At 68.7% G+C, this 57671-nt stretch carries 53 protein-coding genes (2 of these 53 only partly in view); 28 read left to right on the top strand and 25 right to left on the bottom strand.

Features of this window, described 5'->3' with window-relative positions:
• Both MHN84_RS06745 and fmdA read left to right on the top strand, forming a co-directional pair.
• Positions 1–98, top strand: the 3' portion of a protein-coding gene (locus MHN84_RS06745) for a zinc ribbon domain-containing protein (RefSeq protein ID WP_241203835.1). The gene continues 184 nt to the left of window position 1, outside the view; only the last 98 of its 282 coding nucleotides appear in the window; its start codon lies beyond the left edge, outside the window; its stop codon occupies positions 96–98.
• An 8-nt stretch (positions 99–106) separates the two neighbouring features.
• Positions 107–1363: a formamidase gene (gene fmdA, locus MHN84_RS06740; protein WP_241203834.1), complete on the top strand. Its 1257-nt coding sequence runs from the start codon at positions 107–109 to the stop codon at positions 1361–1363.
• Here the strand turns inward: fmdA and MHN84_RS06735 are convergent.
• Positions 1301–2200 carry an alpha/beta fold hydrolase gene (locus tag MHN84_RS06735; protein WP_241203886.1) on the bottom strand — a complete coding sequence of 300 codons (900 nt, stop codon included), beginning with the start codon at positions 2198–2200 and terminating at the stop codon, positions 1301–1303. The genes fmdA and MHN84_RS06735 overlap by 63 nt on opposite strands.
• Positions 2201–2262: 62 nt before the next feature.
• On the opposite strand from MHN84_RS06735, the gene MHN84_RS06730 reads away from it, so the two are divergent.
• The 6 genes from MHN84_RS06730 to MHN84_RS06705 all read left to right on the top strand — a co-directional run bounded on the left by MHN84_RS06730 (position 2263) and on the right by MHN84_RS06705 (position 6296).
• Complete coding sequence (locus MHN84_RS06730) at positions 2263–2895, top strand: TetR/AcrR family transcriptional regulator (protein WP_241203833.1); 633 nt, start codon at positions 2263–2265, stop codon at positions 2893–2895.
• A gap of 9 nt (positions 2896–2904) precedes the next feature.
• Positions 2905–3495 (top strand): crossover junction endodeoxyribonuclease RuvC, encoded by a 591-nt coding sequence (gene ruvC / locus MHN84_RS06725; RefSeq protein WP_241203832.1) that lies wholly within the window; start codon positions 2905–2907, stop codon positions 3493–3495.
• Positions 3492–4079, top strand: a complete 588-nt coding sequence (gene ruvA, locus MHN84_RS06720; RefSeq protein WP_241203831.1) for a Holliday junction branch migration protein RuvA — start codon at positions 3492–3494, stop codon at positions 4077–4079. Before ruvC ends, ruvA begins: the two co-directional genes overlap by 4 nt.
• Complete coding sequence (gene ruvB, locus MHN84_RS06715) at positions 4079–5149, top strand: Holliday junction branch migration DNA helicase RuvB (protein WP_241203830.1); 1071 nt, start codon at positions 4079–4081, stop codon at positions 5147–5149. Before ruvA ends, ruvB begins: the two co-directional genes overlap by 1 nt.
• On the top strand, positions 5146–5532 hold the full coding sequence (locus tag MHN84_RS06710) for a DUF1304 domain-containing protein (protein WP_241203829.1): 387 nt from the start codon (positions 5146–5148) through the stop codon (positions 5530–5532). The genes ruvB and MHN84_RS06710 overlap by 4 nt, the downstream gene beginning before the upstream one ends.
• Positions 5533–5612: 80 nt before the next feature.
• A complete protein-coding gene (locus tag MHN84_RS06705) occupies positions 5613–6296 on the top strand; it encodes a hypothetical protein (protein ID WP_241203828.1) in 684 nt (227 codons plus the stop codon).
• Between the two features lies 1 nt (position 6297).
• Here MHN84_RS06705 and car read toward each other — a convergent pair whose 3' ends face one another.
• Together car and gabT are read right to left on the bottom strand one after the other, a co-directional pair.
• Positions 6298–9792 carry a carboxylic acid reductase gene (gene car, locus MHN84_RS06700; RefSeq protein WP_241203827.1) on the bottom strand — a complete coding sequence of 1165 codons (3495 nt, stop codon included), beginning with the start codon at positions 9790–9792 and terminating at the stop codon, positions 6298–6300.
• Between the two features lie 215 nt (positions 9793–10007).
• Positions 10008–11351 (bottom strand): 4-aminobutyrate--2-oxoglutarate transaminase, encoded by a 1344-nt coding sequence (gabT, locus tag MHN84_RS06695; protein WP_241203826.1) that lies wholly within the window; start codon positions 11349–11351, stop codon positions 10008–10010.
• Between the two features lie 285 nt (positions 11352–11636).
• Between gabT and yajC the strand changes: the two genes are divergently transcribed.
• The 6 genes from yajC (at position 11637) to MHN84_RS06665 (ending at position 19801) form a co-directional block, all read left to right on the top strand.
• Positions 11637–11981 carry a preprotein translocase subunit YajC gene (gene yajC / locus MHN84_RS06690; RefSeq protein ID WP_241203825.1) on the top strand — a complete coding sequence of 115 codons (345 nt, stop codon included), beginning with the start codon at positions 11637–11639 and terminating at the stop codon, positions 11979–11981.
• 93 nt (positions 11982–12074) lie between these two features.
• Complete coding sequence (gene secD, locus MHN84_RS06685) at positions 12075–13883, top strand: protein translocase subunit SecD (RefSeq protein ID WP_241203824.1); 1809 nt, start codon at positions 12075–12077, stop codon at positions 13881–13883.
• A 3-nt stretch (positions 13884–13886) separates the two neighbouring features.
• A complete protein-coding gene (secF, locus tag MHN84_RS06680; protein ID WP_241203823.1) occupies positions 13887–15167 on the top strand; it encodes a protein translocase subunit SecF in 1281 nt (426 codons plus the stop codon).
• Between the two features lie 14 nt (positions 15168–15181).
• Positions 15182–16855, top strand: a complete 1674-nt coding sequence (locus MHN84_RS06675) for an ABC transporter substrate-binding protein (protein ID WP_241203822.1) — start codon at positions 15182–15184, stop codon at positions 16853–16855.
• Positions 16837–17385: an adenine phosphoribosyltransferase gene (locus tag MHN84_RS06670; protein ID WP_241203821.1), complete on the top strand. Its 549-nt coding sequence runs from the start codon at positions 16837–16839 to the stop codon at positions 17383–17385. Before MHN84_RS06675 ends, MHN84_RS06670 begins: the two co-directional genes overlap by 19 nt.
• A 40-nt stretch (positions 17386–17425) precedes the next feature.
• Positions 17426–19801: a bifunctional (p)ppGpp synthetase/guanosine-3',5'-bis(diphosphate) 3'-pyrophosphohydrolase gene (locus tag MHN84_RS06665; RefSeq protein ID WP_374238324.1), complete on the top strand. Its 2376-nt coding sequence runs from the start codon at positions 17426–17428 to the stop codon at positions 19799–19801.
• A 78-nt stretch (positions 19802–19879) separates the two neighbouring features.
• On the opposite strand, the gene MHN84_RS06660 is transcribed toward MHN84_RS06665, so the two are convergent.
• A complete protein-coding gene (locus MHN84_RS06660; protein WP_241203820.1) occupies positions 19880–20773 on the bottom strand; it encodes a peptidylprolyl isomerase in 894 nt (297 codons plus the stop codon).
• 118 nt (positions 20774–20891) lie between these two features.
• On the opposite strand from MHN84_RS06660, the gene MHN84_RS06655 reads away from it, so the two are divergent.
• From MHN84_RS06655 to MHN84_RS06640, 4 genes are all read left to right on the top strand, one after another.
• Positions 20892–21557, top strand: coding sequence for an MBL fold metallo-hydrolase (locus tag MHN84_RS06655; RefSeq protein ID WP_241203819.1), 666 nt, complete (start codon positions 20892–20894; stop codon positions 21555–21557).
• The gene (gene hisS / locus MHN84_RS06650) at positions 21554–22813 is read left to right on the top strand and encodes a histidine--tRNA ligase (protein WP_241203818.1); all 1260 of its coding nucleotides are present in this window, start codon (positions 21554–21556) and stop codon (positions 22811–22813) included. The genes MHN84_RS06655 and hisS overlap by 4 nt, the downstream gene beginning before the upstream one ends.
• A gap of 74 nt (positions 22814–22887) precedes the next feature.
• Positions 22888–23334, top strand: a complete 447-nt coding sequence (locus MHN84_RS06645) for a lipoprotein LpqH (protein WP_241203817.1) — start codon at positions 22888–22890, stop codon at positions 23332–23334.
• 55 nt (positions 23335–23389) lie between these two features.
• Positions 23390–23917, top strand: a complete 528-nt coding sequence (locus MHN84_RS06640) for a DUF421 domain-containing protein (protein WP_241203816.1) — start codon at positions 23390–23392, stop codon at positions 23915–23917.
• On the opposite strand, the gene MHN84_RS06635 is transcribed toward MHN84_RS06640, so the two are convergent.
• The 6 genes from MHN84_RS06635 to urtA form a co-directional block, all read right to left on the bottom strand.
• Positions 23907–25256 carry a DUF2254 domain-containing protein gene (locus MHN84_RS06635; RefSeq protein ID WP_241203815.1) on the bottom strand — a complete coding sequence of 450 codons (1350 nt, stop codon included), beginning with the start codon at positions 25254–25256 and terminating at the stop codon, positions 23907–23909. The genes MHN84_RS06640 and MHN84_RS06635 overlap by 11 nt on opposite strands.
• Positions 25257–25361: 105 nt before the next feature.
• Complete coding sequence (urtE, locus tag MHN84_RS06630; RefSeq protein WP_241203814.1) at positions 25362–26057, bottom strand: urea ABC transporter ATP-binding subunit UrtE; 696 nt, start codon at positions 26055–26057, stop codon at positions 25362–25364.
• Positions 26054–26869 carry an urea ABC transporter ATP-binding protein UrtD gene (gene urtD / locus MHN84_RS06625; RefSeq protein WP_241203813.1) on the bottom strand — a complete coding sequence of 272 codons (816 nt, stop codon included), beginning with the start codon at positions 26867–26869 and terminating at the stop codon, positions 26054–26056. The genes urtE and urtD overlap by 4 nt, the downstream gene beginning before the upstream one ends.
• Positions 26866–27966 carry an urea ABC transporter permease subunit UrtC gene (gene urtC, locus MHN84_RS06620; RefSeq protein ID WP_241203812.1) on the bottom strand — a complete coding sequence of 367 codons (1101 nt, stop codon included), beginning with the start codon at positions 27964–27966 and terminating at the stop codon, positions 26866–26868. The genes urtD and urtC overlap by 4 nt, the downstream gene beginning before the upstream one ends.
• Complete coding sequence (gene urtB / locus MHN84_RS06615) at positions 27963–28847, bottom strand: urea ABC transporter permease subunit UrtB (protein ID WP_241203811.1); 885 nt, start codon at positions 28845–28847, stop codon at positions 27963–27965. Before urtB ends, urtC begins: the two co-directional genes overlap by 4 nt.
• A 4-nt stretch (positions 28848–28851) precedes the next feature.
• Positions 28852–30117 (bottom strand): urea ABC transporter substrate-binding protein, encoded by a 1266-nt coding sequence (gene urtA / locus MHN84_RS06610; protein WP_241203810.1) that lies wholly within the window; start codon positions 30115–30117, stop codon positions 28852–28854.
• A 266-nt stretch (positions 30118–30383) separates the two neighbouring features.
• Between urtA and MHN84_RS06605 the strand changes: the two genes are divergently transcribed.
• Complete coding sequence (locus MHN84_RS06605; RefSeq protein ID WP_241203809.1) at positions 30384–30803, top strand: hypothetical protein; 420 nt, start codon at positions 30384–30386, stop codon at positions 30801–30803.
• On the opposite strand, the gene helR is transcribed toward MHN84_RS06605, so the two are convergent.
• Positions 30751–32997, bottom strand: a complete 2247-nt coding sequence (helR, locus tag MHN84_RS06600; RefSeq protein WP_241203808.1) for an RNA polymerase recycling motor ATPase HelR — start codon at positions 32995–32997, stop codon at positions 30751–30753. The genes MHN84_RS06605 and helR overlap by 53 nt on opposite strands.
• 56 nt (positions 32998–33053) lie before the next feature.
• On the opposite strand from helR, the gene MHN84_RS06595 reads away from it, so the two are divergent.
• The gene (locus tag MHN84_RS06595) at positions 33054–34073 is read left to right on the top strand and encodes an Rv2578c family radical SAM protein (protein WP_241203807.1); all 1020 of its coding nucleotides are present in this window, start codon (positions 33054–33056) and stop codon (positions 34071–34073) included.
• A 5-nt stretch (positions 34074–34078) separates the two neighbouring features.
• Here MHN84_RS06595 and MHN84_RS06590 read toward each other — a convergent pair whose 3' ends face one another.
• Both MHN84_RS06590 and MHN84_RS06585 read right to left on the bottom strand, forming a co-directional pair.
• Entirely contained in the window at positions 34079–35710 is a 1632-nt protein-coding gene (locus MHN84_RS06590) for a DUF885 domain-containing protein (RefSeq protein WP_241203806.1), read from the bottom strand.
• Positions 35703–36590, bottom strand: a complete 888-nt coding sequence (locus MHN84_RS06585; protein WP_241203805.1) for a neutral zinc metallopeptidase — start codon at positions 36588–36590, stop codon at positions 35703–35705. Before MHN84_RS06585 ends, MHN84_RS06590 begins: the two co-directional genes overlap by 8 nt.
• Here MHN84_RS06585 and MHN84_RS06580 point away from each other — a divergent pair.
• A complete protein-coding gene (locus MHN84_RS06580) occupies positions 36571–38148 on the top strand; it encodes a carboxylesterase/lipase family protein (protein WP_374238323.1) in 1578 nt (525 codons plus the stop codon). The genes MHN84_RS06585 and MHN84_RS06580 overlap by 20 nt on opposite strands.
• Here MHN84_RS06580 and MHN84_RS06575 read toward each other — a convergent pair.
• The gene (locus tag MHN84_RS06575) at positions 38142–38639 is read right to left on the bottom strand and encodes an SRPBCC family protein (RefSeq protein ID WP_374238322.1); all 498 of its coding nucleotides are present in this window, start codon (positions 38637–38639) and stop codon (positions 38142–38144) included. The two genes, MHN84_RS06580 and MHN84_RS06575, sit on opposite strands and share 7 nt — an antisense overlap.
• A gap of 58 nt (positions 38640–38697) precedes the next feature.
• On the opposite strand from MHN84_RS06575, the gene aspS reads away from it, so the two are divergent.
• From aspS to MHN84_RS06560, 3 genes are all read left to right on the top strand, one after another.
• Positions 38698–40494, top strand: a complete 1797-nt coding sequence (aspS, locus tag MHN84_RS06570) for an aspartate--tRNA ligase (RefSeq protein WP_241203883.1) — start codon at positions 38698–38700, stop codon at positions 40492–40494.
• A complete protein-coding gene (locus MHN84_RS06565) occupies positions 40491–40940 on the top strand; it encodes a nitroreductase family deazaflavin-dependent oxidoreductase (RefSeq protein WP_241203803.1) in 450 nt (149 codons plus the stop codon). The genes aspS and MHN84_RS06565 overlap by 4 nt, the downstream gene beginning before the upstream one ends.
• A gap of 89 nt (positions 40941–41029) precedes the next feature.
• Complete coding sequence (locus MHN84_RS06560; RefSeq protein WP_241203882.1) at positions 41030–41422, top strand: nitroreductase family deazaflavin-dependent oxidoreductase; 393 nt, start codon at positions 41030–41032, stop codon at positions 41420–41422.
• Here MHN84_RS06560 and MHN84_RS06555 read toward each other — a convergent pair.
• Both MHN84_RS06555 and MHN84_RS06550 read right to left on the bottom strand, forming a co-directional pair.
• A complete protein-coding gene (locus tag MHN84_RS06555) occupies positions 41412–41900 on the bottom strand; it encodes a DUF302 domain-containing protein (protein ID WP_241203802.1) in 489 nt (162 codons plus the stop codon). The genes MHN84_RS06560 and MHN84_RS06555 overlap by 11 nt on opposite strands.
• A 1-nt stretch (position 41901) precedes the next feature.
• Complete coding sequence (locus MHN84_RS06550) at positions 41902–43086, bottom strand: thiolase family protein (protein ID WP_241203801.1); 1185 nt, start codon at positions 43084–43086, stop codon at positions 41902–41904.
• 94 nt (positions 43087–43180) lie between these two features.
• Here MHN84_RS06550 and MHN84_RS06545 point away from each other — a divergent pair, with 94 nt between their 5' ends.
• Entirely contained in the window at positions 43181–43642 is a 462-nt protein-coding gene (locus MHN84_RS06545; RefSeq protein WP_241203800.1) for a helix-turn-helix domain-containing protein, read from the top strand.
• Here the strand turns inward: MHN84_RS06545 and MHN84_RS06540 are convergent.
• Genes MHN84_RS06540 through MHN84_RS06500 form a run of 9 tightly spaced genes read right to left on the bottom strand, consistent with a single transcriptional unit; the run spans position 43635 to position 52047 of the window.
• A complete protein-coding gene (locus MHN84_RS06540; RefSeq protein WP_374238321.1) occupies positions 43635–43979 on the bottom strand; it encodes a cupin domain-containing protein in 345 nt (114 codons plus the stop codon). The two genes, MHN84_RS06545 and MHN84_RS06540, sit on opposite strands and share 8 nt — an antisense overlap.
• Positions 43976–44797, bottom strand: a complete 822-nt coding sequence (locus MHN84_RS06535; RefSeq protein WP_308192918.1) for a BtpA/SgcQ family protein — start codon at positions 44795–44797, stop codon at positions 43976–43978. The genes MHN84_RS06540 and MHN84_RS06535 overlap by 4 nt, the downstream gene beginning before the upstream one ends.
• Before the next feature lie 44 nt (positions 44798–44841).
• Positions 44842–45612, bottom strand: a complete 771-nt coding sequence (locus tag MHN84_RS06530) for an SDR family NAD(P)-dependent oxidoreductase (protein WP_241203799.1) — start codon at positions 45610–45612, stop codon at positions 44842–44844.
• A 24-nt stretch (positions 45613–45636) separates the two neighbouring features.
• On the bottom strand, positions 45637–46698 hold the full coding sequence (locus MHN84_RS06525; protein ID WP_241203798.1) for an ABC transporter ATP-binding protein: 1062 nt from the start codon (positions 46696–46698) through the stop codon (positions 45637–45639).
• A 10-nt stretch (positions 46699–46708) separates the two neighbouring features.
• A complete protein-coding gene (locus MHN84_RS06520; protein ID WP_241203797.1) occupies positions 46709–47524 on the bottom strand; it encodes a carbohydrate ABC transporter permease in 816 nt (271 codons plus the stop codon).
• On the bottom strand, positions 47521–48384 hold the full coding sequence (locus MHN84_RS06515; RefSeq protein ID WP_241203796.1) for a carbohydrate ABC transporter permease: 864 nt from the start codon (positions 48382–48384) through the stop codon (positions 47521–47523). The genes MHN84_RS06520 and MHN84_RS06515 overlap by 4 nt, the downstream gene beginning before the upstream one ends.
• A gap of 53 nt (positions 48385–48437) precedes the next feature.
• A complete protein-coding gene (locus MHN84_RS06510) occupies positions 48438–49760 on the bottom strand; it encodes an ABC transporter substrate-binding protein (protein WP_241203795.1) in 1323 nt (440 codons plus the stop codon).
• Positions 49761–49774: 14 nt separating this feature from the next.
• Positions 49775–51256 (bottom strand): FGGY-family carbohydrate kinase, encoded by a 1482-nt coding sequence (locus MHN84_RS06505; protein ID WP_241203794.1) that lies wholly within the window; start codon positions 51254–51256, stop codon positions 49775–49777.
• Positions 51253–52047, bottom strand: a complete 795-nt coding sequence (locus MHN84_RS06500; RefSeq protein ID WP_241203879.1) for a DeoR/GlpR family DNA-binding transcription regulator — start codon at positions 52045–52047, stop codon at positions 51253–51255. Before MHN84_RS06500 ends, MHN84_RS06505 begins: the two co-directional genes overlap by 4 nt.
• Positions 52048–52239: 192 nt before the next feature.
• Here MHN84_RS06500 and MHN84_RS06495 point away from each other — a divergent pair, with 192 nt between their 5' ends.
• The 3 genes in view from MHN84_RS06495 to MHN84_RS06485 are tightly spaced (at most 43 nt apart) and all read left to right on the top strand, a layout consistent with a single transcriptional unit that may run on beyond the window.
• Positions 52240–53172, top strand: a complete 933-nt coding sequence (locus MHN84_RS06495) for a DUF389 domain-containing protein (RefSeq protein WP_241203793.1) — start codon at positions 52240–52242, stop codon at positions 53170–53172.
• Positions 53173–53215: 43 nt separating this feature from the next.
• Positions 53216–56560 (top strand): DUF2126 domain-containing protein, encoded by a 3345-nt coding sequence (locus tag MHN84_RS06490; protein ID WP_241203792.1) that lies wholly within the window; start codon positions 53216–53218, stop codon positions 56558–56560.
• Positions 56560–57671: the start of a circularly permuted type 2 ATP-grasp protein gene (locus tag MHN84_RS06485; RefSeq protein ID WP_374238320.1), read on the top strand. The gene runs 1522 nt beyond the window's last position; only the first 1112 of its 2634 coding nucleotides appear in the window; it begins with the start codon at positions 56560–56562; its stop codon lies off the right edge, out of view. Before MHN84_RS06490 ends, MHN84_RS06485 begins: the two co-directional genes overlap by 1 nt.

Raw genomic sequence — 57671 nt, 5'->3', positions numbered from 1 at the left:
CCGCGGATCGTCCCGCCGTCGTGTCGTCTCCGACGGCACGGACGTCGGGGCGCCGGGTCTCGACGAATCCCCGTCACCAGAACCTCCCGCGACCCTAGGAGATACCGTGCCCGACGTCGTCTTCCCGCTCGACTCCACGAAGAAGTTCACCGATCAGGAAAAGGTCGGCCACAACCGTTGGCATCCCGACATTCCCGCAGCGGTGACGGTGAAGCGGGGTGACTCGTTCCGGGTGCACTGCCGCGAATGGTTCGACGGCGCGATCCACAACGACGATTCGGCCGAGGACATCCTCAACGCGCCACTGACCACCGTGCACACCCTGTCTGGTCCGATCGCGGTCGAGGGCGCCAAACCGGGTGACCTGTTGATCGTCGACATCCTCGACGTCGGACCCATCCCGCAGGAAGACTCCGGTCCGCTGGCCGGGCAGGGCTGGGGCTACACGGGCATCTTCGCCAGGCGAAACGGCGGCGGTTTCCTGACCGAGCAGTTCCCCGACGCCTACAAGGCGGTCTGGGACTTCTCGGGCCAGAAGGCGACGTCGCGCCACGTGCCAGGAGTGGAGTTCACCGGCATCGTCCACCCGGGGTTGATGGGCACCGCCCCGTCGGCGCAGTTGCTCTCCACGTGGAACACCCGCGAGGCCGCACTCATCGCGACCGACCCGGACCGGGTTCCGCCGCTGGCGCTGCCGCCCGAGCCGAACGACGCGATCCTCGGAAGCCTCTCCGGTGACGCGTTCACCAAGGCCGCGGCCGAAGCGGCCCGCACGGCGCCGCCCCGCGAGAACGGCGGCAACCAGGACATCAAGAACCTGACCAAGGGCAGTCGGGTGTTCTATCCCGTGTTCGTCGACGGGGCCAACCTGTCGGTCGGCGATCTGCACTTCTCGCAGGGCGACGGGGAGATCACCTTCTGCGGCGCGATCGAGATGGGTGGCTTCATCGATCTGCGTGTCGACGTGATCCCCGGCGGTATGGAGACCTACGGCGTCAGTGAAAACGCGATCTTCATGCCGGGCAACACCGATCCGCAGTACTCCGAGTGGCTGGCTTTCTCGGGGACCTCGGTCACCCTGGACGGTGAACAGCGGTATCTCGACTCGCACCTGGCCTACCAGCGGGCGTGTCTGCACGCGATCGACTACCTGACGAAGTTCGGGTACAGCCCGGAGCAGGCCTACCTCCTCCTCGGTGCGGCCCCGATCGAGGGTCGGCTCTCCGGGGTCGTCGACATTCCGAATGCCTGTGCCACGGTGTACATCCCGACCGCGATCTTCGACTTTCCCGTCGCGCCGTCAGCGGACGGGCCGGTCACGATCGACCCGGGGATCGGCGCGCCGCGGGCGTCTTTCGGGTGAGGCGGTAGCAGTCAGAAAAGCGGCGAGCGCCGCCGCGGTGCGCTGCGGCTGGTCGAGCATCACCAGGACGTGGGCGTCGTCGATCATCTGCAGACGCCCGTCGGGCAGCAGCTCGGTGAGACGGCGGGCATGGGCGACGGGCATCACTGGGTTGTCCGACCACAGCACCAGGGCCGGCCGGTCGAACGTCGCGAGCTGATTCGTCGCCTCGATCAGCTCCCGCTTGTCGAACCGTGTTCGGCAGTACTTGACGAGGTCGCGGCGAATTGCCCTGTCCGACAGGCCGTGTGCCGTCCACGCGTCGACGATCGCGTCCGGTAGCGGGTGCTTGGCCATCATTCCGAACATCAGGTACTGCCGACGGAGCCACCCGATACGCAGCTGCCGCATCGCCAGCGCCACGGTGCCGGTCGTGCGGCTTGCCAGCCACGCCACCTTGCCGGGCCACCCCGGCGGGAAGTTGTCGAACGCTTCCGAGGGGCAGATGACCAGCCGGCCCATCCGCTGATCGCGCCCGGCGGCGGTGAGCAGTAGCGGGCCACCCCAGTCGCTGACGACGAGCGTGACGTCGGCCAGGTCGAGCGCGTCGAGCACGTCGGCGACGATGCGAACCATGCCCGGCAGGGTGAGGTCGGCGTCGGCGTGCATCGCGGTCCGGTGGCCGCCCATCGGCAGGATCGGCAGCAGGTAGCGGCAGTCGGTCGGCAGGTGGGGGAGCGTCAGGTCCCACTGGGTGTCGTTCATGAGCAGCCCGTGCAGCAGGACGACGGGTGCGCCGGTCGGATCGCCCTCCTCCCTTACCTCGACGGAGCCCGCGTGGGTGTCGACGGTCAGCATCATGCCTCCATTAGAATGGTCGTTCTAGAACGATTGCTCTAGCATGGCAGCGGGAGGTGAGCATGGCAAGGTCCACGAGGGAATCGATCCTGACCGCGGCGGCCGAACTGATGCGCCACCGCGGCTACGCCGGGGTGGCGATGAAAGGCATCGCCGAGGCTTCGGGAGCGCCGATCGGGTCGCTGTACCACCACTTCCGCGACGGCAAGGTGCAGATCGCGCGCGAAGCGCTGCTCAATGCCGGGGCGGCCTACGGACTGCTGATCCCGACGGTCGTCGATGCCTACACCGACCTCGGCGACGCCGTCGACGGGGTGTTCCGGCAGGCCGCAGAGGACATGGCAGCCACCGGCTTCGCCAACATGTGTCCGGTGGCCAGTGTGGCGGCCGAGGTCGCCGACACCGTAGAGCCGCTGCGCCAGGCGACGCGCGACATCTTCGACGGTTGGATCTGCGGTGGTGCGGCGTACTTCGAGGGTCGCGGACTCGGGCAGGCGCAGGCCCGCGATGTCACCGTCGCGCTGATCGGCGCTCTCGAGGGGGCGTTCATGCTCGGCCGAACGCTGCGCTCGACGGAGCCGCTGCTGGCGGCGGGCCGCGTCATGGCGCCCCAGTATCGCGGCATGGTCCTCGCGCGTGTCCCTGCCGCGGACGGTCGGTCGGCACCGCTAAGCTCTCGAACAAATGTTCTGTAGGAGGCGTGCGTGCGGGTGATGGGTGTCGACCCCGGGCTGACCCGGTGCGGGTTGTCGGTGATCCAGAGCGGGCGCGGTCGGCAGGTCATCGCACTCGACGTGGACGTCGTACGGACCCCGGCCGATCATCCGCTGGCGCACCGGCTTCTGGCGATCAGTGACGCGGTCGAGCACTGGCTGGACACCCACGCCCCTGACGTCATCGCGATCGAGCGGGTGTTCTCCAACCAGAACGCCAACACCGCGATGGGTACCGCGCAGGCGGGCGGCGTGGTTGCGTTGGCGGCTGCGCGGCGGGACATCGACGTCCACTTCCACACACCCAGTGAGGTGAAGGCCGCGGTCACCGGCAACGGGCGGGCCGACAAAGCTCAGGTCACCGAGATGGTCACGAGAATCCTTGCCCTGCAACAGAAGCCGACTCCAGCCGACGCGGCCGACGCATTGGCCCTCGCGATCTGTCACTGCTGGCGCGCGCCGATGATCGCCCGGATGGCCGAGGCGGAGGCCATGGCGGCCGAGCAGCGGCGCAAGTATCAGGCGACCCTCAAAGCCGCGAAGACGTTCAAGACGTCGAAGATGTCGAAGAGCACCCGATGATCGCCTCGGTGCGCGGCGAGGTCCTCGACATCGCGCTCGACCACGTGGTGATCGAGGCCGGCGGCGTCGGCTACAAGGTCATGGCCACCCCGTCGACGCTGGCGACGTTGCGGCGCGGCAGCGAGGCTCGGCTGATCACCGCGATGATCGTGCGCGAGGACTCCCAGACGCTGTATGGCTTCGCCGACTCCGATGCACGGGACCTTTTCCTCACGCTGCTCGGTGTGTCCGGTATCGGACCGAGCATCGCGCTGGGTGCGTTGGCCATGTATGACGGTCCGACGTTGCGCGCCGCCATCGGTGATGGCGATGTGACCGCGCTCGTCCGAATCCCCAAGGTGGGCAAGAAGACTGCCGAACTGCTGGTGCTCACGCTGCGGGACAAGGTGGGCGCGTATTCCTCGTCCGGGCTCGCCGCCGCCGGCGGGCACGGTATCCGCGGGCCTGTCGTCGAGGCGCTCGTCGGGCTCGGCTTCGCGCAGAAGCAAGCCGAGGAGGCCACGGACAAGGTGCTCGCCGATGACCCGGAGGCCACCACCTCAGGGGCCCTGCGGGCGGCACTGTCGATGTTGGGGAAGAAGTGATGGGCAGGTTCTCCGGCGATGCAGACGACCGGGACGCCGACGAGCGGGAGGTCTCCCCGGCGCTGACCGTCGGCGAGGGCGACATCGACGCGAGTCTGCGGCCGCGCTCGCTCGGTGAGTTCATCGGCCAGCCGCGCGTGCGCGAGCAGCTGCAGCTGGTCCTCGAAGGGGCCAAGAACCGCGGCGGGACGCCCGACCACATCCTGCTGTCCGGGCCGCCGGGGCTGGGCAAGACATCGCTGGCGATGATCATCGCGGCCGAGCTGGGCTCGTCGCTGCGCCTCACGTCGGGGCCTGCACTCGAGCGCGCCGGCGACCTGGCGGCGATGCTGTCCAATCTGGTCGAGCACGACGTGCTGTTCATCGACGAGATCCACCGCATCGCGCGCCCCGCCGAAGAGATGCTCTACCTCGCGATGGAAGACTTCCGCGTCGACGTCGTCGTCGGCAAAGGCCCTGGGGCGACGTCGATTCCGCTGGAGGTGGCGCCGTTCACGCTCGTCGGTGCCACCACCCGCTCCGGCGCGCTCACAGGACCGCTGCGCGACCGGTTCGGCTTCACCGCCCACATGGACTTCTACGAACCCGCGGAACTGGAGCGGGTGCTGGCTCGCTCGGCCGGCATCCTCGGAATCGAGCTGGGAGCCGACGCCGGCGCTGAGATCGCGCGCCGCTCCCGCGGAACACCGCGTATCGCCAACCGGCTGCTGCGCCGGGTCCGCGACTATGCCGAAGTGCGTGCCGACGGTGTGATCACCCGCGACATCGCCAAATACGCGCTGGAGGTCTACGACGTGGACGAGCTCGGGCTCGATCGCCTCGACCGCGCCGTGCTGTCCGCGCTGACCCGCAGCTTCGGTGGTGGGCCCGTCGGCGTGTCGACTCTGGCGGTGGCGGTGGGGGAGGAAGCTACGACCGTGGAGGAAGTCTGTGAGCCGTTCCTGGTGCGGGCAGGCATGATCGCGCGCACCCCGCGCGGCCGGGTCGCCACCCGCTTGGCCTGGACCCATCTGGGCATGACACCGCCCAGTGGGGCGGGCGCGCTCGGCCAGGCGGGGTTGTTCGAGTGATCACCGCGGCGCTGGTCATCGCGGCGCTCGCCGCGATCCTGCACATCTACATCTTCGTGATGGAGTCGGTGACCTGGACGTCGCCGCGCACCCGGGCGGTGTTCGGGATGAGCGAGGAGGAGGCGCAGACCACGCGCCTGCTCGCGCTCAACCAGGGGTTCTACAACCTGTTCCTCGCGATCGTGACGGGAGTCGGCATCGCGGCGACCGCGACGGGCGCCGACGCGGTGGGCGCTGCCCTCCTCTATGCCGGTCTGGGATCGATGCTCGCCGCGGCAGTCGTTCTGGTCGCGTCCGCACGGGACAAGGCCCGCGCAGCGGCGATGCAGGGGACATTGCCGCTGATCGCGATCGTGCTGCTCGCGCTGGGTTCGACCCTGTAACGATCGATGTCGGCCCCGGTTATCGCCGATCAGGCGGGGGTACTCCTGTGCGCACGTCGGGCACGTCACTAGGAGGCATCATGATCGGAACCCAACACCCAGACCGTCCTCGAGGCGGTCGCATGACCATTCCCCGCAGCCGAGGCGCCGCCAGCGGTTTCCTGCTCATCCTGCTCGGCCTGTGGGGCGCCCTGATCCCGTTCATCGGGCCGAATTTCGATTTCGCCTTCACCCCTGATCAGGCCTGGGCATGGACCACGGGCCGGGGCTGGCTCGAAGTCCTTCCCGGCGTCGTGACGGTGCTCGGCGGACTGGTGCTGCTGACCTCACGCAACCGCGCCACCGCCGTCCTCGGCAGCTGGCTCAGCGTGGCGGGCGGTGCCTGGTTCGTGATCGGCCGGGCTCTGGCAGGCCCGCTGGGCCTCGGTGACGCCGGCGCGCCGGTTGCCGACACCGAGACCAAGCGCGTGTGGCTGGATCTGAGCTACTTCTACGGTCTCGGCGCCGTGATCATCTTCCTCGGTGCGCTGGCCCTGGGCCGCGTCTCGGTACGCAGCGTGCGTGACGTCGAGTACGCCAGTCGTCCCGTCGCCGCCGACGCACCCACGCACACCGGACCCGTACCGGTGACCGACAAGACGGCGACCACCCCGGTGGGCGCGGAGCCCGCCGAGGTGGTCGACACCGAGGACCGGGCACCCCGGCGCGGTCTACGCAGCCGCTTGTTCGGTGGCCGGCGCGACCGCAACCTGGTGCATCACTGACTCAGAGAAGTCCCAGCAGTTCCAGATCAGTGATGTACTTGACGATCACCTCTCGCGTGACATGCGGGATGTCCTTGTCGGGCCCGATCTTGGCCTCCTGCACCGCCGTCCGGAACCGGTCGGTGGGCGCGATGGAGCCCGGGATCGGGATCTCGGGCCGCTGGTAGTTGTGCAGCAGCGGCAGAAGCGACGCCTGGCGCCTGCGCTCGGGCAGTGCGTTGATCGCCGCGGTGAACCGGGCCAGCCAGGTGGCGTAGTCGCCGACGCGGTGCACGGGATAGCCCGCCTCGATCAGCCAGTCGACGAACTGGTCGAGCCCGATGCCGTCGTCGTAGGGGTTCATCACGTGGTAGGTCTCGAATCCGGTGTCCGACTCCTGGGCCACCGCCGCGCCCAGTGTGGAGATCGCCTCGGCGATGAACTCGACGGGTAGCCCGTCGTAGTGGGCGCGCGGCCGCGCTCCGTTCGCATCCAGCTGGTAGAACGACTCCGGGGCCACTCCGGTCGCGACCAGGCTGAACATCAACCGGGTGAACATGTCCGGAAGGTTGAGCTGGCCGGCATAGGTCGTGTCGGCCAGGATCATGTCGCACCGGAACACCGACACCGGCAACCCGCACAGGTCGTGGGCCTCGCGCAGCAGGACCTCGCCGGCCCACTTGCTGTTGGAGTAGCCGTTGGCGTAGCTGTCGTCGACCTTGCGCACCGCGCTGATCTGCCGGATGTCGCCGTCCTCGATGAACATGCCGGGCTCGATACCGGCGCCCACCCCGATGGTCGAGACGTAGGCGAACGGCTTCTGGTGCGTGGTGAGGGCGAGACGGATCAGCTCGGCGGTACCGACGGCGTTGGGGCCGAACAGTTCGCTGTAGGGCAGGACGTGGTTGACCAGCGCCGCCGGGTCGACGATGAGATCGACGGTGTCGGCGAGACGCTGCCACACCTGCGGGTCCAGGCCCAGATCGGCTTCACCCTTGTCGCCGGCCAGCACCTCGAGGTGATCGGCGGCCAGGGTGCGGTAGTGCTCGAGCAGCCGCTGATCACCGCTGTCGAACGTCGCGTCGAGGCGGGCCCGGGCGGCGTCGTCGTCACGGGCGCGGACCAGGCAGATCACCTTGCCATCGACCAGATCCATCCGCTCCAACCACTCCAGGGCCAGGTAGCGGCCCAGGAACCCGGTGGCGCCGGTCAGCAGAACCGTGCGAACTTCGGCGTTCGGCCCCGGCAATGACGGTGCAGCAGAGAGGGTTTCGGCGTCGATGAACTTGTCCAGGGTGAGATCACTGGCGTGTGCTTCGGTCGCGCCCGCGCCGTGCACCGCCGTGAACGTGGGCCGCTTGGCGCCGGGCTGCTGCTGGGCCTCGATGTAGGCGGCCAGCGAAGCGAGATCGGTGGCGGGGCTGACGATCACGCCGACGGGCACCTCGACGTCGAAGATGTCGCGCAGCAGGTTGCCGAATGTCAACGCCGACAACGAGTCTCCACCCAGATCGGTGAAGTGGGCGTCTGGCTGCACATCGGTGGCCGCGGTGCCGAGCAGAGCGGCTGCGGCGCGCCCCACGGTCTCGAGCACAGGCCGGTTCGCGCCCTCGGCCCGCAGCGTGCGCATCTCTTCGGCTTGGCCGTCGGCCAGTTCGGCATACAGCGCCTCGAGCCGCTCGCCGTAGTGTTCCTTCAACTTCGGCCGGGCCAGCTTGCGGATCCCCGTCAGCAGGCCGTTCTCGAGCGTGAACGGTGTCGACTCGATGAGGAAGTCGCGGGGGATCTCGTAGGACTGCAGCCCTGCCGCGCGGGCGACGTCCTGCAGTGACTCGGCGATCAACGCCTTCGCGTCGTCGCGGGCCAGGACCTCCTCGGTGGGGACGACGACCGCGAGCAGGTAGGACCGGGCGCTGTTGCCGTACACGTAGATCTGCCGGATCCGCGGGCTGTCGCCGAACACGGCTTCGAGCTTGGACACGGCGACGAACTCGCCCTGGGAGAGCTTCTGCACATTGTTGCGTCGATCCAGGTAGACCAGCTGGTCAGGACCCGTTTCGGCGACGACGTCGCCGGTGCGGTAGTAGCCGTCGGGATCGAACATCTCGGCGGTGATCTCGGGCCGCTTGTAGTAGCCCGGGAACAGGGTCTCCGACTTGACCAGCAGTTCGCCGCGCGGGTGCGGGCGATCGGTGGTGAAGTACCCGAGGTCGGGGACGTCGACGAGCTTGTAGTCGATCACCGGGGGCCGCTGGACCACTCCGTCGACGAACACCGCGCCGGCTTCGGTGGACCCGTAACCGTCGGTGAGGTGCAGATCGAGGAAGTTCTCCACGAAGGACCGCATCTCGGGTGACAGCGGCGCCGAGCCCGTCATCGCCATCACGTAGCGGCCGCCGAGCAGGCTCTGCCGCAGATCGGCGTACACATCGGCGAGATCGTCGGGCCGACGATCCACTTCCTTGGCCACCTCGGCGGCGATCGTGTCCCAGATCCGCGGCACGAAAGTCAGCTGCGTGGGGCGCACCAGCGCGAGATCGTCGAGGAAGGTCGACAGGTCGCTTCGGGCAGCGAAATACGCGGTTCCGCCGGCGCCCAGCGTGCCGTAGAGCAGCCCGCGGCCCATCATGTGGCTCATCGGCATGAAATTCAGCGTGATCGACGGCGTGGTGTACTCGCCGCCCCACATCGAGCGGCCCGCCCGGCGCCACGCTCCGGCGACCAGACGCTCCGGGTACATCGCACCCTTGGGCGCGCCCGTGCTGCCGGAGGTGTAGATCAGCAGCATCAGCGGATCGTCCTCGGGAGAAGTGAAGAATTCCGCGGCGGGCAGTGTCGCGCCGTGGGCCAGCACCTCGGCAAGGGTGACGACCTCGACCTGACGGCCGGCGTCGGCCAGGCGGGCCTGCGCATCGGCAACGGCGTCACGATGGTCGTCGACCTCGGAGCGGTGGTCGAACACGACGAGGCGGCCGACCGACGCGGCGTCGCGGACGAGTTCTACGGCGTCGGTCAGGTAGTCGACGGCGGCGAAGAACACCACCGGCTCGGTCTCGGCGACGATGGGACGCAGCGTATCGACCGGCGCACTGGTCTGCAGCGGTACCGACACCGCGCCGGACAGCGCGAGCGTCGTGTCGATCACGGTGTAGTCCACGCTCGTGAAGCCCATGACCGCGACGCGGTCACCGGGCTGCACGTCGGTCAACGCGCTGAGCAGATGATGAATGCGATCGGAGAGTTCGGCGTAGGTGATGGTCTCGAACTGGGGAAGCAGCTCGGCCTCGGTGCGCCCGGTCTGCGGATCGCTCACCAGACGCACGGCGCGCTGCCCGAGGGCGGGCCGGTCCGCGTAGCCGTCGAACGCGGTGGCGATGATCTCGGGCAGGCGCTTCTCGGGTTGGTCGATGGCCTCGGCGATCGCTTCGTCCGGCAGGGCGGCGGCGAACTGCGTATCGGTGGCCGTCAGATCGGCGATGCGGCGGGCGAGACGCTCTTCTTGGGTATCAGTCGGCATCAGTAATCCTTCAGAACAAGTTGTCGGTCGGGGCGCAATCGCGCGTCCACCAGGAAACTACGTTAGTAAAACTAAGCGTATTCCGGGCAACCGGGTTCTGAGGCTGTCAGGTTGCTGTGAATTGCCGAGAACGGGTGCCGCGACGGCTTCGCAGCTGATCGTTGCGTGGTCCGCGTCACAGCTGCGGGTGTCCGACGGTTAGCCAGTGAGGGCGATCACATGTCGCGCAGCAACGACTCCAGCACGTCGAGCGCCTCGCCGAGCAGTTCGTCACTGATCGTCAGCGGCGGTAGGAAACGCAGCACATTGCCGAACGTGCCGCACGTCAGCACGACGACGCCCGCCTGGTGCGCGGCCGTGCTCAGCTTCTTGGTCAGCTCCGCGTCGGGCTCCAGCGTTCCTGCCTTGACGAGCTCCACTGCGATCATCGCGCCGCGCCCTCGCACGTCGCCGATGCGGTCGTCCTCGGCCTGCAGCCGGCCGAGCCGGTCTTTCATCAGCACCTCGATCTCTCGGGCGCGGGCCACCAGGCCGTCGTCCTCGATCGTCGCGATCGTCGCCAGCGCCGCTGCGCACGCCACCGGGTTTCCGCCGTAGGTGCCGCCCAGTCCGCCGACGTGCGGGGCGTCCATGATCTCGGTGCGACCCGTCACCGCCGACAGTGGCATGCCACCGGCGATGCCCTTGGCGGTCACGATCAGGTCGGGCACGATGCCCTCGTGCTCGCAGGCGAACATCGCGCCGGTGCGCGCGAAACCGGTCTGCACCTCATCGGCGATGAACACCACACCGTTGTCCCGGCACCACTGCAGCAGCGTGGGCAGGAAGCCCTCGGCGGGCACGATGAACCCACCTTCGCCCTGTATCGGCTCGATGATTACTGCGGCCAGGTTGGCGGCGCCCACCTGCTTGTCCATCATCGTGATGGCCCGGCGGGCGGCGAGCTCACCGTCGGTGGCGAGCTCCTTGCCGCCGAACTCCGCGTCGCGGAAGGGATAGGACAGCGGGGCGCGATAGATCTCCGGGGCGAACGGGCCGAAGCCGTGCTTGTACGGCATCGACTTGGCCGTCAGGGCCATCGTGAGATTGGTCCGGCCGTGGTAGGCGTGGTCGAACGACACCACGGCCTGCTTGCCGGTGTAGGTGCGGGCGATCTTGATCGCGTTCTCGACGGCCTCTGAGCCCGAGTTGAACAACGCCGAGCGCTTGTCGCCATCGCCGGGCGTGAGCCGATTCAGCGCCTCGGCCACCGCGACGTACCCCTCGTAGGGCGTCACCATGAAGCAGGTGTGGGTGAACTGGGCGGCCTGCTCGCGCACCGCCTCGACCACGCGCGGTGAGGCATTGCCGACCGTGGTGACCGCGATGCCCGACCCCATGTCGATGAGCCGATTGCCGTCGACATCCTCGATGATCCCGCCGAAGGCACGCGCCGCATAGACGGGCATGGTGTTGCCGACGCCGCCGGCCACTGCCGCCGTCTTGCGCGCGATCAGCTCCTGTGAGCGCGGGCCGGGGATGGCGGTGGCGAGGTGGCGGCTCTGTTCGAGAGCGCTCAACTCAGGTACCTCCTGTGACGATGGGCGGCTGACCACCCGAGCCTAGTCGGTCCCCCCACCGATCCGTGGAGAACCGGGGGGCGATACGCCGGGTTCGGTGGTCGACGTCGCATTCGGCGACGAAATCCGTCGGCGCAGGGGGCCGTTCGGCGGGGGACGGCGGGTGGGGCGGCCGCAATGGCACACTGGTCAACGAATTTCCTTCATGTGCGCGGCCCCCCGACGGGATCGACAGGGGCCGCCGAGAAAACAAGACCGCAACGAAACAGAAGAGACACTGCTGCCATGGACCTGTTCGTCTTCCTGCCTCTGCTCATCATCATGGGCGCCTTCATGTACTTCGCCTCCCGGCGCCAGAAGAAGGCGATGCAGGCCACCATCGACCTGCACAACTCCCTGACGATCGGCGATGAGGTGCACACCACCTCGGGTCTGCGGGGACGCATCACCGGCATCACCGACGACGAGGTGGATCTCGAGATCGCGCCGGGTGTCGTCACCACCTGGATGAAGCTCGCGGTGCGCGACCGCATCACCGACGACGCCGACGAGCTGGAGAGTGCAGACGACGACACTGCCGCCGAGCCCGCTTCCGGCGCCAACGAGCTGACGGACCGACCCCGAGACTGACAGCTGACCCATCAGCCGCGGCACGTACCCTTTGCGGGTCACCGCGCGCCGTCGCGGTTCTTAACGACCTGACCCCGAGGAGACTGTAGACACGTGGCATCGTCTTCGACGCCGGTCCATGCTGCCCGCTACCTGGCCCTGTTCCTGGTACTGCTGATCGGTGCCTATCTGCTGGTGTTCCTCACCGGTGACAAGAAGGCCGACCCCAAGCTCGGCATCGACCTGCAGGGAGGCACCCGGGTCACGCTGACCGCCCGCACCCCCGACGGCTCCCCGCCGTCGCGCGACGCCCTCAACCAGGCGCAGCAGATCATCAGTGCCCGCGTCGACGGCCTCGGCGTCTCCGGCTCCGAGGTGATCATCGACGGTCAGAACCTGGTGATCACGGTGCCCGGTAACGACACCAGCGAGGCGCGCAACCTGGGCCAGACGGCGCGGCTCTACATCCGTCCCGTCATCCATGCCATTCCGGCAGCCGGCCAGGGACCGCCCGAGCAGGCGGGCCCGGCCGGCGCCCCGCCCGGCGCTCCCGGTGCGCCCCCGGGCGCGGTCCCCGGCATGCCCCCGGGCGCCGGAGGGCCCGGCGCCAATCCCGACGCCGACATCCCCGGCCTGCCGCCGCTGGAACCGCAGCCACCCGCTCCGGCGCCTGCCCCGGCTCCCCAGCCGCGTCCGTTCCCGGAGCAACCGGCGCCCAGCCCGAGCCCGGCTCCGGCACCGAATCCGGCACAGCCGGGGGCGACGACGTCGCCGGCACCGGGTGCCCCGCCCGCCCCGGGCGGCAAGAACGTACCGCTCGCGCAGCGCATCCAGGACGAGAAGCGGCTGCGGCAGAGTTCCGAGCAGGCCATCCAGATCCTCGCGCTGCAGTTCCAGGCCACCCGCTGCGGCGACGACGACGTGCTGGCGGGCAATGACGATCCGAACCTGCCGCTGGTGACCTGCTCGCAGGACGGCAAAGAGGTCTACCTGCTGGACAAGTCGATCATCAGTGGTGAGGGCATCGCGAACGCCACCTCCGGCCTCGATCAACAGCGCGGCGAGTACGTCGTCGACGTCGAGTTCAAGAGCGACGCCGCGAAGACGTGGGCAGACTTCACCGCGGCCAACGTGGGGACGCAGACGGCGTTCGTGCTCGACTCCAAGGTGGTCAGCGCGCCCGTCATCAACGAGGCGATCCCCGGCGGACGCACCCAGATCACCGGCCAGTTCACCGCCGATTCGGCACGCGAACTCGCCAATGTGCTCAAGTACGGATCGCTGCCGCTGTCGTTCGAGTCCTCGGAGGCCGAGACAGTGTCGGCCACGCTGGGGTTGTCGTCGCTGCGGGCCGGACTGATCGCCGGCGCGGTCGGGCTGGTGGCGGTGCTGCTGTACTCGCTGCTGTACTACCGGGTCCTCGGGCTGCTGGTGGCGCTGTCGCTGGTCGCCTCGGGTGCGATGGTGTTCGCCATCCTGGTGCTGCTCGGCCGCTACATCGGCTACACCCTGGACCTGGCCGGTATCGCCGGCCTCATCATCGGTATCGGGACGACGGCGGATTCGTTCGTCGTGTTCTTCGAACGCATCAAGGACGAGATCCGCGAGGGTCGCTCGTTCCGGTCCGCCGTACCGCGAGGCTGGACGCGCGCCCGCAAGACGATCATGTCGGGCAACGCGGTGACGTTCCTGGCCGCGGCCGTGCTGTACTTCTTGGCCGTCGGCCAGGTGAAGGGTTTCGCCTTCACGCTCGGGCTGACCACCATCCTGGACGTGGTCGTCGTGTTCCTGGTGACCTGGCCGCTGCTGTACTTCGCGTCCAAGTCGCCGACCATGGCCAAGCCGTCGCTGAACGGGCTCGGAGCCGTTCAGCAGATAGCGCGCGAACGCCGAGCGGCCGCACACGCGGCGGGACGGGGATAACGCATGGCACGCAGTAGTTCACATCGTCGCGACAGCACCGTCGAATCGACCGCGGTGGAGGCACCCGACCTCGAGGCCAGCGGGGCCGACGCGCCGAAGCACGGTTTCTTCGTCCGCCTCTACACCGGTACCGGCGCCTTCGAGGTGATCGGACGCCGCAAGCTGTGGTACACGATCAGCGGGCTCATCGTCGCCCTCGCCGTCGCCGCGATCGTGTTGCGCGGCTTCACCTTCGGCATCGACTTCGAGGGCGGCACGAAGGTCTCGTTCCCGCGCGGTGACGGGCAGGCCACCACCTCCCAGGTCGAGACGGTGTTCAACAACACCATCGGCAAGCCGCCCGAATCCGTGGTCGTCGTCGGCAGCGGCGAGTCCGCGACCTTCCAGATCCGGTCGGAGACGCTGAGCAACGACGAGACCGAGAAGCTGCGCACCGCGCTGTTCGACCAGTTCCAGCCCAAGGGCGCCGACGGCCAGCCGAGCAAGCTGGTGATCAGCGACTCGGCCGTGTCGGAGACGTGGGGCGGTCAGATCACCCAGAAGGCCTTGATCGCGCTGGTGGTGTTCCTGGTGCTCGCCGCCATCTACATCACGGTGCGCTATGAGCGGTACATGGCGATCGCCGCGTTGCTGACGTTGGTGTTCGACCTCGTGGTCACAGCGGGGGTGTACGCACTCGTCGGTTTCGAAGTGACCCCGGCGACCGTGATCGGCTTGCTGACCATTCTCGGCTTCTCGCTCTACGACACGGTGATCGTGTTCGACAAGGTCGAGGAGAACACCGAGGGTTTCGAGCACACCACCCGCCGCACCTTCGCCGAACAGGCCAACCTCGCGGTCAACCAGACGTTCATGCGGTCGATCAACACCAGTCTCATCTCGGTGCTGCCGATCGTCGCGCTGATGGTGATCGCGGTGTGGCTGCTGGGCGTCGGCACCCTGATGGACCTGGCGCTCGTTCAGCTCGTCGGCGTGATCGTGGGTACGTACTCGTCGATCTTCTTCGCCACGCCGCTGCTGGTCAGCCTCCGTGAGCGCACCGACCTGGTGAGCAAGCACACCCGCCGTGTACTCAACCGTCGCAAGACCATCGCGGCCAAAGCGGGCGCCGGTGACGGTGCGACGTTCTCCGAGGACGCCGACGCACCTGCGCCCGAGCCCGCGACGGTCACCGCGCCGGCCGGGCCACCGCCGGACAAGCCGGCCCCGGGCGCCCGGCCGATCCGGCCGACCTCGAGCCGGACGGGCCGGCCGTCGGGTAAGCGAAGCACCGGAAAGCGATAGGAGCGGTAGGTCCGATGGCCCACCGCACCCGTGCGTGGCGTGTCAGTGTCACTTCGGCTGTCATCGCGGCGGTCCTCGCCGTGGTCGGCGTGTTCGGTCTGGCGTCGTGCTCGTCGGGCGCCGCCGACGCGATCGACTATGCGATCGACGGCACGCTGTCGACCTACAACACGAACACGGTCATCGGCGCCGCTTCGGGCGGCCCGCAAGCGTTCGCCCGTGTGCTGACCGGGTTCAATTACCACGGTCCGGAGGGGCAGATCGTCGGCGATCACGACTTCGGCACCATCGCGGTGGTGGGGCGCAGCCCCCTGGTGCTCGACTACGAGATCAAGCCCGAGGCCGTCTACTCCGACGGCAAACCGATCACGTGCGACGACATGGTGCTGGCGTGGGCGGCTCAGTCTGGCCGGTTCCCGACCTTCGACGCGGCGAGCCGGGCCGGATACACCGACATCGCGACGATCGACTGCACCCCGGGCCAGAAGAAGGCCCGCGTCAGCTTCGCCCAGGATCGGGCATTCACCGACTACGGGCAGCTGTTCGCGGCGACGTCGCTGATGCCCTCGCACGTCATCGCCGACGAGCTGGGGCTCGGCGACGGCGGGGTGACCAGGGCGCTGCAGGGCAGCGACGGTCCCGCGGTGGAGCGGATCGCACAGGTGTGGAACACCACCTGGAACCTGACCCCCGATCTCGATCTCGCCCATTTCCCGTCGTCGGGGCCCTACCGGATCGACGCCGTCACCGGTGACGGCGCAGTGGTGCTGGTGGCCAACGACAAGTGGTGGGGCACCAAGCCGGTCACCACCAAGATCACCGTGTGGCCGCGCCGGTCCGATCTGCAGGACCGGGTCAACGAAAGCGCCTACGACGTCGTCGACATCGCCGCCGGGTCGGCCGGCACCCTGAACCTGCCCGATGACTACACGCGGTCGGACTCGCCGTCGGCGGGCATCGAGCAGCTGATCTTCTCACCGCAGGGCCCACTGGCCGCCGTGCCCGCGCGTCGCGCGGTCGCCCTGTGCACGCCGCGCGACGTCATCGCCCGCAACGCGTCGGTGCCGCCGGCCAATTCGCGCCTAAACACCGCGGCCGAGGACGCCTACTCGGGCGCCGAGGCCACCCCGCAGGTCAACGACTTCGCGGTCGGCAATCCCGACGCGGCGCGCGCGTCGCTCGGCAACCAGCCACTGACGGTGCGCATCGGGTACCAGTCGCCGAACGCCCGGCTGGCCGCCGCGGTCGGCGCGATGGCCAAGGCGTGCGCACCCGCGGGCATCACGGTGCAGGATGCCGCGGGGGAGAACGTCGGCCCACAGTCGTTGCGGGACAACAGCATCGACGTGCTGCTCGCCAGCACCGGCGGGGCGACGGGCAGCGGATCGACGGGCTCGTCGGCGATGGACGCCTACACCCTGCACAGCGGCAACGGCAACAACCTGCCGCGGTACGCCAACGAGCGCATCGACGGCATCATCTCCACACTCGCGGTGACCGCGGACCCGAAGGAGACCGCCCGGTTGCTCGCCGAAGCCGGTCCGATCCTGTGGGGCGACATGCCCACCCTGCCGCTGTACCGTCAGCAGCGCACCCTGCTCGCGTCGACGAAGATGTACGCGGTGAGCGCCAATCCGACGCGCTGGGGCGCGGGATGGAACATGGACCGATGGAAGCTGAGTCAGTGAGCCAGACGCGTGAGGTGGGCCAGGTGATCGCCTCGCTGCTGCGGGAGGTGCCCGATTTCCCCGAACCGGGTGTGCTCTTCAAGGATCTGACCCCGGTCCTGGCCGACGCCGGCGGTCTCGCTGAAGTGAGTGCGGCGATGGCCGACATCGCCCGCGGGGCAGACCTCGTGGCCGGCGTGGACGCCCGGGGATTCCTGCTCGGCGGCGCCGTGGCGATCTCACTCGGCATCGGGGTGCTGGCGGTGCGCAAAGGCGGCAAGCTGCCGCCGCCGGTGATCAGCGAGACCTACACCCTCGAGTACGGCACCGCGACCCTGGAGGTGCCCGCCGACGGCGTCGACCTGGCCGGTCGCACGATCGTGGTGATCGACGACGTGCTGGCCACCGGGGGAACACTGGCGGCCACCCATCAGTTACTCACCGCAGCGGGGGCGACGGTGAGCGGCGCGATCGTGATGCTCGAACTGGCCGCACTGGGCGGGCGGTCCGCGCTGGAACCGTTGCCGGTCACGGCGTTGCACACCGTGTGACCGGATATCCTGCCAACAGCAGCCGTCAGCGGAGGTGAGCATGGCCAACGAGATCCAGGCAGATCCGCGCGCGAACCAGGCTGTGCAGGCCCCGCCGGTGCCGGCCGGGCCCGAGACGCAGCCGATGGAGCTGCCCCGGCCCGAAGCCGCCAAGGCGACCAGCGCGTCGCGGCGGGTGCGTGCCCGCCTCGCCCGCCGGATGACCTCCCAGCGCAGCACCGTGAACCCTGTGCTGGAACCACTGGTGGCGGTGCACCGGGAGATCTATCCCAAAGCCGATCTGACGCTCCTGCAGAAGGCCTATGAGGTCGCCGAGCAACGGCACGCCGACCAGCTGCGCAAGTCGGGCGATCCGTACATCACGCATCCGCTGGCAGTGGCCAACATCCTCGCCGAGCTCGGCATGGACACCACCACGCTGATCGCGGCGCTGCTGCACGACACCGTCGAGGACACCGGATACACGCTGGAGGCGCTCACCCAGGAGTTCGGCACAGAAGTCGGGCATCTGGTCGACGGTGTCACGAAGCTCGACAAGGTGGCGTTGGGCACCGCGGCCGAGGGCGAGACCATCCGCAAGATGATCATCGCGATGGCCCGCGATCCTCGCGTGCTGGTGATCAAGGTGGCCGACCGGCTGCACAACATGCGCACGATGCGCTTCCTGCCGCCGGAGAAGCAGGCCCGCAAGGCTCGCGAGACGCTGGAAGTCATTGCGCCGCTGGCGCATCGGCTCGGTATGGCGACGGTGAAGTGGGAGCTCGAGGACCTGTCCTTTGCGATCCTGCACCCCAAGAAGTACGAAGAGATCGTGCGGCTGGTCGCCGACCGTGCGCCGTCGCGCGACACCTATCTGGCCAAGGTGCGCGCCGAGATCACCGCCACGCTCAACGCGTCGAAGATCAACGCCGTCGTCGAGGGCCGGCCCAAGCACTACTGGTCGATCTACCAGAAGATGATCGTCAAGGGCCGTGACTTCGACGACATCCACGACCTGGTCGGGGTCCGGATTCTGTGCGACGAGGTGCGTGACTGTTACGCCGCGGTCGGTGTGGTGCACTCGCTGTGGCAGCCGATCGCCGGCCGGTTCAAGGACTACATCGCCCAGCCCCGCTTCGGGGTGTACCAGTCGCTGCACACCACGGTCGTCGGTCCGGAGGGCAAGCCGCTGGAGGTGCAGATCCGCACCACCGACATGCACAAGACCGCCGAGTACGGCATCGCCGCGCACTGGCGGTACAAAGAAGCCAAGGGGCGCAACGGAGTTCCGGCCAGCCACACGGCCACCGAGATCGACGACATGGCGTGGATGCGGCAGCTGCTCGACTGGCAGCGGGAAGCCGCCGACCCCGGTGAGTTCCTGGAGTCGCTGCGCTACGACCTAGCGGTGCAGGAGATCTTCGTGTTCACCCCCAAGGGCGACGTCATCACGCTGCCCACCGGGTCCACGCCGGTCGACTTCGCCTACGCGGTGCACACCGAGGTGGGGCACCGCTGCATCGGCGCCCGGGTCAACGGCCGGCTCGTCGCGCTGGAGCGCAAACTCGAGAACGGGGAAGTGGTCGAGGTCTTCACCTCCAAGGCCGCCAACGCCGGGCCGTCGCGGGACTGGCAGACGTTCGTCGTCTCACCGCGCGCCAAGGCCAAGATCCGGCAGTGGTTCGCCAAGGAGCGCCGCGAAGAGGCGCTCGAATCGGGCAAGGACGCGATCGCTCGCGAGGTGCGCCGCGGCGGACTTCCGTTGCAGCGCTTGATGAATGCCGAGACGATGGCGGCGCTGGCGCGCGAGCTGCGCTATCTCGACGTCTCGGCGCTCTACACCGCGGTCGGCGAGGGCCACGTGTCGGCCCGCCATGTGGTGCAACGGTTGGTCGCCCAGATAGGCGGCGACGACGAGGCGGCCGACGAGCTGGCCGAGCGCTCGACGCCGGCGACGATGCCGGTGCGGCAACGCACCAGCGACGACGTCGGTGTTTCGGTGCCGGGGGCACCGGGGGTGTTGTGCAAGCTGGCCAAGTGCTGCACGCCGGTGCCGGGCGACAACATCATGGGGTTCGTCACCCGCGGCGGTGGGGTCAGCGTGCACCGCACCGATTGCACGAACGCGGCGTCGCTGGAGAAGCAGTCCGAGCGGATCATCGACGTGCAATGGGCGCCGTCCCCGTCGTCGGTGTTCCTGGTGGCCATCCAGGTCGAGGCGCTCGATCGGCACCGCCTGCTCTCCGACGTCACGCGGGTGCTCGCCGACGAGAAGGTCAACATCCTGTCGGCGTCGGTGACGACATCCAACGACCGGGTGGCGATCAGCCGGTTCACCTTCGAGATGGGTGACCCGAAGCATCTCGGTCACGTGCTGAACGTGGTGCGCAACGTGGAGGGCGTCTACGACGTCTACCGCGTCACGTCCGCGGCCTGAGACTTCCCTCCGCGAAAAGACGCGAACTCGAGCGCGCCGTCGGCGTGTCGGCTCGAGTTCGCGTCTGCTCGCCGGAACTCAGTCCAGCTGCAGCTTCTTGATCGTGACGTCGAGCTTGGGTGCGCCGTCCTCGCCGCCGTCCTTGGTGCCGGCTGCGGCGATCTTGTCCAGCGTCGCCAGACCGGTCTGATCGATGGTGCCGAACACGGTGTAGTTCGGCGGCAGCGTCGAATCCTTGTAGACGAGGAAGAACTGGCTGCCGTTGGTGCCCGGACCGGCGTTGGCCATCGCGAGCGTGCCGCGCGGGTAGAGCACGGGCTGCTGCAGCTTCGGGTCGTCGGGCTGGTACTGGTCGGTCGGGTACTCGTTGGCGAACTGGTAGCCCGGCCCGCCGGTGCCCTGACCGGTCGGGTCGCCGCACTGCAGCACCGCCAGGCCCTCACCCGTGGTGAGCCGGTGGCAGGGAGTGTTGTCGAAGAAGCCCTTGTTGGCCAGGCTGGCGAAGCTGTTCACCGTGCACGGCGCCTTCGCGTTGTCGAGCTGCAGGCCGATGTTGCCCTGGTTGGTCTCCATGCTGGCGCTGACCTGGGCCGGGTCCGTCGGCACTTTGCCCGAGCGGGGCGCGTCGACGGGCTTGCTGGCGGGCTCGGGCGACTTGGGGTACTGGCAGTTGCTGCCCAGGCCCTCGGGGGCGACGAACGCCGGCAGCGCGCCGGGTTTGCCGGGCTCCGGGGCGTCCAGCGGCGACGCGGCCTCCGACGTCGACGCGGTGGACGGCGCCGCCGTGGGGGTGCTGCTGTCGCGGTTGGTCAGCACGATGGTCGCCACGATCGCGGCGATCACGACGACAGCCGCGGCGGCCGACCCGATGATCGTGTACAGGCGGCGCTTACGGTCCCTCTCGGCACGCCGTTCGAGTTGGCGCTCGAGCTTGCGCTTGGCGGTGGCTCGCCGTTGTTCGTTCGTCGGCACGGGCCAGGTCCTCCTCGGAGTCGATCAGGTCGGCACCGAGTGTGCCAGGACTCGCTGAGACGGCCGCTGTGACCCCTCGTGAACTGCGCGGCGAGTTCGGCATGGGAAGCTTTACGGCGTGTTGATCACCGGATTCCCCGCCGGGGTCCTGGCGTGCAACTGCTACGTGCTGGCACCCGGGCAGGGCGCCGATGCGATCGTCGTCGACCCCGGCCAGCGCGCCATGGGGCCGCTGCGGCGCATCCTCGACGAGAACCGCCTCACCCCGGCGGCGGTGTTGCTCACCCACGGGCACATCGACCACATGTGGTCGGCGCAGAAGGTCGCCGACACCTACGGCTGCCCCACCTACATCCACGCGGCCGACCGGCACATGCTCAACGACCCCATCAACGGGCTGGGGCCGCGACTGGCGCAGCTGGCGGTCGGGGCGCTGTTCCGTGAGCCGCGGCAGGTCATCGAACTCGACCGCGACGGCGACAAACTCGACCTCGGCGGCATCACGGTGACCGTCGACCACACGCCCGGCCACACGCAGGGCTCGGTGGTGTTCCGCGTGGACGAGGGACCCGACCAGCTCGCCTTCACCGGCGACACGCTGTTCAAGAATTCGGTGGGCCGCACCGATCTGCCCGGCGGTAGCGGGCGCGATCTGCTGACCTCGATCGTGACCAAACTGCTGGTGCTCGACGACGACACGCTGGTGCTTCCCGGGCACGGCGAGCGCAGCACCATCGGCGTCGAGCGCCGCTCCAACCCGTTCCTCGAAGGTTTGACGACGTGACCGACTTCAAGGCGCCCAAGGGCGTCCCGGATTACCTGCCGCCCGACTCCGCCGAGTTCGTCGCGGTGCGTGCTGCGCTGCTCGGCGCCGCCCGCCGCGCCGGCTACGGCGACATCGAGCTACCGATCTTCGAGGACACCGCGTTGTTCGCCCGCGGCGTGGGGGAGTCCACCGACGTGGTGTCCAAGGAGATGTACACCTTCGCCGATCGCGGGGAGCGGTCGGTGACGCTGCGCCCCGAGGGCACGGCGGGCGTCATGCGCGCGGTGATCGAGCACGGCCTCGACCGGGGTCAGCTGCCGGTCAAGCTGTGCTACTCGGGCCCGTTCTTCCGCTACGAGCGGCCGCAGGCGGGCCGTTACCGGCAGCTGCAGCAGGTCGGGGTGGAGGCGATCGGCGTCGACGATCCCGCGCTCGACGCCGAGGTGATCGCGGTGGCCGACGCCGGGTTCCGCTCACTGGGACTCGACGGGTTCCGGTTGGAGATCACCTCACTCGGCGACGACACCTGCCGGCCCCAGTATCGGGAGCTGTTGCAGCAGTTCCTGTTCGGCCTCGATCTCGACGACGAGACCCGGCGCCGGGCCGAGATCAACCCGCTGCGCGTCCTCGACGACAAGCGCCCGCACGTCAGGGAGATGACCGCCGACGCGCCGTTGATGCTCGATCACCTCTCCGAGGGAGCCAAGGCGCACTTCGACACGGTGCTGGCGCATCTGGATGCGTTGGGCGTGCCGTATGTGATCAATCCGCGCATGGTGCGCGGGCTGGACTACTACACGAAGACGACCTTCGAGTTCGTCCACGACGGCCTGGGCGCCCAGTCCGGGATCGGGGGCGGTGGCCGCTACGACGGGTTGATGAGCCAGCTGGGCGGCCGTGACCTGTCGGGCATCGGCTTCGGGTTGGGGGTGGACCGCACGCTGCTGGCGCTGCGCGCCGAGGGCAAGACCGCCGGCGAGGACTCCCGCGTCGACGTCTATGCGGTGCCGATGGGCGCCGAGGCCAAGGTGCGTCTGGCGGTGCTGGCGGCACAGTTGCGCGCGGCGGGCGTGCGGGTCGACATGGCCTACGGGGACCGCAGTCTCAAGGGGGCGATGAAGGGCGCTGATCGCTCGGGCGCCTCGATCGCGCTGGTCGCCGGAGACCGTGACCTCGAGACGGGCACGGTCGGGGTGAAGACGTTGGCGACGGGCGAGCAGGTCGACATTCCCATCGATCAAGTGGTCGCCCACGTGCTCGCCACGCTGAACTGATCGGACAAGGGCGCACAGGGCCGCGTCAGGGGCGCGTCAGGGATCGTCCGCCCCCGGTCCGGGTACTCGGTGACATGAGACACAGTCATGTCAGGTTCCCCACCGCGGTGGGCGCCACGATCAGCGTGCTCGCGGCGTTGGCCGCGACGGGATGTTCCGACAGCTTTCATGCACTGGGCACCCACACCGCGACCGTGTCGATCAACGGCGCGGCCGTCGAGGCGACGCCCAAGATCCGATGTCACCAGGCACAGTGGACGTGGTTCATCGAGACCCTGGACAAGTCCCCGGGGTTCCAGGCGCAGGTGCAGACCGGCAACACCGTGAAAGCGAAGTTGATCCGCATCGACGACCTGGGTGGGTTCACCGGTAGTGCGTGGCAGGACGAGGGCACCCCGGTCGGCGCCCAGGCGACCCTCGTCGACGGCACGATGACGATCTCCGGCGTGGCGACGGGGTACTTCCGGGACGCGCCGGCGGACACGACGACCACACCTTTCGAGATCCGCACCGATTGTTGACCGGATGACGAGCGTGCCGGGGTGTCGGGGTCTCCCGGCTGGGTAGGCGGTGTCCATGTGGTTCGACAACTGGTCAGACATCATCCGTGTTCTCGCGGTCGGCGCGGCCGCCTACGTGACACTCGTTGCGGTGCTTCGTGTTTCGGGTAAGCGCACGCTGGCGAAGCTGAATGCTTTCGATCTCGTCGTGACGGTGGCAGTGGGGTCGACCCTGGCGACCATCCTGCTCAACGCCGATGTGTCCTACGTGGAAGGCGCATCGGCCTTCGCCCTTCTGGCCGGGTTGCAGTATGTGGCCGCCCTGATCTCGTCGCGATCGCAGCGTGGTCGGGCGTTCCTGACATCGCGGCCGACGCTGCTGCTCTCGCGAGGCCGGTTCGACGACGCGGCGATGCGTCGTTCGCGCGTCGGCGAGGCCGAGGTGAGGCAGGCTGTTCGAGCCTCCGGCCGCGGAGACGTGAGCACTGTCGCCGCGGTGGTGCTGGAAACCGACGGATCTCTCAGCGTGATCGGAGGAGATCAACTCGGCGACGGATCGGCCATGCGCGATGTGCGCGAGGGCAGCCCGCTGGTCAACCCGTAGGCCACCGGTGGTCGAGGGCCGCGCGGACATCACTGCCGAGGCGTGCGAGTCGGGCTCGGTCGATCGGATCGAACGCCCGCGCGCCGATATCGCGCTCCACGCGCGCCAACTGCTCGCCGACCGCGCCGCGATCGTCCGGTGAGCGCGCCATCCACCCGACCTGGCGCAGCAACACCAGGATCTCGCCGGTCACTGCGGAATCCTCGCCGCCGTAGAGCACGGTCTGGTTGCAGACGGTGTCGAGCAGGTCGGCCAGCGACGGGCGCGCGATGACGACGCGCGCGACGTCGTCATCGTCGTACATCACGTGCGGGCCGAGCCGGTAGGCGATGAATTCACAGAGCATCGCGCTGCAGGCGTGCAGTCCGTGGATGGCGGTGGTGGGGTCGTTGATTCCCGGGCTGAGCGCCCGCAACACGACGTCGACGACCTGACGGAGCCCGTAGGCGATGTCTTGGGCACCCGTGCGCTCGATGTCGGTGTGCAATGCCGCCGCGACTGCGTCGCACAGGGATTCCGCGGCCGCGGCGTCGTCCCCGTCGGTCATCCGGAAGAACGCCACCGGAACGCCGCGCACCACGGCCGCCCCCAGCGGTTGATCGACCCAGATCAGCGCGTCTGCAGAGCACGCCGCGCTGCACAGCGCGTCCTCGTCGATGCCGACGAGGAAGCCGGACGTGCGTGCCGGCACCGCAGTGGCCGACGGGTGCACCGCGGGCGGGGGCCCGGGACTGCCGGCGTCGTCACGCGACTCGAGCAGTCTGCCTGCGCTGCCCACCGCATCGGTGCGGATGTGATCGAGCATCGTTTCGATGCGGATCTGGCGGACCAGGTGCCCGAGGAAGAGCACCAGCATCATGACGCTCGCGACGGCCAGCAGGAAAGCCCCGGTGACGGCGATCTTGGGCACGAACCGTGTGATGGTGTCGCTGTCGTTGCGCACCGTGCGCAGCACGGTCACCGCATAGGCGAAGGTGGCCAGGAACAGGGCGAGCGTGCGTTGGACGAAGTGATCCGAGGCGAAGGTCCGGAGGAGTCGGGGGGTGTACTGGCTGCTCGCCAGCTGCAGGGTGACCAGGGTGAGTGAGAACGTCAACGACGTGACGGTCATCAGCGCGCTCGCGATGGTGCCGAGGATTTCGCGTGCCGCGTCGGCGCCCCCACCGAACAGATAGGCCTCGACCGTGGCGGGCAGGCGCCCGTCGACCAGCCGATCCAGCTCGGGAACGGCGACACCGGCGGCGAGCGCGGTGACGACCGCGAGCGCCGGTACCGGCCACAATCTGCTCCGCAGAGCATCGCGAACCACCGTTCGGCGCTGCTGCAACCTCGTCCACATGGGAGGGTGGTACCCGGACCGGGCATCCGTGCAACCGAGCGTGCGCGTCGTCGCTCGCATTGCCGGCGTGTTGGCTGCAGACACGCCCGCTCGCGGGGAGGTACGTCAGATGGCCATCGCGGCGCGCACATCGGCCTCCGACGCCGAGCCGCCCGTGCCGCTCGAGGTGATCCGGCCGGCCTCGAGGATGTAGTACCGCTGCGCGGACTCCAGCGCGAACCCGATGTGCTGTTCCACCAGCAGCACGCCCAGATCGCCGCGCGCGGTCAGCGCGGTGATGGCCGCCTCGATCTCGGCGACCACCGACGGCTGGATGCCCTCGGTGGGCTCGTCGAGGATCAAGCACGTGGGCGAGGTGATCAGCGCGCGGGCGATCGCGAGTTGCTGACGCTGGCCGCCGGAGAGCAGGCCTGCGCGCCGGGTCAGCAGCTCCTTGAGTGCCGGGAACAGATCGAGCTGTTCGTCGATCAGCGCCTTGCCGTTCTTCCGCCCGTCGGCCACGACCTGGAGATTCTCCGCGGTGGTCAACTGTCCGAACGACTGCTGGCCCTGCGGCACGTAGGCCAGTCCACGTGCCACCCGGGCGCTGGGCCGCAGCTTGGTGATGTCCTCGCCGTCGAAAAGGACTCTGCCGCCGGCACATTTGAGCAGGCCGACGGCGGCGCGTAGCAGTGTGGTCTTCCCGGCCCCGTTGTGACCCATCACGGCGGCGACGCCGTCGGAGGGCACCTCGAGGCTGGCCCCGTGGATCACGGTGCTACGGCCGTAGCCGGTGCGGACGTCGACGAGTTCGAGTGTCACGAGATTCCTTCCGCGCCTGCGGCAGCGGTGCCGAGGTAGACCTCCTGCACCTTGGGGTCGGCCTGCACCTGCGCCACGGAGCCCTCGGCGATGACCTGGCCGCGCGCCAGCACTGTCACCGATGTGGCGAATGCTCGCATGAAGTCCATGTCGTGTTCGACCACGACGACGGTGCGTTCGGCACCGATGCGCCGCAACAGGTTCCCGGTCTCCTCGCGTTCCTCGGCGCTCATCCCGGCCACCGGCTCGTCGAGCAGCAGCACATCGGCGTTCTGCACCAGCAGCATGCCGATCTCCAGCCACTGCTTCTGCCCGTGCGCCAGCACACCCGCCGGCTGGTCCGCGAGGTGGGTCAGGCCGATGGTGTGCAGGGTCTGTTCGATGATCGGTAGCACGCCGGTGCGCCGCCGCAGCAGTGTCCACACCGAACGTCCGGCGCCGGCGGCGATGTCGAGGTTCTGCAGGACGGTCAGCTGCTCGAAGACGCTCGCGGTCTGGAACGTGCGTCCCACTCCGCGGCGCGCGATCTGGTGCACCTTCTTGCCGAGCAGCTCCACGCCCGATTTGTTCACCGACCCGGTCGCCGGCACCAGTCCGGTGATCGCATCGATGACGGTGGTCTTGCCCGCGCCGTTGGGTCCGATCAGAAACCGCAGATCGCCCTGGAACAGCGTGAGGTCCACGTTGCTGACGGCTTTGAAGCCGTCGAAATCGACTGTCAGACCGCGCACTTCGAGGTACTGCGTGCCCATCCCGGCATTACCGCCTTCGACGGGCTCCTTTCCCGCTGTCGCGGCGTCGACCTCGGTCATGAACCCACCCCCACCTTCTCCGCGTCGGGAGTGTTGTCCTGCGCAGGCGAAGCGGGCTTCTTCCGCCGCCGGCGCAGCACGACGCCGAGGCCCGCGAGCCCGGCGGGGAAGAAGCCGACGACGACGATGAACAGCAGACCCTGGGCGTATGTCCACTCCGACGGGAACCGTTCGGAGAACAGCGTTTGCGCCCACGCCACGCCGATCGCGCCGAGCACCGGGCCGAGCAGGGTGGTGCGTCCGCCGATCGCGACACCGATCAAGAACGCGATCGACGGCAGGATGCCGACCTGCGAGGGCGCGATGAAGCCCACGATGGGGGCGAACAAGGCGCCGGCGATGCTCGCGAACAGCGCGGCGACGGTGTAGGCGACGACCTTGATGTTGGCCGGGTCGTAACCCAGGAAGCGCACCCGCTCCTCACCGTCGCGCACCGCCACCAGCAGTTCGCCATAGCGGCTCTGCATGAGCTGGCGCACCACCGCAATCACGAGCAGCAGCACCGCGGCGGCGATGAAGTACAGCATCCGGCGGTTCACCGGATCGTTGAGCGTGAAACCGAAGAACGTGCGAAACCTGTTGAGTCCGTTGGACCCGCCGAGACCCGTCTGACCGACCAGCAGGATCGCCAGCGCCGCCGCCAGCGCCTGGGACAGGATCGCGAAGTACGCGCCTTTGACCTTGCGTTTGAACACGCCGAACCCCAGCGCCGCGGCAATCGCCGTGGGTAGGGCCACGATCGCGACGAGTGTCACCGCGGGGGAGGCGAACGGCTCCCAGTACGAGGGCAATTCGCGCACGCCCTGGATCTGCATGAAATCGGGCACGTCGTCGCCGCGCAGCTGCGCATCGGCGATCTTGAGGTGCATCGCCATCAGGTAGCCGCCCAGGCCGAAGAACACGCCCTGGCCCAAGACCAGCATGCCGCCGCGGCCCCACGCCAGACCGATGCCGGCGGCGACGATCGCGAAGCACAGGAACTTGCCGAGCAGGCTGAGCCGGAAGTCCGACAGCACCGCGGGGGCGATGACGAACAGGACCAGTGCGGCGACCCCGAAGCCGGCCCACGTCTGCCAGCGGCCGATGAGGGTTCTCACACCAAACTCCTTGTCCGCACGGTGAACAAGCCCTGCGGACGCACCTGCAGGAAGATCACGATGATCACGAACACGACGACCTTGGCCAGCGACGCGGTGGTGTTGTACTCGATGAACGAGTTGAGGAAGCCCAGCGCCAGGGCCGCGATCACGGTGCCCTTGATCTGTCCGAGTCCGCCGACCACCACGACGAGGAACGCGTCAATCAGGTAGCTCTGTCCGATCGTGGGGCTCGTGGAGCCGATCAACGTCAGCGCCACACCGGCGACGGAGGCCAGACCCGAGCCGATGAAGAACGTGGTGATGTCGGTGCGCCGTGAGGAGATGCCGCTGGTCTCGGCGAGGTCGCGGTTCTGTACGACGGCGCGGATGCGCCGGCCCATCGGGCTGACCTTGAGCACCGTGGCCAGTGCCGCGACGCACACGACGGCCAGCACCAGGATGAAGATGCGCGTCTTCGGCACGACGGCACCCAGGATCTCCACCCCGCCCGAGAGCCACGCCGGGGCCACCACGTTGACCGCGGGGGCGCCGAAGACATCGCGCGCCACCTGCTGCAGGATCAGACCGACGCCGAACGTCACCAGCAGGGTGTCCAGCGGCCGGTCGTACATCCGCTGGATGAGTCCCACCTCGAGTGCCACGCCCATCGCGCCGCCGATCAGGAAGCCGATGAGCAGCGAGATGACCAGCGACGCACCGGCACTGGAGATCACCTGCTGCACGACGTAGGCGGTGTAGCAGCCGGCCATGATGAATTCACCGTGCGCCATGTTGATGACGCCCATCTGGCCGAACGTCAGCGACAGGCCCAGTGCGGCCAGCAACAGGATCGAGCCGAGGCTCAATCCTGTCGCCAGCTGCCCGATCAGGACATCCATGGGGTCAGCCGGACAGGCCGGCGGCCCACGGGTAGGACTTCAGGAACGGGTCGGGCTGGATCGGCCCGGGGGACTGCCACACGGTGTAGATCAGCCCGTCGGGCCGGATCTCACCGATCCGTGCGGTCTTCGTGATGTGGTGGTTCTCGCCGTCGATCGTCACCAGGCCTTCGGGAGCGTCGAACGTGACGCCGCCGGCGTTGTCCTGAATCGCTTTGGTGTCGAACGACTTCGCCTTCTCGACGGTGTTCTTCCACAGATACACCGAGGTGTAGGCGGCTTCCATCGGATCCGAGGTCGGCTTGTTCGCGCCGTAGGCCTTCTTGTACGCCTCGACGAACTTCTGGTTCACCGGGGTGTCGAGGGTCTGGTAGTAGTCCCAGGCCGTGAGCTGCCCGGTGATGTTCTGCACGCCGATACCGCCGACCTCTTCCTCGGCGATCGACACCGATACGACCGGCATCTGCTGCGGGGTCAGGCCCACGTTCTTGTACTCGCGGAAGAACGCGACGTTCGAATCGCCGTTGAGCGTGTTGAACACGGCGTCGGCATCTGCGGTGCGGACCTTGTTGACGATGGTGGAGAAATCGGTGGACCCCAGCGGCGTGTAGTCCTCGCCCTTGATCTCCATACCGTTGGCGCCCGCATAGGCCTTGATGATGCGGTTGGCGGTCTGTGGGAACACGTAGTCGCTGCCCACCAGGTAGAGCGACTTGACGCCCTTCTCCTTGAGGTAGTCCAGCGCCGGCACGATCTGCTGGTTGGTGGTCGCTCCGGTGTAGAAGATGTTCGGCGACGCCTCCAGGCCTTCGTACTGCACCGGGTAGTAGAGCAGCGAGTTGTTCGACTCGAACACGGGCAGCATTGCCTTGCGGCTCGACGAGGTCCACCCGCCGAACACCGCGGCCACGCAATCGCTGCTGATCAGCTTCTCGGCCTTCTCGGCGAACACCGTGGGCTCGGACGCGCCGTCCTCACCGACGAGCTGGATCTGCTTGCCCATCACTCCACCGGCGGCGTTGATCTCGTCGACGGCCAGTTTGATGGAGTCGCGGACGGTGACCTCGGAGATCGCCATGGTGCCCGACAGGGAGTTCAGCGACCCGACCTTGATGGTCGGCCCGGAGGTGTCCACGCAGGACTCCGCATTTGCTGAATCGGTCTCACTGGCCTTGCTTCCACAGCCTGCAAGCAGCAGGGCGGCCGCCGCGACGATACTTCCCGCGGCAAGCGCGGTGCGCCGGGACGGGTGGCGCCGAGGATGCTCCATAGAGGGCCTTTCTGAGGGTCGACTGCGTTCACCTGGGCACGAAGTGCTGTGTCGCCACGAGTGACGACCGGTGAGCGCGAATTTGTCGACACGGGTCGGTGTCGAATCGGGACGTTAGAACGCCTGTGTTTCTGTCAAATGTCTGTGTGTGACAGCCCGGTTAACCTGTTGGCCGACGCGGAAGTTGGTTTGCCGTTCACTCGGGCACGGTGAGTAGACCCCACCTGCCGGTAACGGTTTGAGTACCGTCGGACGATGTGATGGACATGCGAACAGCCACAGCCAAGCTCGGGGTGTCTCTGATGGTCGCGGCCGCGTCGGTGGCCCTCACTCCGGGTGTCGCGAGCGCCCAGCCGGAAGCTCACAAGGTCCAGTACACGGTGAGCGTCGCCGGGCCCTATCAGTTCGACGTGACGTACCTGGTGAACCAGCCGGCGGACAAGTCGGCCTACAACGCCGATGCGTACGCCTACCTGAAGCGCGACACCGTCACCATCGCCCCCGGGCAGCCGTGGACGTTCGAGACCACGCTGGCCGACCCGCAATGGGCCTACGTGTGGGCGAGCAGCACCACCAAGGGCGGGCAGGCGGCGCCGAACGCACACTGCGAGGTCGCCGTCGACGGACAGATCGTCATTCAGGGTGACCATCCGTACAGCCCGCTGTGCCAGGGCGCCCAGTGGTGAGTTGACCCGTCCGCTGCTCGGTCAGTCCGCGCAGCGGTTCGGGCAGCGGCCCGGTGTGCAGCACACCGAGCCGCTGGGTGGCCCGGGTGAGTGCCACGTACAGGTCGGCGGCCCCGCGCGGGCCGTCGGCCATGATCGTTTCCGGTGAGACCACGAGCACCGCGTCGTACTCCAGGCCCTTGGTGTCCGCCGGCGTGACCGCTCCCGGAGTGCCCGGAGGTCCGATCACCACGCTGGTGCCTTCCAACTTCTGCTCGCCCGCCACGAATTCACCCACGGCACCGGCCAGGTCGTCGTCGGTGACGCGGCGCGACCACGGCGCGACACCGCACGACCGCACCGATTCGGGCGGTGTCACGTCGGGGGCGAACTCGGCCAGCACCGCGGCAGCGATCGCCATGATCTCGCTGGGCGTGCGGTAGTTGGTCAGCAGCGGCCGGTACAGCCACCGGCGGTCGACGTACGGCTCGAGCGTCGCCTGCCACGAGGTCACCCCGGCGGCGGAGCGGCGCTGGGCCAGATCGCCGACGATCGTGAACGACCGGCGCGGACACCGCCGCATCAGGACCCGCCACTCCATCGCCGACAGTTCCTGGGCCTCGTCGACGACGACGTGCCCGTACGTCCAGTCCCGGTCTGCGGCAGCACGTTCGGCGAGCTCGCGGGTGTCACGTTCTTCGAAGCGCTCGGCGAGCTCCTCGGCGGCGATCACGTCGGAGGCCAGCAGCTGGTCCTCGTCGTCCATCAGGTCTTCGCGGCCGATCATCAGGTCCAGCACCCCGGCCGCGTAGGCGGCTTCCTCGCGACGGTCCTTCTCGGCGGCCGCCTCGGCCTTCTTGTCGCGGCCCAGCAGGTCGACCAGTTCGTCGAGCAGCGGCACGTCGGACACCGTCCACGCGTGCCCGTCGGTGCGGAGCAGGATCGGATCGGCCCCGGCAGCGCGTAGCCGCTCGGGAGATGAATACAGTTCGGCCAGAAGCGTTTCCGGCGTCAGCATGGGCCACAGCTCGTTCAGGGCCGCTGCGAAACCGGGGTGTTCGTCGAGTTCGTCGACCAGTTCCGAGCGCAGGTGCTCCCAGGCGTTGCGGTCCTCGCGGGTCAGCCAGCCTCTGCCGATCTTGGCGATCGCGCGTTCGGTCAGCGCCCAGGTCAGCACGTCGGCGAACACCGTGCGGGCATCGTTGTGCGTCTTGCCGCTGGCGCGGGCCTCGTCGACGGCCCACTGCGCGATGTCGGGATCGATGCGCACGGACACATCGGCCAGATCGATCGGAATCGGTTCGGCCGGAACGCGCTGCCGGTCGGCGACGGCCGCTGCGAGCACCGTGAGCATCTCCAGCGAGCCCTTCACGCGGGTGACCTCCGGGGTGTCCCGGGAGGCGACCTGCAGACCCGGGTACAGGTCACCGGTGGTCATGAACACGACGTTGGTCTCGCCCAGCGAGGGCAGCACGCGGCCGACGTGATCCAGGAACGCCGCGTTGGGCCCGACGACGAGGACGCCGTGGCTCTCCATGCGCTTGCGTTGGGTATAGAGCAGATAGGCCACCCGGTGCAGCGCGACGACGGTCTTGCCGGTGCCCGGCCCGCCTTCGATGACCAGCACCCCGGCATGGTCGAGGCGGATGATCTCGTCCTGTTCGGCCTGGATGGTGGCCACGATGTCGCGCATGCCGTCCCCGCGCGGTGCGTTGACCGCAGCGAGCAACGCCGCGTCGCCCGTGCCCCGGGAGCCGAGGTCCTCTCCTGCGTCGGGGCGGCCGAGGATCTCATCGGTGAAATCCAGCACGCGGCGGCCCATCGTGTGGAACTGGCGCCGGCGGCGCATGTTCTCCGGCGACGCGCCGGTGGCGACGTAGAAGGCGCGGGCGGCCGGCGCCCGCCAGTCGACGAGCAGCGAGGCGAAATCGTCGGATTCGTCGAGGATGCCGATGCGCCCCACGTAGACCGTCTCGCCGTCGATGCTGTCGAGCCGCCCGAAGCACAGGCCGCTGTCGGCGACGTTGAGCCGGGCCATCTGCCGGGCCAGCGCGCGCACCTCGGCGTCGCGTTCCACGAGCGTGCCGCCGGTGCCGCGCAACGCGTCGCGGTAGCGGTCCCGCACGCGCGTGCGCTCGGCGTCGAGGCGGTCGTAGAGCGTGGCGACATAGCGCTGTTCGGCGGCGAGTTCGGTGTCGTGGGTGTCAGTCGACATGGTGCCTGCCACGCTACTTGCTTGACACGGTTTCGAACGTGTGTTCGCATGGTGGCATGCGGTGGTCCGGTCAGGGGGTCGATGTCGACGACGGAGCGCTACCCGGTCTGCAGCGGCTCGGCCTGATCCGCAGCGTGCGCACGCCGGAGTTTCAGGGCATCACGTTTCACGAGGTGCTGTGCAAATCGGCGTTGAACAAGGTGCCCTCGGCGTCGATGCTGCCATTCCAGTACACCGTCAACGGTTACCGCGGCTGCTCCCATGCCTGCCGGTACTGTTTCGCCCGCCCGACGCACGAGTACCTGGACTTCGACAGCGGCCAGGACTTCGACACCCAGGTCGTCGTGAAGACCAACGTGGCCGACGTGCTGCGACGCGAGCTCCATCGCCCGTCATGGACCGGCGAGACCGTCGCACTGGGCACCAACACCGACCCCTACCAGCGGGCCGAGGGGCGGTATGCGTTGATGCCGGGCATCATCGGCGCGCTCACCGAGTCGGGTACCCCGTTCTCCATCCTCACCAAGGGCACATTGCTGCGCCGGGATCTGCCGCTGCTCACCGACGCGGTACGGCGGGTCGAGGTCAGTGTCGCGGTGTCACTCGCCGTCGGCGATCCGTTGTTGCACAGCCGGATCGAGCCGGGTACGCCGACACCGCAGGCCCGGCTGGGGCTGATCTCGGCGATCCGGGAGGCAGGGCTGCCCTGCCACGTGATGGTGGCCCCAGTGCTGCCACGGCTCACCGATTCGGTTGCCCACCTCGACGACCTGCTGGGCCGGATCGCCGCGGCGGGTGCGACCAGTGTCACGGTCTTCGGTCTGCATCTGCGCGGCAGCACCCGTGGCTGGTTCATGGACTGGCTGGCGGCGAGCTACCCAGATCTGGTGGGGGAGTACCGGCAGCTCTACCGGCGCGGTGCCTACCTGCCGGCCGACTACCGGGCGATGCTCGCCCAGCGTGCCGCCCCGCTGATCGCCAATCACGGTCTGGCGCCGGGTCGCTCGTTCCGGGAGGCCGGTGCGCGCCGACCTGCACCCGCCCCGGCGCCCCCGGTGCAGCCGGCGTTGTTCTGATGCTCTCAGGCGAGCAGAGCCGACCGCAGGACGTCGAGCGGCAACCCGCCCAGATCCAACGCCTGCCGGTGGAACTCCCTGAGCGACAAGCCATTTCCCGTGACCGTGTCGCGCAGCTCCTGCCAGATCCGCTGACCGATGGCGTACGACGGCGCCTGTCCCGGCCAGCCCAGGTAGCGGTCCAGTTCGAAGCGCAGGTTTTCCTCGGCCATCGCGCTGTGCGATTGCAGGAACGTCCAGGCCCGCGCCGCGTCCCACGTGCCGCCGTCGGGCGCGGGTAATCCGCAGTGCACGCCGATGTCGATCACCACCCGCGCGGCGCGGAAGCGCTGTGCGTCGAGCATGCCCATCCGGTTGCCGGCATCGTCGAGCCAGCCCAGCTCGGCCATCAGCCGTTCGGCGTACAGCGCCCAGCCCTCGCCGTGCCCGGACACCCAGCAGCCGAGCCGGCGCCACCGGTTGAGCTGATCGGCCAGCACGACGGCGCGCCCGATCTGAAGGTGATGCCCCGGTACGCCCTCGTGGAAGACGGTGGTCATCTCCTGCCAGGTGTGGAACGTGTGCACGCCGGCGGGCACCGACCACCACATCCGCCCCGGTCGCGTCAGGTCCTCCGACGGTCCGGTGTAGTAGATGCCGCCGGTGTTCGTCGGCGCGATTCGGCACTCCAGCCGGCGCAGCGGCGGCGCGATGTCGAAGTGCGTGTCGGCCAGCGCGTCGACGGCTTTGTCGGACAGATCCTGCATCCACTGCGCAAGCGCCTCGGTGCCGTGCACAAGGTAGCGCTCCTCGCCGTCGAGCCGGCGCAGCGCCTCGGTCGCGCTCGCTCCCGGATACAGCCGGTGGGCGATCGAATCCTGCTCGGCGACAATCTCGTTCAACTGGTCCAGGCCCCACGCGTAGGCCTCGTCGAGATCCACCGAGGCGCCGAGGAAGGAGCGGGACAGCACCGCGTAGTCGTCGCGTCCGCACGCGTCGACCTCGCGGGCGCGGGGGCCGATCTCGTCGCGGAACACCCCGACCAGCGCGGCGTACGCGTTGGCGGCGTCCTCGGCGCACCGGCGCAGTTCGGCGTGCAGCGTCAGATCGTGGGGTACGGCGTCGGCGACCATGTCCAGATACAGGTGCTGGATCTGACCGGCCTGGGCGATGCCCCGGCGGACCTGCCGGGCAGCGGGAGCGCGGCCGGCCGCCACTGCTGCGCGCAGCGCTTCGGCGTATCCGGACACCCGCTCGGGCACACGCGCCAGGCGCCGGCCGATGGTGGCCCAATCCTCGGCGGTGTCGGTCGGCATCAGGTCGAACACATCGCGCATCGTCTGCAGCGGCGAGGCGATCACGTTGAGCTCGCCGACATCGAGACCGGCGTCGTGCAGGTCGAGTAGCACGGTGAGGCGTTCGGTCAGTGCGGCGGCGGTCACCACGTCGGCGTCGTCGGCGGGGTCGGTCGCATCGAGCTCCCGCAGAGCTGTGCGCGCGGCATCGGCGCGGGCCGCGCAGCCCGCAGGGGAGTAGTCGGTGAGTTGATCGTCGAACCCGGCGATGCCCGCCTCCGTCGCACCGCACGGGTCCAGCTGCGCCCAGGTGTCGAGGTAGCGTTCGGCGACGGCGTCGACGGCCGTGGCTGCCCTAGCCAAGGTCGCGGGCCGCGAAGGTGTCGCACTGGGCGGGCTCGCCGGTCTGGTAGCCGGTGGTGAACCACTTCTGCCGCTGCTCGGAGGACCCGTGGGTCCACGACTCCGGATTGACCCGGCCCGTCGCCGAGCGCTGGATTCGATCGTCACCGACCGACGCCGCGGCCGACAGCGCGTCGGCGATGTCCTTGTCGCTCAGCGGTTCCAGAAACGGCACGCCGGTGCTCTCCTGTTTCGTGATGGCGGCGTAGTGAGCCCAGGCCCCGGCGTAGCAGTCGGCCTGCAGCTCGGTGCGCACGCCGGCGCCGCTGGCGCCCTGCGGGTCCTGCTGGGCCCGACCCAAGACCCCTTCCAGGTTCTGCACGTGGTGGCCGAACTCATGGGCGACAACGTACTCCTGCGCCAGCGGCCCTCCACTGGAACCGAATTGGGTCGTCAGGACGTCGAAGAAGTCGGTGTCGAAAAACGCCGTCTGGTCGACCGGGCAGTAGAACGGCCCCATGTCGCTGCTCGCCTGCCCGCACCCGGTGTCGACCCCGCCGGTGAACAGCCGCACCTTCGGACGGGTGTAGCCCGGCATCAGCTGGGCCCAGACGCCATCGACGGAGTTGCCGGTCGCGATCACCCGGCACTGGACGATCGCGTTGGCGTCGGCGCCCGTCTTGCACTGGCTGGTGTCGAAGCCGGGCGTCTCGGCGGTCTGTGCACCGCCCTGCTGCTGCGGGATCACCGAACTGGGATCGACCCCGAGGAACAGCGCCACGACGACGATCAGGAGCCCGCCCAGGCCGCCGCCGACGGCGATGCCTCGGCCCGGGCCGCGCCCACCCCCGCTGGTCGACGTGGTGCTGGTATCGATCTGCATGCCCTCGTTGAAGGTCATGGCCCCACCTCGCTTCGCCGCCGGGCCCGCATCCCGGGCCCGTCAAGAATCGCACACTACGATTCGCGCTGTGGCAGTCGTCGCCGGACCATCCACCGTCGTGCGTACCTCTCTCGGGGAGCTGCGCGGTGACCTCGAGGGCGGCATCGGCGTGTGGCGCGGGGTGCCCTACGCCGAACAGCCGGTCGGGCCGCGGCGATTCCTGGCGCCGACGGCGGCGAAGCCGTGGGGCGGGGTGCGCGAGGCGCTCGAGCACGGTCCGTTGCCGCCGCAGACCACGTCGTTCGTCGGGGGCGGCCGCGACGATCCCAAGGTCCGCGACGAGGCCTGCCTGACGGTCACGATCTGGTCGCCGGACACCACGGCCTCACTGCCGGTGATGGTGTGGATTCCCGGCGGCGCATTCGTCTACGGCGCCGGGCAATTCCAGCTCTACAACGGGTCGCGGCTGGCGGCCAACGGCAACGTGGTCGTCGTCAACGTGACCTATCGGATCGGGGTGTTCGGCGGCCTCGAGCTCGGGGACCTGGGACCGGGTTTCGACGACAACCTCGCCCTGCGCGATCAACTCGCGGCGCTGCGCTGGGTGCGCGAGCACATCGCATCGTTCGGTGGCGATCCGGATCGGGTTACGGTGTTCGGCGAGTCGGCGGGAGCGACATCGGTGCTGGCACTGCTGGCCTGCCCCCAGGCCGGCGGGCTGTTCCACCGCGCGATCGCCCAGAGCCCGGCCCTGCCGCTGATCGCCGATCGGGAGCTGCGCGCGCAGCGGGCCCGCGATTTCCTCGACCAGCTCGGTGTGCCCGCCGCCGAGGTCAAGGAGCTGCCGCAACGGCAGCTACGGCGTGCCGCGGGTCAGGTGCAGCTGGCGAGTGCGGCGCAGACGCCCACGCTGGCCTATGGGCTGACGCACGGCACCGAGCTGCTGCCCCGGCATCCCATCGATGCGGCGCGCGCCGGAGAACTCGCCCGGATACCGCTGATCATCGGCACCAACAGCCACGAGGCGACGATGTTCGCCTGGACTCGCCCGCCGATGCTGCCGACCACGCGGGCGACGGTGCACGCATACTTCGATCGGGTCGCTCCCCACGCCAAAGAGGCCGTCCTGCAGGCCTATCCGCGCTATCCGCGACGCAGCGCCCTGCTCGCCATCGGCTCGGACGTGATGTTCGGCGGACCTGCGTGGGCGTTCGCCGACGCCTACAGCTCGCGCGCGCCGACCCGGATGTACCGGTTCGACCATGCCGGGCTGAGCCTGCGTCTGCTCGGGCTCGGCGCGACCCACGGCAGTGAGATCGTGCACGTCCAGCACAGCTATGCGTCGTTCATCGGGCGCAAGCTGCATCCGCTCGGGCGCCGCTTCCCGCCGTCGGTGGGCGTGCGCATGCAACGCACCTGGCTCGACTTCGCCTGCAGCGACCGCGTGCACGACGAGGCGAACTGGCCGCTGTACGACACAGAGCATCGCCGCACCCGGCTGATCGCCACGAGGCGGGACGCGGTCGAGGACGACCCGGACCGGATGCGCCGCCGCGCATGGGCCCGAATCTACTGAGGTCCGAACCGCTGATCGGTGTAGCGGCGCAGTTCGTCGAGGAAACGCTGGCACATCCGGTTCATCACCGGCGCACCCAGGAACAGGCCGGCGCGTCCGGCGAGGTTCGCGGGCTGCAGCGCCATGATCCAGGTCAGGTGGCAGCCCCGTGATGTCGGCACCACGCGGTAATCCTCGGCGAACGCGGCCATGCTCGACGTGCTGGCCTCGTTGAAGCGAAATGCCATGCGTTCGAACGGGTCCCAGGCCAGGAACTCCTCCTTGCCGGTGATCCCGCCGCGCATCTCGACGGTGCGCGTGGTCCCGACGCCACGCGGTGGCGGGCTGGTCCAGGTGACCTTGGTGATCACGGTGGCCCAGTGTGGCCAGGACTTCTCGTCGGCCAGCACCTCGAACAGCTGCGCGGGCGTGATCGCGAGATCGACGGTGCTGATGATGCGGTACGGCGCAGACTCCAGGAAGTCCAGGCCGACACGGGCGCAGGCGTGCATGGCCAGCACCTTAGTCAGGACGGCGGGGCCCACCTCTAGACTGGATCGTCGATCACCGCTGTTTCCGAAGGAGTTTTTCGTGCTGCGTACCCGCACCGCCGGATCGTTGCGTGCCGCCGACGCCGGTCAGACGGTCACGCTGGCCGGCTGGGTGGCGCGCCGACGTGACCACGGCGGCGTCATTTTCATCGATCTGCGCGACGGTTCCGGGGTGTCTCAGGTGGTGTTCCGGGAGGGAACCGTCCTCGACCAGGCGCACCGGTTGCGCTCGGAGTTCTGCGTCGCCGTGACGGGCGTCGTCGAGATCCGGCCCGAGGGCAACGCCAACGCCGAGATCCCCACCGGCGAGGTCGAGGTCAACGCGACGTCGCTGACGGTGCTGGGGGAGAGCGCACCGCTGCCGTTCCAGCTCGACGAGACCGCCGGCGAGGAAGCCCGACTCAAGTACCGCTACCTGGATCTGCGCCGCGAGGGCCCCGGGAAAGCAATCCGGTTGCGCTCCAAGGTGAATGCCGCCGCGCGCGGCGTGCTGGCCGCCCACGACTTCGTCGAGATCGAGACGCCGACGCTGACGCGCTCGACACCCGAGGGTGCACGCGATTTCCTGGTGCCCGCTCGCCTGCAGCCCGGTTCCTTCTACGCGCTGCCGCAGAGCCCGCAGCTGTTCAAGCAGCTGCTGATGGTCGCGGGCATGGAGCGCTACTACCAGATCGCGCGTTGTTATCGCGATGAGGACTTCCGCGCCGACCGCCAGCCCGAGTTCACCCAGCTCGACATGGAGATGAGCTTCGTCGAGGCCGACGACGTGATGGCGGTGTCCGAAGAAATTCTGCGCGCGCTGTGGGCACTGATCGGCTACGACCTGCCGACGCCGCTGCCGCGCATCAGCTACGCCGAGGCGATGCGCCGGTTCGGCAGTGACAAGCCCGATCTGCGGTTCGGGGTGGAGCTGGTGGAGTGCACGGAGTACTTCGCCGACACGCCGTTCCGCGTGTTCCAGGCGCCGTATGTGGGCGCGGTGGTGATGCCGGGCGGCGCCTCGCAACCGCGCCGCACGCTCGACGGCTGGCAGGAGTTCGCCAAGCAGCGTGGGCACAAGGGACTGGCGTACGTGCTCGTCGGTGAGGATGGGGAGCTGACTGGACCCGTCGCCAAGAACCTGTCCGACACCGAGCGCGATGGGCTGGCCGCCCATGTCGGGGCACAGCCGGGTGACTGCGTGTTCTTCGCCGCAGGCACTCCGAAGGCGGCGCGGGCGCTGCTGGGCGCCACACGCATCGAGATCGCCAAGCGCCTCGACATGATCGATCCGAGCGCGTGGGCCTTCACCTGGGTGGTGGACTGGCCGCTGTTCGAACCGGCCGACGACGCAACGGCCTCCGGCGACGTCGCCGTGGGGTCCGGGGCGTGGACCGCGGTGCACCACGCCTTCACCGCGCCCACGCCCGAGTCCGAGGCGACGTTCGACACCGATCCGGGCTCCGCACTGGCCAACGCCTACGACATCGTCTGCAACGGTAACGAGATCGGCGGCGGCTCGATCCGTATCCACCGCCGCGACATCCAGGAGCGGGTGTTCGCGATGATGGGCATCGACCACGACGAAGCCCAGGACAAGTTCGGATTCCTGTTGGACGCGTTCACCTTTGGCGCTCCGCCGCACGGGGGTATCGCGTTCGGCTGGGACCGGATCGTCGCGCTGCTCGCCGGTGTCGACTCGATCCGCGAGGTGATCGCGTTCCCCAAGTCCGGCGGCGGAGTCGACCCCCTGACCGATGCCCCGGCGCCGATCACGCCGCAGCAGCGCAAGGAATCCGGCATCGACGCGAAACCGGAGAAGGCGGGCAAGCCGTGAGCGACATCGACAAGACCAAGCTGTACTCCGACACGGCGGCGCTCGACGACTTCAACCGGAAGATCGTCGAGGAGTTCCGCGCCAACGGCGGCACAGTCGGCGGCCCCTTCGAAGGTGGCACGCTGCTGTTGCTGCACACCGTCGGTGCGAAGTCGGGAGAGCCGCGGTTGTCGCCATTGGCCTACCTGACCATCGACGAGAAGATGATCATCGTCGGCTCCTACGCCGGCGCGCCGAAGAACCCGGCGTGGGTGCACAATTTGCGGGCGAACCCGCGTGCCCGCATCGAGGTCGGCACCGAGACGTGGGACGTCGAAGCGCGCGAGTTGCCCGCCGACGAACGCGACGCGACATGGCAGAAGGTCGTCGAGTACTCGCAGGTGTTCGCCGGCTACCAGGCGAACACGTCGCGAACGATTCCGCTGTTCGAGCTCGTTCGGGAATAGATCCGGCCCCGCCGGGGTCGTCCTCCGGTGTGAGTGACACCGAATTCAACTCAGAAGAACTCGCCGCCAACCGCGATGCACTGGACCAGATGAATCGCCAGGTGGTCGAGGAGTTCCGCGCCAACGGCGGAAAGGTCGGCGGCATGTTCGAGGGCTCGCCCATCGTGCTGCTGACCACGACCGGCGCCAAGTCGGGACAGCCCCGGCTGTCGCCGCTGGTGTACTTCGACATCGACGGCCGGATCCTCATCGCGGGCTCCATGGGTGGCGCGCCCAAGGCCCCGGCGTGGGTGCATAACCTGCGCGCCCACCCTGACGTTCACGTCGAGATCGGCGAGGACTCCTACGACGCCGTGGCCAGAGAACTGCCCCGCGAGGAGCGCGACGCGGTCTACCCGCGCGTCGTCGAGAAGGCACCGCAGTTCGGGGAGTACCAGGCCAAGACGACCCGGGTCATCCCGCTGTTCGAGCTCACGAGGTGACCTTGGCGGCCAGCGCCGCCAGCTTGTCGTCGAGAGCCGCTGCGGCGGCGCGCAATTCGTTGTTGGATTCGACGAGCATCAGCGACGACGGTCGGACATAGGTGAGGCTGCTGCCGTCGTCCTCGTCGAGGATCACCGCTTCGACCGGAACGAACAGCCCTGCCGTCTGGTCGTGCCGGAGCATCGTGATCGCGATCAACGGGTTGCCGAGGATGACTCGCAGCACCTTGCGCTCGATACCGGCCTTGGTCACCCACGCGCCGTGGTCGAGCAGCGCGAACAGCATGAATCCGCTGGGCCCGACGTAGGGTTCGACGCGTCGCTGGTACGCCTCCCAGTCGCCGCCCGCGGCGCCGATCTCGGTGATCGGCACCGGCTGCTCGCCGATGTCGGCGAGCAGCGCGGCGACCAGCTCTTCGTAACCCTTCGTGCTGTCATAGCGCACCCGGACTCCCTCGAAGGGGGTCTCGGTCGGCATGTCAGAGCCGCTCGATGATCGTGGCGTTGGCCATTCCGCCGCCCTCGCACATGGTCTGCAGGGCGTAGCGACCGCTGCGCTGCTGCAGGGCGTGGACGAGCGTGGTCATGATGCGGGCGCCGCTGGCGCCCAGCGGATGCCCGATCGCGATCGCGCCGCCGTTGACGTTGGTGCGGGTCAGATCCGCGCCGGTGTCGCGGGCCCACGCCAGCACCACCGGCGCGAACGCCTCGTTGACCTCGAACAGGTCGATGTCGGCCAGCGTCAGGCCGGAACGAGCCAGCACCTTCTCGGTCGCGGGGATCACGCCGGTGAGCATGTACAGCGGGTCCGAGCCCACCGCGACCGTCGTGTGGATCCGGGCCAGCGGTGTCAGGCCCAGCCGGCGCGCGGCCGCCCCGCTGGTGATCATCACCGCGGCGCTACCGTCGGACAGCGGTGAGCTGTTGCCCGGGGTGATCCGCCAGTCGATCTGCGGGAAGCGCGCTCCGATGGCCTCGTCGTAGAACGCCGGTCGTAGACCGGCCAGGGTCTCGACCGTCGTGTCGGGACGGATGATCTCGTCGTGGGTCAGTCCCGCGATCGGCGCGAGCTCGGCGTCGAACAGGCCGTCCTTTGCGGCGCGGGCCGCCTTCTGATGACTTTCGGCGGAGAATTCGTCGAGCTCGGTGCGCGACAAGTTCCACTTCGCCGCGATCAACTCGGCGCTGATGCCCTGGGCCACGAGCCCGTCGGGGTAGCGCTGCGCCACTCCGTGGCCGAACGGGCTGCTGCCCGGCAGGACGGACGCACCCATCGGCACGCGGCTCATCGATTCCACGCCCGCGGCGATCACGATGTCGTAGGCGCCGGCGAGTACCCCCTGTGCGGCGAAGCTGATCGCCTGCTGGCTGCTGCCGCACTGGCGATCGACCGTCGTCCCCGGGACGGACTCCGGGAATCCGGCGCCGAGCACCGCATTGCGCGCGATGTTGAGCGCCTGGTCGCCGGCCTGGGTGACGGCACCGGCGATCACGTCGTCCACGTCGACCGGGTCGATTCCGGTGCGGGTGACGAGTTCGCGCAGGCTGTGGGCGAGCAGATCCGCGGGCAGCACGTCGTGCAACGAGCCGCTGGCCTTACCCTTACCGACGGGGGTGCGTACCGCGCCGACGATCACGGCGTCGCGGTCGGAGTAGTCAGCCATGTGTCCTCCTGAGACTCGACTCTGAGTACTGCCTTCTATACTCAGATGTAACAGCTGAGTTCACCCACAACAACCCAGCAGGAGAGTGATCTGCATGACAGTGCTGCAGGGGCCGTTGGCCGACCGCGACGCGTGGTCGGCGATCGGCAAATGCCCGATCGAGAAGACGATGGGGCTGGTGGGCACCAAGTCGGCGATGCTGATCATGCGGGAGGCGTCCTACGGCACGACCCGCTTCGACGACTTCGCACGCCGGGTCGGTATCACCAAGGCGGCCACCTCGGCCCGACTCTCCGAGCTCGTCGACGCGGGCCTGCTGACCAAGCAGCCGTACCGTGAACCGGGGCAGCGGGTCCGCGACGAGTACGTGCTCACCGAGGCCGGGGTGGAGTTCATGCCGGTGGTGTGGGCGATGTTCGAGTGGGGCCGCAAGCACCTGGGCGATCCGTCGCTGCGCCTGCGCCACCTCGGGTGCGGGGCGCAGGCGAGCGTCGATATCGTCTGCGAGAACGGGCATGTGGTGCCCCCAGACGAGCTGGGCGTGGCGCTCAGGTGAGGTAGACCTTGCGCAGCCGCTCCGTCACGGTCCACGTGGTCCGCGTCCCCTCGGCCAGCCGCACCACGTCACCGGCCACGAGCGTCAACGGCGCTGCGCCGTCGGCGAACTCCACGGTGGCACGGCCCGACAGAACGACGAAGATCTCGTCGCTCTCGACGTCGGTCATGACGCCCTCGGTCATCTCCCAGATGCCGACCTCGACCCCTCCGAGCGTGCCGAGCTCGACGCTGCCGGTCTGCGGTTGCCCGGCCACGCTCTGGTCGGCCGACACGTCGGTGAGTTCGACCGGCACGTGCGCGGCGCGCAGTGCACCGTTGGGCGCCAGCGCGGTCACCGCTGGGCCTGCCGGAACTCCTTGGCGGCGGCCATGAGTTCTTCCACTCGCGACTTCTCGGCCGGGTTCTCGAACACGCCGTCCTTCTTGAAATAGGTGCCGACGACGGCGCCATCGGCGACGGCGAGCTGGCTCGCGACGTTGTTGGCCCGCACCCCGGTGTTGACGAACACCGGTACGGCACCGGCGGCGTCCTTGACCACCTTGAGCGCCTCGGTGTCGGTCGGTGAGCCGGCGGTGGCGCCCGAGACGCAGATCGCGTCGGGCAACGTGGCGAACACCGTGGTGCGGGTGATCGCGGCCAGATCCCGATCGGCGAGGTATTGCGCCGATTCCGGGACGATGTTGAACAGCAGCTTGACCCCGGCGCCGCCGACACGGGCCCGGTGCCGCGCGACCTCGCCGACGTTGGTGTCCCACAGGCCGAAATCGCTGGCGTAGACGCCGGTGAAGATCTCCCGCACGAACGACGCACCGGTCGCGACCGCGAGGTCGATCGACGCGCGACCGTCCCACAGCACGTTCACCCCGTAGGGCACGCTGATGTCGGGCAGCAGTTCCCCGATGATGCGTGCCATCGTGATCGCGGTGATCGGTTCGGTCTTCGTCAGATACGGCAGGCTGAACTCGTTGCTGATCATGATCCCGTCGACACCGCCGCCCTGCAGCGCGTCGAGTTCGGTGCGGGCCCGCTCGAGCACCGCGGCGATGCCGCCTGCCGAGTCGTAGCCGGGATCCCCGGGCAGGGCGGACAAGTGCAGCATGGCGATGACGGGCTTGCGGACGCCGAAAACCTCGTCGAGCCAGGTGGTGGTCACGAAAAGTGCCTTTCTGTTGGAGAACAGCTCAGGGGGTAGGGGTCTCAGTCCATGTAGGCGCCGCCGTTGACGGCGAGCGCTTCCCCGGTGATGAACCGGGCGTCGTCGGAGAGCAGGAACGCGACTGCACGGGCGACGTCCTCGGGTTGTTCGAGCCTGCCCAGCGGGGTGTCGGCGAGCATCATGTCGCGTACACCGTCGGGGGTGGTGCGGCGCAATTCCGCTTCCCACTCCAATTCCCGTGACTGCATGGGCGTTTCGACATAACCGGGGCACACGCAGTTGACGGTGATGCCGTGCTCGCCGAGTTCGTAGGCCATCGCCTGGGTGAGACCGACGACGCCGAATTTCGAGGCCACGTAATCCGACAGGTACGGCACGCGACCCTGTTTGCCCGCCATGGACGCGGTGTTGACGATCGCGCCGGCCACGCCGGCGCGCACCATCTCCCGCGCGGCGGCCTGGCCGCAGACGAACACGCCCTTGAGGTTCACCGCCATCGTTTGGTCGTAGCGCTCGACGGGTGCGTCGAGGAAGCGGTGCATGAACGAGATTCCGGCGTTGCTCACCCAGGCGTGCAGGCCGAGACGTGCGGCCACGTCGGCGGCCAGTGCGGACGCGGCGGCCGCATCGGTCACGTCGAGCGCGGCGGCTTCGTGTCCGGCGCCGGCGTTCGGCAGCTCGGCGACCACGCCGGCGGCGGCGTCAGCGTCCAGATCGGTGACGACCACCCGCCAATCTCGGTGGGCCAGTTCACGGGCGATCGCGCGGCCGATGCCCGAGCCTGCGCCGGTCACCACGACGGTTCTGCTCATCAGGTGTTGTGTTCCTCTCGTGTTCTACGCGGATCGCTGCCCGCTGGCGGCGTCGAAAAGGTGGGTGGCACCGGGGCGCACGGACAGCGCGACCGGGGTGCCCTCGGTGATGCCCGCCAGCGCGGGACCCTCGACGACGGCGGTGATCTCGGTGCCACGCAGGTCGATCGAGACGATGGCCCGAGGGCCCAGGTTCTCGATCAGCGTGACCCGGGCCGCACCGTCCTCGCCTGTGACGGGGGCGAGCTGCAGATCGTCGGGCCGTACCCCGAGGCGCACCGGGCCGGCGCCGCCGGTCCGGTCGGTGCTCAGTGCGAAACCGTTGGCCAGCTGGAAGTCTCGGCCTCGGAACTCGCCGTCGAACAGGTTCATCTTCGGGCTGCCGACGAACGTGGCGACGAAGGTGTCGGCCGGGCGGGCGTAGACCTCCTGCGGCGGTCCCTGCTGCGCGATGTGGCCGTCGCGCATCACCACCATCCGGTCCGAGAGTGTCATCGCCTCTTCCTGGTCGTGGGTCACGTACACCGAGGTGATTCCCAGCCGCCGCTGGATCTGCAGGAGTTCGGTCCTGGTCTCCACCCGAAGCTTGGCGTCGAGATTGGACAGTGGCTCGTCGAACAGGAACACCGACGGCTCGCGGATGATGGCCCGGCCGATCGCGACCCGCTGCTGTTGGCCGCCGCTGAGGTCTTTGGGCTTGCGCGACAACAGCTTTTCCAAGCCGAGTGATTCGGCGATCTCGCCGGCACGTGAGAGCGCTTCGCGCCGGGGTGTGCGGGTGGCCCGCAGGGGGAACGCGATGTTCTCGGCGACCGTCAGGTGCGGGTAGAGCGCGTAATTCTGGAACACCATGGCGATGTCGCGATCGCGTGGCTGCAGATGGGTGACGTCGCGGTCACCGATCGTGATGGTGCCCGAGGTGACGGTCTCCAGTCCCGCGAGCATGCGCAGCGACGTCGACTTGCCGCAGCCTGAGGGGCCGACCAGCACGGTGAACGAGCCGTCGGGCAGCTCGAGGTCGAGATCGCTGACCACCGAGGTGTTTCCGTACGCCTTGGTGACGCCGGAGAAGCGGACGTGCGCCATAGATGCCTTCCTAGAACTTCACCGCGCCGCCGCTGATGCCCTGCACCAACCTGCGCTGGATGAAGAAGCTCGCCACGACGACGGGAATCACCGCGATCAGGATCGCCGCGCTCATCGAGCCGATCTGAACTCCGCGGAACGTGTTGAAGCCGGCGATCGCCACCGGCAGGATCGCCGCCTTGCCCGGCGCCAGGATCAGGCCGTAGAACAGGTCGTTCCACGACAGGGTGAACCCGAAGATCGCCGAGGCGCCGATGCCGGGCAGCACTTGGGGGAGCACCACCAGCCGGAACGCGGCGAAGCGGGTGAAGCCGTCGACCTGTGCTTGCTCCTCCAGAGACCGTGGCACCGCCTCGAAGAACCCGATCAGGAACCAGGTGACCACGGGGAGAACGAAACTGAGGTGCGCGAAGATCACCGGCACCAGGGTGTCGGTCAGCCGGAGCGCATACGCCATGGTCAGGAACGGGAACACCAGCACCGCCGGGGGCAGCACCTGGGCGGCGAGCATCCCGAACCGGGTCAGCGTGCCGCCGGCGCGAAACCTGGCGATGGCGTAGGCGCCCATGCTGCCGACCACGACGCTGATGCCGACGGTCACCCCGGCCACCAGTGCGCTGCGGCCGGCTGCGCCGAGGATGCCCGAGTCCAGCACGTTGTGCCAGCTCGCCAGCGTCGGGGTGAACGTCAGCAGGAACGGATGGTCGAGCTGCGCAGGCGTTTTCACGCTGGCCAGGGCGATCCACACCAGCGGGAACGCGACCGTGATGCCGGCCGCCCACAGAAGTGCGACCCGCAGCACCCCGAGAATCGAGAAGCGGCTCATCGGGTCGGGGTCCCCTCTCGTGCCCGGTCCATCCGGCGGAATGCCACCACGATGACGGCCAGCACCACCACCAGCACGACGAACGCCATCGACGACGCGGAACCGAGGCGGAAGAACTGGATCCCGGTCTGGTAGATGAAGTACTGCAACGTCTCCGTTTCGGTGCCCGGGCCGCCGCGGGTGGTCGCGAACACGTACTCGAACACCTTCATCGCATCCAGGCAGCGCAGCAGGATCGCCACCACCAGCACCGGTGTCAGCAGCGGCAGCGTCACCCGCCGCAGCACGTAGAAGGCGCTCGCACCGTCGACCCGCGCGGCGTCCATCGGTTCGCGCGGAATCGATTCGAGGCCGGCGAGCAGCAACAGCACCATGAACGGCGTCCACTGCCAGACGTCGATGAACGCGATCGTGAACAGCGCCCGGCCGGGCCCGAAGAAGTCGTAGGAGATGCCGAGCCCGCGCAGCAGCTCCGGGATCGCGCCGAGCTGGTCGTTGAGCAGGAAACGGAAGGTGAGTCCGACCGCGATGGGCGTGATGAACATCGGGGCCAGCAGCATCGACCGCGTGAGATCCTTTGCCCAGCGCTGCTTCTGCAGCGCCAGCGCGATCGCCAGACCGAGAATCAGCTCCATACCGACGGCCACCGCGACGAACAGGGCGGTGGTGCCGAACGAGTGCCAGAACGCGGTGTCACCGAATGTGGCGGCGTAGTTGTCGGCACCGACGATGCTCGGCGCGCCCCGGTCGGTGAGCTTGTAATCGGTGACCGACAGGTACGCGGCGTAGCCGAGGGGGAAACCGACCACCCCGACGAAAAGGGCGACGAGGGGGGTGACCATGCCATGGGCGAATTTCATGGCGGTCTGCGCTCCTTTCGTGGGGTGGTCGGCTTCCGGTTCTCGGGCCGCGGCTAGCTCTGGATCTTCTCCGCGGCGGCCTGCGCTGCGGCCAGCGCGTCGTCGACGCTCTTGGTGCCGGCCACCGCCTCGTTGAGCTCGGTGCCCACCGCCTGGATCATCTCCTCACCGCTGGGCCCTTGGCTCAACGGTGCCGAGTTCGCCAGCAGCTGCTCGACCGTCTTGTAGTAGTCCGCACCGAATTTGCCCTGCAGCACAGCAGGATCGGCGAGCGTGCTCTTGCGGATCGCCGCACCACCCTTCTCGACGCGGGTGACGTCGTTCGGCTTGGCGGTGATCCACGACGCGAAGGCCCATGCCGCGTCGGAGCTCGCGGAGTTGGCCGGGATTGCCCAGCTCCACGAACCCAGCACCTGCTTGCCGCCCGGGATGGGGGCCAGCTTGACCTTGCCGGCGGCGGGTCCGGAGCCGGGTTCGTTGATCGCGGGCAGCTGCCAGTTGTAGTTGATCATCGAGGCCGACTGGTTGGCCGACACCGAACGCTGCGCCTCGTCCATGCTCCAGTTCAGGCTGTTCGGCGGTGCCGCGCTCCGGTAGGTGTCGATGTAGGCCTCGAGTGCGCGCTTGGCCTCCGGGGTGTTCAGCGTGACCTTGCCGTCGGCGTCGTAGATGGAGCCGCCCGCGGCGAACAGCCAGTTGCCCCACTCTTCGAAGATCTTGTAGCCGCGCTGCGGTTGCATCGCGATCCCGGCGTGCTCGGGGGTCTTGAGTGCCTTGCTGACGCTGACGAGCTGGTCGAGGTTGGTGGGCACCTGCTGGTTGGCGGCCGCGAGATCGTCGGCGTTGTACAGGTATCCGAGCGCGTAGTTGTAGAACGGCACGCCGTAGCGCACCCCGTCGACGGTGGTGATGTCGGTCAGGGGCTTGAAGAAGTCGGCGGCGTCGTAGTCCGGGGTGCTGTCGATGCGCGCGTCGAGCGGCTGCAGGAACTTCGCGTTGGCGAAGTCGACCATCCACGGGTTGTCGACGACGATCAGGTCGTAATTCGGTGTCGACGACTGGAACGAGGACACCAGCTTGTCACGCATCTGGTCGTAGGTCAGTGACTCGATGTCGACTGTGATGTCGGGGAAGCTCTTGTTGAAGTCGGCGACCATCGATTTCACGATGTCGGTGTCGGGCACGTTCTCCATGAGGATGCGCACGGTCCCCGAGGTGTCCTTTGCCACCTCGCCGGTGCCGGTGGCCTGTGACTGTTCGGGGCCGCCGCTACCCGCGCATGCGGAGAGCACGAGGGCGAGAACGGCGAGCAGTGCGACGGCGGCGGAGCGTGCGGTGCGCCACCGCCGCCGGGGGGCCCAGGGCGTGATTCTCATGTGTAGTGCTCCTTTCATCGGGTGGTGCGTGCCAGTGCGTGCGAGATCGGGGCCACCGCGTCACCGAGCTCGCGCCATGTCGCATAGGCGGAGTCGTAGCGCTCGGTGCGAGCCGGGTCGGGGACGTACGGCTCGTCGACGGTGATGAAGCGTGCCGTGTCGGCCCAGTCGTCGAGGGCGCCCACGCCGATGGCCGCGATCACCGCGGCACCCAGCGATGCTCCCGGGTGCCCGCGCACCGGATTCATCTCCATACCGAGGATGTCGGCGTGGATCTGCTTCCACAGCGTGGATTTCGAGCCGCCGTTGGTGATCATCACGCGACTCAGCGGGATGCCGGTCTCGGCGAAGACGTCCACGTGGTGGCGGAAGCCGAAGGCGATCGCCTCCAGCACGGCGCGATACATGTCGGCACGGCCGTGGCCGAGATGCATGCCGGCGAACACTCCGCGTAGATCGGGGTCGTGCAGCGGGCTCTTCTCGCCGAGAAAATAGGGGAGGCAGAGAATCTCGGCTGGCGGTTGCCGTGCCGCCTCGTCGTCGAGATCGGTCAGTGTTGCACCGCCGACCAGCGACTGGAACCAGCGGATCAGGCTGCCGCTGGTGGCCATGCATCCGTTGGGCAGCCAGTGTCCCGGGACCGGGTGGGCGTCGAGATAGAGGCGTTCGTCGACGACGGGTGTGTCGCTGGCGACCAGGATGTCGCCCGCGCCACCGAGTTTCACCAGGGCGTCCCCGGGACCGTTGACGCCCGCCGCGAACGCCGACAGCACGTGGTCGGCGCCGCCGACCACCAGAGGGGTGCCCGCCCGCAACCCGGTGGCCTCGGCGGCGGCCCGGCTGAGTTCGCCGACCTGGGTGCCGGGACGGTGTACCCGGGGCAGCGTCGCGGGCTCGAGTTTCGCTGCGGTGAGCACCATCTCGGCGAGCTGCCCGTCGAGGGTGAACAGCCCCGATTCGATCGCCCAGTTCTCTTCGACGTGCACGGGCGCGCCCAGCGCCATCAGCACCCAGTCGTAGGAGCCGACCCAATGCGCCACGCGAGAGGAGATCTCGGGTTCGTGATCGCGCAGCCACACCGTCGTCGGGGCCACCGACTGCTGGGTCACGGCGGACCCGGTGAGGTGCACCAGGTCGGTGTCGGCGAGTGCGGTGGCGAGGTCGGCCACTTCGCGGTGCGCGCGGGCGTCGTTCTGCAGGATGGCCCTGCGCAGCGGCTGTCCCGCGTCGTCTACGGGAACCACCGCGGGCACCATGCCGGAGGTTGCCAGCGCACCCACCTGCTCGGCCGGGGCGTCGGCAGCCTGTAGCACTTCGCGTATCGATTCGACGACGTTGCGCTGCCACTGGCCGGTGTCGGCTTCGGCGTACCCGGGGGCGGGGGAGTGCAGGGCGGTCTCGCGCGTGGCGGTCGCGACGATGCCGCGCTCGGTGTCCAGCAGCACGGTCTTGGTGCCGGTGGTGCCGATGTCGATGCCGACGGTGTAGCGGGTCACCGAGCCTCCGCCGCCGTGGAGTCGCGGTGGGCGCCGACACAGATCACCTCGACACCCGCATCGCGGGCGGCGACCAGCGCCGGGTGGTCCGGCGGCCCGTCGCTGACGATGGTCGCGACGCTGGAGAGCGCGGTGATGCTGACGAACGTCACGCGACCGAGCTTCGACTTGTCGGCCGCGACGATCACCCGGTCGGCGCGCCGGCTGGCCGCCTGCTTCACCCGGCTCTCGGCCTGGTGATAGTCGGAGATCCCGCGTTCGCCGTCGATACCGGCCACGCCCATCACGTAGGTGTCGCAGTTGTAGTTGGCCAGCGTGTCCTCGGCCGCGGCCCCGATCAAACTCAGTTCCCCGGAACGCAATTCGCCGCCGGTCAGCACCACGGTGGTGTCCGGTTCATCGACCAGGGCGAGCGCGGCCAGCACGCTCGGCGTCACGACGGTCAGCCCGAGCCCACGGCCGCGCAGCGAGTTCGCGACGGCCAGCGCGGTGCTGCCCGAGTCGAGGATGAGCGTCTCGTTCACGCCGATCAGGTCGGCGACGACGTCGGCGATGTGGATCTTCTCCTGGGCGGCGTCGGCCATCCGCGTGGCGAACGACGGCTCGGTGTCCTTGCCCTGCAGGGCGATCGCGCCGCCGACGACGCGACGGACCACGCCGCTGGCCTCCAGGGCCTCGACGTCTCGACGGATCGTCATCTCCGACACGTCGAATTCGGTGGCCAGATCGGCGTAGGTGATCTCGCGGGCGGCGCGCACCCGCTGCTCGATGTGATCCCGCCGGGTCTTCACGTCCACGACGACGCCCCGCTCACGAACTTCTGTTCAAATTTCACAGAAATCCCTCCCGTTCGGGGGCGTTTCGTGGTGAGACGCTGACTTGGGGTGTGAATCTATAACAGCCTGCTGTGTACTCGCCACATTTCGGGCCGAAATGTTTTCAACCCGATCCGGCGGTGGCTTCGGGCCTGTTAACTAGCGCCGGTGCTGGACTTGCGCGTGATCGTGCCCGCGGACATGCGTGAGGATGTGGTGTCGGTACTGCGTCGCCAGGTCGGGGTGGCGCACATCCTCATCCACGCCGGCGCCGCCGTGGAGCCGGCCGGCGGAGACGAGATCACCGCGGTGATCGCCCGCGAATGCGCCAATGACGTCATCAAGTCCCTCAAAGATCTCGACGCCCAGCATCGGGGCGCGATCCTGCTCACCGTTCTCGACACGGTGCTGTCCACCCGCGCGCACGAGGCCGAGGACGACGCCGACGGTGACCCGGCCGACGCGGTGGTGTGGGACGAACTCATCGGCCGCACGCGCGAGGAGTCCACGCTCTCGCTGACCTTCGTGCTCTTCCTCACCCTCGCGTGTCTGCTGGCCGCCGTGGGTGCGATCACCGACTCGATGGTGACGGTGGTCGGCGCGATGGTGCTGGGGCCGGAGTTCGGGCCGCTGGCGGCGGTGTCGGTGGCGATCGTGCAGCGACGAGCCGATCTCGCCCGACGTGCGGTGATCGCGCTGCTGGCGGGGTTCCCGATCGCGATGGGCGTCACCGCTCTGCTGACGATGGCCGCCCACGCCGCGGGCTGGGTGGATCTGGATTCGATGCGCGACCTGGACAACGTCGACTTCATCTTCCAGGTCGGACCGGTCTCGTTCGTGGTGGCGCTGCTGGCCGGCGCGGCGGGCATGCTGTCGCTGGTGTCGGCCAAATCGGCGGCCCTGGTCGGCGTGTTCATCTCGGTCACGACGGTGCCCGCCGCGGGGTTCACCGCAGTCGCCGGTGTGCTGGGCGACTGGGGCATGGCGGCCCGCTCGGCCGCCCAGCTCGCGGTCAACCTCATCGGCATCGTGATCGCGTGCGTGTCGGTGCTGGTGCTGCGCCCGCGGACCAACCTCATCCCGCGCCGCGCGCAGACCTGACGCAACCTGCGGCGCTGCAGGCGGTGTGGTGGGATCTAGCGCTATGGGGATCAAGGTTGCCCTCGAGCACCGCACGAGCTACACGTTCGATCGGCTCGTCGAAGTGTTCCCACATGTGGTCCGGCTGCGACCGGCTCCGCACTCCCGCACGCCGATCGAGGCGTACTCGCTGACCGTCGAGCCCGCCGACCACTTCGTGAACTGGCAGCAGGATGCTTTCGGCAATTTCCTGGCCCGGCTCGTGTTCCCCACTCGCGCCCGCAGCCTGACGATCACCGTCGGGTTGATCGCCGACCTCAAGGTGATCAACCCGTTCGATTTCTTCATCGAGGACTACGCCGAACAGATCGGCTTCACCTATCCACCTGCCCTGGCCGAGGATCTGAAGCCCTACCTGCGGCCGGTCGACGAGGAGCACCCCGGATCCGGACCCGGGGACCTGGCCGAGGCGTGGGTGGCCAACTTCTCGGTCGCCCCCGGCACGCGCACCATCGACTTCCTGGTGGCGCTGAACCGGGCCGTCAACGCCGACGTCGGTTACAGCGTCCGGCTCGAACCCGGCGTGCAGACCCCGGATACGACGCTGCGCACCGGCATCGGCTCATGCCGCGACTCCGCCTGGCTGCTGGTGTCGATCCTGCGGCAGATGGGACTGGCGGCCCGCTTCGTCTCCGGTTATCTGGTCCAGCTCACCTCCGACGTCGAGGCACTCGACGGCCCGTCCGGTCCGGCGGCGGATTTCACCGACCTGCACGCCTGGACCGAGGTCTACGTGCCCGGCGCCGGCTGGATCGGACTCGACCCCACCTCCGGGCTGTTCGCCGGCGAAGGGCACATTCCGCTGTCGGCCACCCCTCATCCCGAATCGGCGGCCCCGATCACCGGCGCCACCGAGCCGTGCGAGACCACGCTGGAATTCAGCAACGTCGTCACGCGGGTACACGAGGATCCGCGCGTCACGCTGCCCTACACCGAGGCCGCGTGGGCGGCCATCAACGCGTTGGGGCACCGGGTCGACGACCGACTGAGCGCAGGCGACGTGCGGCTCACGGTCGGCGGGGAGCCGACATTCGTGTCCATCGACAACCAGACCGATCCGGAGTGGACCACCGACGCCGACGGGCCGCACAAGCGGCAGCGGGCCTCGGATCTGGCGGCTCGACTCATGTCGGTGTGGGCGCCGCAGGGTCTGGTGCAGCGCAGCCAGGGCAAGTGGTATCCCGGAGAACCCCTGCCGCGCTGGCAGATCGCGCTGCTGTGGCGTGCCGACGGCGAGGCGCTGTGGCGCGATCCGACGCTGCTGGCCGACCCGTGGTCGGAGCAGCCGACGACATCCGACGCTGCGGCCGACGCTCCGCAGCGGTTGCTCGCCGCGATCGCCGACGACTTCGGACTGCCGCGCAGCCAGGTCCGGCCCGCCTACGAGGACCCGCTCAGCCGGCTCGCCGCGGCGGTGCGCCGCCCCGCGGGGCAGCCGGTCGCCGAGTCCGACGACCTCGCCACCGACAGCGCGTGGGCGCGCGCACAGCTGCTGGCCAAGCTCGACGAGCCGGTCACCGAACCCGCCGCGTTCGTCCTGCCGCTGCACCGCCGTGACGACGACGCCGGCTGGGCGAGTGCGGACTGGACGCTGCGACGAGGGCGAATCGTGTTGATCGACGGTGATTCTCCTGCGGGCTTGCGACTGCCGCTGGCCGCGATCAGCTGGCATCCGCCGCCACACCGCCCCGACGCCGACCCCACTCGAGATGTCGGTCCGCTGGACCTCGGCGAGGAGGAATCGGCGGAAGTCACCGACGCCGACGCGGTGCCCACGACGGCCCTGGTCGCCGAGATCCGCGACGGGCTGCTCTATGTGTTCCTGCCGCCCACAGAGGAACTCGAGCACTTCGTGGATCTGGTCGCACGCATCGAGGCGGCCGCGGCGGCGCTTGCCTGCCCGCTGGTGATCGAGGGGTACGGGCCCCCGGCGGATCCGCGGCTGCAGTCCATGACGATCACCCCCGACCCGGGTGTCATCGAGGTCAACGTCGCGCCGACGGCCAGCTTCGCCGAGCAACGCGAGCAGCTCGAGACCCTGTACGCCCAGGCGCGGCTGGCCCGGTTGTCGACCGAGTCGTTCGATGTCGACGGCACTCACGGCGGCACGGGCGGCGGCAACCACATCACCCTCGGCGGCATCACCCCGGCCGACTCGCCGCTGCTGCGCCGGCCGGATCTGCTGGTGTCCCTGCTGACCTACTGGCAGCGCCATCCCGCGCTGTCGTACCTGTTCTCCGGGCGCTTCATCGGCGCCACCTCGCAGGCGCCCCGGGTGGACGAGGGCCGCCCCGAATCGCTCTACGAGCTCGAGATCGCCTTCGCCGAGATCGCGCGGTTGTCCGCGGTGGAGGACTCCGACGACGACTCCGACGACGACGGCGACAGCGCTCCCGGGTGGATCATCGACCGGGCCCTCCGTCACCTCCTCACCGACATCACCGGCAACACCCATCGCGCGGAATTCTGCATCGACAAGCTCTACAGCCCCGACAGCGCCCGCGGCCGGCTCGGCCTGCTCGAGTTGCGTGGCTTCGAGATGCCGCCGCACCCGCAGATGGCGATGGTGCAGTCGCTGCTCGTCCGCGCCCTCGTCGCATGGTTCTGGGAGAAGCCGCTGCGAGCGTCGCTGATCCGTCACGGCGCCAATCTCCATGGTCGTTACCTGTTGCCGCACTTCGTGATCCAGGACATCGCCGAGGTCGCGGCGGATCTGCGCAGTCACGGCATCGAATTCGACACCAGCTGGCTGGATCCGTTCACGGAGTTCCGCTTCCCCCGCATCGGTACCGCGGTGTTCGGCGGCGTGGAGATCGAACTGCGCGGTGCCATCGAACCATGGAACGTGCTGGGGGAGGAGGCCACTGCGGGTGGCACCGCACGCTACGTCGATTCCTCGGTGGAGCGTCTGCAGGTGCGGCTCATCGGCGCCGACCGCCAGCGCTTCGTGGTCACCGTCAACGGGCACCCGATTCCGTTGCTGGCCACCGACAATCCCGACGTCCAGGTCGGCGGCGTGCGGTACCGGGCGTGGCAGCCGCCGAGTGCGCTGCACCCCTCGATCACCGTGGACGGGCCGCTGCGCTTCGAACTGGTGGACACCGCCAGCGGTGTGGCCCGCGGCGGCTGCACCTACCACGTGTCCCACCCCGGTGGACGCTCCTATGACACCCCACCGGTCAACGCCGTGGAGGCTGAGTCCCGGCGCGGACGCCGCTTCGAGGCCACCGGTTTCACGGCCGGCAAGGTGGATCTGCAGGATCTGCGCGAGAAGCAGGCCCGCCAATCCACCGACGTGGGCGCGCCGGGGATCCTCGACCTGCGGCGAGTGCGTACCGTGCTGTCCTGATGGCCGTACCGACCGGGCTGGAGTCGCCCAGCCATGACGATCCGCTGGTGCCCTATGCGGTCATGCGGGCCCAGCAGACGCTGTTCGACGTGCGCAGCGCGGTGGCTGCGCCGGCGGGCGGATACGACGAGTTGTTCGACGCTGCAGGACAAGTCAGGGCTGACTGGCAAGAGCTGGCGGATAGTGTCACCGAGCGCGGCAGGCCGGGGCTGGACCGATTGCGCGCCGTGGTACGCGATCTCGTCGACAACGACGGCATCACCTACATCCGGACCGAGGACGAGTCGGCGGTACCGGGCCCCTGGCAACTGGACGCCCTGCCGCTGATCGTCTCGGCCGCCGACTGGAACCGGCTCGAGGCCGGTCTGGTCCAGCGGTCCCGCCTACTCGACGCCGTGCTCACGGACCTGTACGGCGAGCGGCGCGTGCTCAGCGGCGGAGTGCTGCCGCCACAACTGGTGTTCGCTCATCAGGGCTACGTCCGTGCCGCGCATGGCATTACGATTCCAGGGCGACATCAGCTGTTCCTGCACGGCTGCGACATCAGTCGCGCCGGCTCCGGCGAGTTCGTCGTCAACGCGGACTGGACGCAGGCCCCGTCGGGGGCGGGATACGCCCTGGCCGATCGTCGAGTCATCGCGCACGCGATCCCGGACCTCTACGAGCAGATCGCCCCGAGGCCGGCGTCCCCCTGGGCGCAGGCGCTGCGGCTGGCGCTGGTCGACGCGGCCCCCGACGCGGCCGAGGAGCCCACCGTGGTGGTGCTCAGCCCCGGCATCCGGTCGGAGACCGCGTTCGATCAGGCGTACCTGGCCGGCGTGCTCGGCGTGCCGCTGGTGGAAAGCGCCGACCTGGTGGTGCGTGAGGGCAAGCTGTGGATGCGCTCGATGGGCACGCTCAAGCGCGTCGATGTGGTGCTGCGCCGGGTCGATGCCGCGTACGCCGACCCGCTGGACCTGCGCGCGGATTCCCGGTTGGGGGTGGTGGGTCTGGTGGAGGTGCTGCGTCGGGGCGCGGTGACGGTGGTCAACACGCTCGGCAGTGGTGTCCTCGAAAGCCCGGGCGTCATGCGCTTTCTGCCCGCACTGGCCGAAGCGCTGCTCGGCGAGAC

This window comes from Mycobacterium sp. PSTR-4-N (assembly GCF_022348085.1).
Lineage (GTDB): Bacteria > Actinomycetota > Actinomycetes > Mycobacteriales > Mycobacteriaceae > Mycobacterium.
Note: the sequence above shows the minus strand (reverse complement) of the source record. Positions and strands in the feature narration are given on the sequence as shown.

What these genes read in the sequence shown, in the direction of transcription:
- MHN84_RS06735 (WP_241203886.1), bottom strand. Translation starts at nt 2,200, where the DNA reads ATGCTGACCGTCGACACCCACGCGGGCTCCGTCGAGGTAAGGGAGGAG.
- MHN84_RS06730 (WP_241203833.1), top strand. Translation starts at nt 2,263, where the DNA reads ATGGCAAGGTCCACGAGGGAATCGATCCTGACCGCGGCGGCCGAACTG.
- ruvA (WP_241203831.1), top strand. Translation starts at nt 3,492, where the DNA reads ATGATCGCCTCGGTGCGCGGCGAGGTCCTCGACATCGCGCTCGACCAC.
- ruvB (WP_241203830.1), top strand. Translation starts at nt 4,079, where the DNA reads ATGGGCAGGTTCTCCGGCGATGCAGACGACCGGGACGCCGACGAGCGG.
- MHN84_RS06705 (WP_241203828.1), top strand. Translation starts at nt 5,613, where the DNA reads ATGATCGGAACCCAACACCCAGACCGTCCTCGAGGCGGTCGCATGACC.
- car (WP_241203827.1), bottom strand. Translation starts at nt 9,792, where the DNA reads ATGCCGACTGATACCCAAGAAGAGCGTCTCGCCCGCCGCATCGCCGAT.
- yajC (WP_241203825.1), top strand. Translation starts at nt 11,637, where the DNA reads ATGGACCTGTTCGTCTTCCTGCCTCTGCTCATCATCATGGGCGCCTTC.
- secF (WP_241203823.1), top strand. Translation starts at nt 13,887, where the DNA reads ATGGCACGCAGTAGTTCACATCGTCGCGACAGCACCGTCGAATCGACC.
- MHN84_RS06675 (WP_241203822.1), top strand. Translation starts at nt 15,182, where the DNA reads ATGGCCCACCGCACCCGTGCGTGGCGTGTCAGTGTCACTTCGGCTGTC.
- MHN84_RS06670 (WP_241203821.1), top strand. Translation starts at nt 16,837, where the DNA reads ATGGAAGCTGAGTCAGTGAGCCAGACGCGTGAGGTGGGCCAGGTGATC.
- MHN84_RS06665 (WP_374238324.1), top strand. Translation starts at nt 17,426, where the DNA reads ATGGCCAACGAGATCCAGGCAGATCCGCGCGCGAACCAGGCTGTGCAG.
- MHN84_RS06645 (WP_241203817.1), top strand. Translation starts at nt 22,888, where the DNA reads ATGAGACACAGTCATGTCAGGTTCCCCACCGCGGTGGGCGCCACGATC.
- MHN84_RS06640 (WP_241203816.1), top strand. Translation starts at nt 23,390, where the DNA reads ATGTGGTTCGACAACTGGTCAGACATCATCCGTGTTCTCGCGGTCGGC.
- MHN84_RS06635 (WP_241203815.1), bottom strand. Translation starts at nt 25,256, where the DNA reads ATGTGGACGAGGTTGCAGCAGCGCCGAACGGTGGTTCGCGATGCTCTG.
- urtD (WP_241203813.1), bottom strand. Translation starts at nt 26,869, where the DNA reads ATGACCGAGGTCGACGCCGCGACAGCGGGAAAGGAGCCCGTCGAAGGC.
- urtB (WP_241203811.1), bottom strand. Translation starts at nt 28,847, where the DNA reads ATGGATGTCCTGATCGGGCAGCTGGCGACAGGATTGAGCCTCGGCTCG.
- urtA (WP_241203810.1), bottom strand. Translation starts at nt 30,117, where the DNA reads ATGGAGCATCCTCGGCGCCACCCGTCCCGGCGCACCGCGCTTGCCGCG.
- MHN84_RS06605 (WP_241203809.1), top strand. Translation starts at nt 30,384, where the DNA reads ATGCGAACAGCCACAGCCAAGCTCGGGGTGTCTCTGATGGTCGCGGCC.
- helR (WP_241203808.1), bottom strand. Translation starts at nt 32,997, where the DNA reads ATGTCGACTGACACCCACGACACCGAACTCGCCGCCGAACAGCGCTAT.
- MHN84_RS06595 (WP_241203807.1), top strand. Translation starts at nt 33,054, where the DNA reads ATGCGGTGGTCCGGTCAGGGGGTCGATGTCGACGACGGAGCGCTACCC.
- MHN84_RS06580 (WP_374238323.1), top strand. Translation starts at nt 36,571, where the DNA reads ATGCCCTCGTTGAAGGTCATGGCCCCACCTCGCTTCGCCGCCGGGCCC.
- MHN84_RS06585 (WP_241203805.1), bottom strand. Translation starts at nt 36,590, where the DNA reads ATGACCTTCAACGAGGGCATGCAGATCGATACCAGCACCACGTCGACC.
- MHN84_RS06575 (WP_374238322.1), bottom strand. Translation starts at nt 38,639, where the DNA reads ATGCACGCCTGCGCCCGTGTCGGCCTGGACTTCCTGGAGTCTGCGCCG.
- MHN84_RS06560 (WP_241203882.1), top strand. Translation starts at nt 41,030, where the DNA reads ATGAATCGCCAGGTGGTCGAGGAGTTCCGCGCCAACGGCGGAAAGGTC.
- MHN84_RS06555 (WP_241203802.1), bottom strand. Translation starts at nt 41,900, where the DNA reads ATGCCGACCGAGACCCCCTTCGAGGGAGTCCGGGTGCGCTATGACAGC.
- MHN84_RS06550 (WP_241203801.1), bottom strand. Translation starts at nt 43,086, where the DNA reads ATGGCTGACTACTCCGACCGCGACGCCGTGATCGTCGGCGCGGTACGC.
- MHN84_RS06545 (WP_241203800.1), top strand. Translation starts at nt 43,181, where the DNA reads ATGACAGTGCTGCAGGGGCCGTTGGCCGACCGCGACGCGTGGTCGGCG.
- MHN84_RS06530 (WP_241203799.1), bottom strand. Translation starts at nt 45,612, where the DNA reads ATGAGCAGAACCGTCGTGGTGACCGGCGCAGGCTCGGGCATCGGCCGC.
- MHN84_RS06525 (WP_241203798.1), bottom strand. Translation starts at nt 46,698, where the DNA reads ATGGCGCACGTCCGCTTCTCCGGCGTCACCAAGGCGTACGGAAACACC.
- MHN84_RS06520 (WP_241203797.1), bottom strand. Translation starts at nt 47,524, where the DNA reads ATGAGCCGCTTCTCGATTCTCGGGGTGCTGCGGGTCGCACTTCTGTGG.
- MHN84_RS06515 (WP_241203796.1), bottom strand. Translation starts at nt 48,384, where the DNA reads ATGAAATTCGCCCATGGCATGGTCACCCCCCTCGTCGCCCTTTTCGTC.
- MHN84_RS06510 (WP_241203795.1), bottom strand. Translation starts at nt 49,760, where the DNA reads ATGAGAATCACGCCCTGGGCCCCCCGGCGGCGGTGGCGCACCGCACGC.
- MHN84_RS06490 (WP_241203792.1), top strand. Translation starts at nt 53,216, where the DNA reads ATGGGGATCAAGGTTGCCCTCGAGCACCGCACGAGCTACACGTTCGAT.